This is a genomic window from Bacteroides caecigallinarum (genome assembly GCF_016901995.1).
In the GTDB taxonomy this organism is placed as follows: Bacteria; Bacteroidota; Bacteroidia; order Bacteroidales; family Bacteroidaceae; genus Phocaeicola; species Phocaeicola cellulolyticus.
On sequence record NZ_JACJLE010000021.1, the window covers coordinates 1 to 57,671 of the forward strand.

Sequence of the window (57,671 nt, forward strand, 5' to 3'; positions counted from 1 at the left end):
GCCGGAAGTTGAGGGGTATTATCATGATTACAGGATAGTGCACATGGAGCATAGCGAGAAGGTGATAGAGGGATTGCGCTTTGTGTTTGTTGAGCTTCCGAAGTTCAAGTCTCAGACTTTCAGTGAGAAGAAGATGCATGTTCTCTGGCTCCGCTATCTGACCGAAATAGGTGAAACGACTTATAATGTTCCTCAGGACCTGATGTCCGTTCCGGAGATAAAGAAGGCTGTCGGACAGTTGGAACAGGGGGCTTTCAATGAGGCGCAGCTACAGGGTTATGATGACTTCTGGGATGCTGTGAGAGTGGAAAGGACCCTTATGACTGATGCCTTGCGTGAAGGACATGCCAGAGGGCATGAAATGGGACTTGCAGAAGGTCGTGCAGAAGGTCGTGCAGAAGGTCTTGAGGAAGGTTTGGAGAAAGGTCGTGCGGAGGAGCGTCTTGAGATAGCCCGGAACTTGAAATCATCGGGTATTCCTGTGGATGTGATAATAAAGAGTACTGGTCTGAGTGAGGATGAAATAGCTGCACTATGACTGATGATATTCTGAGTGTAGCCATTATACCAGTTTATAAACCCCACCCGCCAAAGCACGCACCACACCTTTCATCTCCATTTCGAACAGTATGCCGGTCATTCTGTTTATAGGGATATTGGTATTGACGACAATAGTGTTTATCTGCAGTCCGTCAGGATTCTTTTCCAATTGTGAAGTTACTAGTTCTTCCTCCGAAGTGAGGTCGGGGAACAGCTGGCGCTGTATGCCTTCGCGCGGACTGGATGTAGGGGTATAATCCCAGTTCATTGCTTTTACCAGTTCTTCTGCGCTTTGCAGTAGTGTAGCCCTGTTGTTGCGGATAAGGGCATTGCAACCTATTGAAAATTCGTCGCCTATGCGACCGGGGAAAGCGAAACAGTCGCGGTTATAGCTTTCGGCTATGTCGGCAGTGATCAGTGCGCCTCCTTTGGCTGCCGATTCCACTACTATGGTGGCATCGCTCATTCCTGCAACTATCCTGTTGCGCTTTATGAAATTCTGTCTGTCGGGATTTGTTCCGCTTGGGTATTCGGTCAGCAGTCCGCCATGATTGAGCATTTCGGCTGCCGTACGTCGGTGGACTGCCGGATAGATTCTGTCGAGGCCGTGTGCAAGTACGCCCACTGTGTCCATACCGTATTGGAGTGCTGCTCTATGGGCGTTTATGTCGATGCCGTATGCCAGGCCGCTTACAATAAGCACGTCGGGCATTATTTCATGCAGTTCGCTGATGAAGCGTTGGCAGATGTCTCTGCCGTATTCGGTGGCATGGCGTGTGCCTACCAGGTTGATTATATGCAGGCTGTTCAGGTTGGCTGTACCTTTATAGAATAACAGCAAAGGGGCGTCGTCACATTCACGTAGGCGCGACGGATAGTCCTCGTCGTTAAGTGTAAGACATCTGATACTGTTCTTCTCGGCAAAACGTATTTCTGCTTCACACAGGCGCAGCACATCGCAGTTGACTATCGCGTCAATCACTTTCTGTGATACGTCGGGCACAATGTCTTTAAGATTCTTGGCATTGCTGAATATTGTTGTGGCTGAGCCTGCCGCCTCCATCAGACGGTGTGCGCCTATCATGCCGAGTCCGGGCAGACGGGTGAGTGCCATTGTGTAAAGCAGTTCTTCGTTCATGGTGGTGTTATTCGCTGAAATATGGTGAGAAGATAGTGTCGAATACCTCGCTGTCGCCCAAGCGGCCGTTTATCACGCATACGGTTTCCACTGTAGCTTTTATTACAGGCTTCATGTCGGGCAGACGGAAGATGTCCTGATAGAACACGTATTTTATTCCTTCCTTTTTGATGTAGAGTTTGGAGATGAATTCGTCGCCACTCTTCAGCGGTGTCTTGAAAGCCATGTTCAGTCTTGCCACTACAGGGTCTATGCCTTCGTCGTGAAGGCGTGCGAAACTTACTCCCAAGGATGAGAGGAACTCGTGGCGGGTGTGTTCGATGTAGTGCTGATAATTGGCATTGTTCACTATGCCCTGAAGGTCGCATTCGTAGTCGCGCACTTTCATTTGCAGTTCGAAGATGTATTTCATTTGAGTTTTAAAATTAGTTACTAGTTGACTAGTTGACAAGTTGACGAGGTTACCATCCGGATGGAGAACCTTGTCAACTTGTAACTGAAGCCTTGTCGCCTTTTATTATCACAAACATACGGAAAAATCCTCTTATATCTATCGTTGCAAGGAATATTCTTCATATTTTTGCATCTATGGATAAGGAACTTAAGATTTTTGCGGCTCCGTTGCAGGGTTTTACGGAGGCTGCATGGCGTGTGGCGCATAATGAAGTGTTTGGCGGGGTGGATGCTTATTTCACTCCCTTCATCAGATATGAGAAAGGCGGACTGCGCAATAAGGACAGGCGCGAGGTATTGCCTGAGAATAATCGTGGCATAAGGCTGATTCCTCAGATTATGGCTTCCGAGCCGGAAGAAATGGAGGCTTTGGCAGATTTCATTGTTTCTTTAGGATATAAAGAGATTGACCTCAATATGGGTTGCCCTTTTCCGCTGATAGCGAACAGGGGGAAGGGTAGCGGCATATTGCAATATCCTGAAAAGGTGGCTGCGCTTATGGAGTGCATTAATGCTTATGCGGCAGACGGTATAAGCTTCAGTGTGAAGATGAGGCTGGGGCAGGTTTCTGCAGATGAATGGAAAGAGATACTTCCTGCAATAAATGCATCCGAGGTGAAGATGGTTACTCTTCATCCTCGTATAGGAAAGCAGCAGTATAAGGGTGAGGTGGATATGGAGACTTTTGCGGAGTTCTATAATGAATGCCGCAAGCGGTTGGTGTATAATGGCGATTTGTGCAGAGTGGCATATATAAACAGGATTGTCGAGCAGTTTCCTGACTTGTATGGAGTGATGATAGGTCGCGGACTGCTTGCCGACGGTGCTTTGGCTGCCGGATATAAATCAGGTTCGGAACTTAAACAGGACGAGCTGTATGCCAAGGTGCGCCGTATGCACTCTCTGATGTATCAAAGATATTCGGAAACTATCGAGGGCGGCGATGCACAGCTTCTTCTTAAAATGAAGTCGATGTGGGAGTACTGGCTTCCCGAACTTGATAAAAAGAAAAGGAAAGCCATTCACAAGGCAAATAAGCTGTCAGTCTATCTGAACGAAGTAGAGGGAGTTAGGTAACAAGTAAACAAATTGACTAGGCCCTCCATCCGGTTGGGATCCTTGTCAACTTGTCAACTGAAGCCTTGTCAACTCTTTTTCAAATACTCAAACCCGATGCGGCAGTACAGGCATTTCTTCGGGTCGCAGTAACTCTTTTTCAGCTGTATCAGAGCCTGGCTGTCGCCTGCATGTGCGGCTTCCACTCCGCATTCTTTCCACATTCGTGTGATGAAATTGTTTTCCGGTTTCAGAGTTTCAAGCATCTCTGATGCGCGGGCTGTAAGGCGGTTTATTCCTCTGTGCTTGCCGTAGGCATAGAGAAACGGTATTACAGTGTTTATAATAAGCAGGTTAATTGATGATGTGCTGAGGCTTTTCTTTACGGGAGTGGATACTTCGCCAAAGGTATAGTGCGTAATCCAGTATTCCGAGGTGTCTGTTTCAAGCATAGGCCTCAGTTGTTCTATCGTTTCTGCTTCGAGAATTCTAGACAGCAGTCCCTGAGATGTGTGATACAGTTTTGCCAGCTGTGCAATCCTTACGTGAGGAAAATTTCCGGGGCGCATGCGCAGCAGTTTCCAGCGGCAGTTGTCCGAGGTTGTGAAACCGAACTTGTGTTTCAGGTATGTATATTCTTTCAGTAATTTGTCGGTATATTCATCGTATGTGGCATCAAGCAGTCCTGCCTGTCCGAAGAAGATGGCCTCTATCTGGAACAGACTGTCGCGGTGTTTATCTACTGCCCTTAGCGGAATGGTCTGTGCCCACAGTTCGAATGCTTCGCTGTTGGTTCCGAAGCCGAAATTGCGCGCCAGGGTGATGAAGAACACGTCTTCCCAGTTATTGTTATATTTTCCCATCAGTCTCATTATGCGTTCCGTCTTTTCTTCGAAACGCTCTATCTGGAGTGTGTTCAGCCAACTGTGCATCAGTAGTTTGGACAGCGACGGGATGAGCCTGTAGCAGGCAGGATAGTGTGCCGTGCGTATCAGCTCGTTGTAGCTATCTACAAGGTAAGTGGGGTAGTGCAGCTCCATCTGTGGAATCTTCTCGCCGTTCGGTCGGCATGGTTCATAGTCGATGTCGGACGCTATGTGGAGAATTACATTGTCGTAATCGGAATTGGTGTCATGATGATGTAGTTTCCAGTCGGAAGCTTTGAGGTGTATCTCTATGTTTCCCACCCATAACACACCGCCTATCTTTATTTTGGCATTGAAGAAGTCGGGACCGGCGTTTGTGTTCCATAATCCCGGGTCGATGACTTCCACTTCCATGCCGTCTGTAGTACGTAACGGCTTAAGCGGGAAAAGTTTGTGTTTCCATACGTAATGTAAAAGTTGTTCCATGCTAACGAGTGTAAATATTGCCTAAATGTAATGATTTATAATGAAAAGCATTATCTTTGTGGCTAAAATAAATCGAAAAATATGAAGATAGCATTAATTGGATATGGAAAAATGGGCAAAGAGATAGAAAAGATTGCCCTTTCACGCGGACATGAGATTGTTAGCATCATAGATATAAACAATACACAGGATTTCGAGTCGGAAGCGTTTCGTTCGGCTGATGTGGCAATAGAGTTTACAGCTCCTTCTGTGGCTTACAACAACTGCTTGTCAGCTTTCAAGAATGGTGTAAAGGTAGTTTCAGGCAGTACAGGATGGATGGGCGAACATGGTGATGAGATGCGCCGCATGTGTGCCGAAGAAGGTGCCACTCTGTTCTGGTCGTCAAACTTCAGTCTTGGCGTGGCTATATTCTCAGCCGTAAACAAATATCTAGCTCGCATAATGAATAATTTCCCGGGATATGATGTGTCAATGGTGGAAACTCATCACATTCACAAGCTTGACGCTCCAAGCGGTACTGCCATTACTTTGGCTGAAGGTATTCTGGAGAACCTTGACCGCAAGGACAAATGGGTGATGGGAACACTTACCGCACCGGACGGAACTGTGACAGGTACCACTGAGTGTGCTCCAAACGAAATGCCGGTGAGCGCTATACGTCGCGACGAGGTGCCTGGTATTCATACAATAACATACGAATCTGAAGCTGATTCTATCATAATCACTCACGATGCAAAGAACCGTAAGGGATTTGCCCTTGGTGCTGTGCTTGCAGCTGAATATACTGCTGAACATACAGGATTCTTGGGTATGAATGATTTGTTTAACTTTTAAGTTGACAAGGCTTTAGTTACAAGTCAACAAGGTTCTGGAAACCATATACTAGAGACCTTGTCAACTCGTCAACTTGTCAACTAGTAACTAACTCATAAACTCAAAAACTCAAAATGATACAGGCATCACGCAAACAATGGATAAAGTTCGCCATAGCAATGGTTCTTTATCTGGCATTCATCATCTGGCTGAAGAGCTGGCTTGGTATAGTTGCCATACCGTTTATCTTCGATGTTTATATAACCAAGAAAATACCTTGGACATGGTGGAAGAAATCTACCAATCCGCTTGTCGTAACCGTGATGAGCTGGGTGGATGCCATCGTATTCGCTTTGGTTGCAGTATATTTCGTCAATCTGTATTTCTTCCAGAACTACGTCATTCCTTCGTCTTCGCTGGAGAAGTCGTTGCTTGTGGGTGACTATCTGTTTGTAAGCAAGATGAGCTATGGAGCTAGAATTCCGCAGACTCCGCTTCACATGCCGCTTACTCAGCACACTCTTCCGGTGTTCAACTGCAAGTCGTATCTGGAATGGCCTAAATGGGACTATAAGCGTGTGGAAGCTCTCGGTCATGTGCAGCTTAACGATATCGTGGTGTTCAACTTCCCTGCAGGTGATACTGTGGCTACAGCCATGCCGGCAGAGGATATCTACCGCATAAGCTATCAGGCTGGTAAGGAACTTTCCAAACCTATCGATATGTCAACGCTCACTCCGCTGCAGCAGCGTGATGTATATGACTATTATTATGCTGTGGGCCGCAGATATATTGATGAAAACAAGTCTATGTTCGGTGAAGTGGTGAGCCGTCCTGTTGACAGACGCGAGAACTATGTGAAACGCTGCGTAGGACTTCCTGGACAGACTCTTGAAATAAAAAACAAGATAGTTTATCTTGACGGTAAGGCAAACAAGGAGCCGGACAATGTACAGTACAGATATTTCGTACAGACCACACGTCAGCTTCCTGATGAACTGTGCAAAGAACTTGGCCTAAGTCAGGAAGACCTTATGGCTTACTATCCGCAAGAATCGGTTTATAACATTCCGCTTACAGAGAAAGCCAAGGCTGCTTTGCTTGCACGCAAGGATCTTGTGAAATCAATAACAGATGTTCCGGGTGATGATGCGGGAGGCTTGTATCCTGTAAATAAGCTCACTGGATGGACAACCGATAATTACGGACCTGTATGGATTCCTAAGAAGGGTGAGACAATAGAACTGACAATAGACAATCTTCCTATATACGAGCGCCCTATACATGTGTACGAAGGCAATAAGCTGGAAGTGAAGGACGGCAAAATCTATATCAACGGCGAGGAAACAAACAAATATACCTTCCGTATGGACTATTACTGGATGATGGGTGACAACCGTCATAATTCAGCCGACTCACGTTTCTGGGGATTTGTTCCTGAGGATCATATCGTGGGTAAGCCTATCTTCATCTGGCTGTCGCTCGACAAGGACAGAGGATGGTTTGACGGAAAAGTACGCTGGAACAGATTGTTTAAATTTGTGGATAATATAAAATAATAGGAACAAGGTTTCAGTTACAAGTTGACAAGGCTTTACCCCCGAATGACGACCATAGGTCAGCGAAGCTAAACCTTGTCAACTTGTTAACTTGTCATCTTGTTAACTAATTAATAATGAAACCCTGGCTGACATATATCAGAGTCATAGTCATAGCCGTACTGGCGGTGATTATAGTCAGAACCCTGTTTGTCACATCATGTTTTATACCTTCTTCAGGCATGGAGAACACACTTTACCGAGGAGAGGGAGTCCTGGTGGGCAAATGGAGTTACGGCTGGCGTGTGCCTCTGCAGTCGGTGTTCGGCTATAAAAGGCTGCTTCCTTCGGAAGTCAGACAGGGTGATATAGTGGTATTCAATAATCCTATGCCTGCGGATACGTCATTGTCAATAGACAGGAGAGAACTCTATATCAGCAGATGCATAGGAACTCCGGGGGATACGCTGATGCTGAACAATCAGCTTATTGCTGAGGGAACAGATGTGTTCAGTCCTGATACAAAGGCGCTTTATTCCTATCCTGCAGACAGTGAAGAGGTTATGGACAGTGTGCTTCATTCTCTTGGAATAACGGACAACCAGCTTGCAGGATATACTCCGGAAGGTAATTATATCAGGAGTTTCAGTTATTACGAACATTATCTCATCACACAAAGACTTGACAGAAAGGTTAAGCTTGTGCCACTTTATCCGGAGAACAGCCGTAAGGCATATCCTTTCGTCGTTCCGCAGAAGGGTATTCCCGTAAAGATATATCCGTGGAATGCAGCTTTGATAGGTAATATGATAACTCTGCATGAGAAACGTAATGCATCCATGAAAGGCGACACGGTGTTTGTGAACGGAAAGCCGGTGAAAGAATATACATTCTCGCAGGATTATTATTGGATGGTGTCCAACGATCCTGTAAATATTAACGATTCGCGCCTGTTTGGCTTTGTGCCGGAAAGTCACATCATAGGCAAGGCATTAAGAATATGGTATCCTTCGAAGAAGGGACGGTTCATGAAAAAAATTCAATAGACACAGAAGATGGAAAGTAAAGATATTATCCTCGGGTCGGCATATCTGGCTCCGGTTTCATATTTCGCAGCATTGTATTCATGCAGGAAAGCTTATATTGAGAGATACGACCACTACATGAAGCAGACATACCGCAACAGATGTGTTATAGCTTCGGCCGATGGCCCTTTGTCGCTGACCATACCTGTGGAGAAATCGTCCGAAGGCAAGTGTGCCATGAAGGATATAAGGGTGTCGGAACATGGCAACTGGCGTCATGTGCACCGCAATGCGTTTGTGGCGGCATACAAGCAAAGCCCTTTCTTCGATTATTACGCCGATGAGTTCAATGCCTTTTTTGACAGGAAATATGAGTTTCTTTACGATTTCAATATGGAACTCACACAGTGGCTTTGCGAACAGATAGACATTCAGCCGGAACTTGTTCCAACCAGTGAGTATATGGATGCCGGAGAGGGTATCCTTGACTTGCGTGAGGCTATACATCCAAAGAAATCTGCAGGCGATGCGGTTTCATTCTGTCGTCCGGTACCGTACTATCAGGTATTTGACTCCCGTCACGGTTTCCAGCCGGATTTAAGCGTTGTGGATTTGCTCTTCAATATGGGGCCGGAGAGTCTGCTGGTGTTGAGGGATGGAGTAGAATGAGATTTCATGCGGTAAAGTTTCTACCCAAATATGTAAAAAACTATAACACTTTTCATTATAAAGGAATATAATGTTACTTTTGCAATTAGTTTTCAGACAGATGATAAATTTCTGTGTATTTGTAAATTAATTGTTTAGAGTATGAATAACAACATTCCACCGATAACGAAAAATCTTCTTATTATTAACGTATTGTGCTTTTTCGGTGCAATAGTAGCAGAAAGATATGGTATAGATGCTGACAAGGTTTTAAGTCTGCACTTCTTTATGGCATCAGATTTTAATATGGGGCAGCTGGTGACATATATGTTCATGCATGGTGGTTTCACCCATATTTTCTTCAATATGTTTGCTCTTTGGATGTTCGGACGTGTGCTGGAGCAGGTTTGGGGGCCAAAGAGATTTCTAATCTATTATATGGTTTGCGGAATAGGCGCAGGACTTATTCAGGAACTTGTACAATTTATTGAATATGAGACTGTTCTTTCTAATTATGATAATGTTCAGACTGCCTTTGGCATAATTCCTATGGAAGAATATCTTAATATGATGCGCACGGTGGGTGCTTCCGGAGCCATATATGGTATTTTGCTTGCATTCGGAATGTTGTTCCCAAACAGCCAGATGTTTGTTTTCCCACTGCCTTTCCCTATAAAAGCCAAGTTCTTTGTGATATTCTATGCTGCTATAGAGTTGTTTATGGGAATGTCTGCAAATGATAATGTGGCACACTTCGCGCATCTTGGAGGTATGTTGTTCGGTTTGATTCTTATTTTATACTGGAGGAAGAAAAATGGCAATGGACAGATTTACTACTGATTTGAAATATAATTTCTTCGGACGCGATATCGTTGGACGACTGATACTGATAAACTGTGTCGTCTTCGTATTTGTGGAACTGGTAAGGATTTTCCTTATGCTTTTCAATGTTCCTTATAATCCTATTGCGTCGTATCTTAGCTTGCCGGCTTCGTTTGTGGCTTTAATGTATCAGCCTTGGTCACTGTTCACGTATATGTTCATGCATGCAGGTATATTGCATTTGCTGTTCAATATGCTGTGGCTTTATTGGTTCGGGCGTCTGTTCCTGAATTTTTATTCGTCAAAGCATCTTCGCGGACTTTATGTTCTTGGCGGACTGTGCGGCGGGTTGCTTTATATGATCTCGTATAATGTCTTTCCCTATTTTGAAGGAAGCGTTGAAATAGCAACTCTTGTCGGTGCCTCGGCTTCTGTTCTTGCCATAGTGGTGGCTACTGCAGTGAGAGAACCGGAATTTCCTGTGCAGTTCTTGTTTATCGGGACTGTAAGACTGAAATATGTGGCATTGTTTATGGTGCTTTTCGATTTGTTGTTTATGACATCAAGCAATGCTGGCGGACATATAGCACATCTTGGTGGTGCTGCAGCAGGTTTCTGGTTTGCAATGGGACTGGCGAAGGGTACTGATCCTACAAAGTGGATAAACGCCGTTCTGGATTTCTTCTCAAGAGGCTTCAAGATGCCGAAACGAAAACCGAAGATGAAGGTACATTATGGTAACCGTCAGCAACAGTATGATTATAACGCACGCAAGAAAGCTGATGAAGACGAGATAAACCGTATTCTGGAAAAGTTGAGAAAGTCTGGTTACGGAAGCCTTTCGGAAGATGAAAAAAAGAAACTTTTTGATGCAAGCAGAAGATGAAATTCATTAGGAATACATTTAAGTTTGTTTTCTTGGTTGCTAATCTTGTAGTAGGTATTGGCTTTCTGATATGTGCCTATAGTCCTATGCTTTCGCCTGTACAGCATCCGGTGTTGGCTTGTGCAGGGCTTTTCATCCCCATTTTTATTGTTCTCAACATCTGTTTTATTGTGTTCTGGGCTTTCGTGAAATGGCGAGTAATGATAGTTCCGGTATCTTTTTTCCTTTTGGGATGGAACTCACTGATGTCATACAGCCCGATTAATTCTTCGGCAGAAAGTACAGGCGGAGAGACTCTGGAAGTGCTGACATATAATATTATGCAGATGCTGAATATTAAAGCCGAGGACAGGAAGTCGGATAAATCAATTGTGGATTATATAAAGGAGAGTGGGGCAGATATAGTTTGCCTGCAGGAGTATCCTTACAATAATTCCGAACTAAAGAATTCGTTGACAAAGGTATATCCTTATATGAGGGCATGCAGATTTAACAGCAGTAATGCCGTGGCGTGTTTCTCAAAATATCCTGTCAGATTTATAGAGGAGCTGAAGATTAAGAGTAACTTTAACGGAAGCGCTGTGTTTTCGGTAAAGTATAAGGATAATAATATACCGGTGATTGTCAATCATCTTGAGTCGAACAAGCTTGATGCGCACGACAAGGAGGTTTACACTGATATGCTCAAATCGCCTGACGAGAAAAAGGTGAAGAGTGGAAGTAAATATCTTCTGAAGAAACTGGCTGATGCCATGGCTATACGCGGACCGCAGGCTGATGTCATTTCAGGATATATAGAAAAGGAGTATTCTCCGTATATGATTGTTTGTGGCGATTTCAACGATACTCCAGTATCGTATGTGCACGATAAAATATCCGAAAAACTTCAGGATGCTTATATAGAAGCCGGTAACGGACCGGGAATAACATACAACAGCAGTTTCCTTTATTTCAGAATAGACCATATAATGGTGGGTGATGCGTATAAGGTTCTGGAATGCCGGGTGGATGATTCGATAGATGCGTCGGATCATTATCCGCTGAGATGTCGTTTGGAATTGAAAAAATAACTTAAAACTAAATAAACATGAAACAAGTAATGATGGCTTTGGCTTTGGGCGGCATGGTGTGTGCATGCGACCAGAAACAGGCGGATAATGTAAATCCGTTTATGACAGAGTTCCAGACTCCGTACGGAACTCCGGACTTCAATAACATTAAGTTGGAACATTATGAACCGGCTTTCCTGAAAGGAATTGAACAGCAGAATGAGGAAATAAAGGCTATTGTGGAAAATCCTGCTAAACCTACATTCGAAAATACTATAGTGGCACTGGATAACAGTGGCGAAATCCTGTCGAGAGTGGCTGGAGTGTTTTATGCTCTTACTGAGGCTGATACAAACGACGGGCTAATGGCTCTTGAAGAGAAAATGGCTCCTGTATTGTCAACTCATAATGACAATATCTATCTTAACATGGATCTTTATCAGCGTGTGGCTGCTGTTCATGATCAGGAAGCCAACGGTGAAATTCAGCTTACTACCGAACAGCACTATCTGCTTGACAAATACTATAAGAGATTTGTATCGTCAGGTGCATCTCTTGATGCGGAAAGTCAGGAGAAACTGCGTGAGATAAACAGCAAGTTGTCAACTCTGTCAATAGAGTTCGGCAATCACGTATTGGCAGAAAACAATGCTTTCAAGTTGGTTATAGATAATGAAGCTGACCTTGCAGGTCTTCCTGAATCGGTAATAGCAGGTGCTGCTACAGAGGCTAAGGCTAACGGAATGGAAGGGAAGTGGCTTTTCACTCTTCAGGCTTCAAGCAGAACTCCGTTCCTGCAGTATGCACAGAACCGTGAACTGAGAAAGAAAATGTATCTGGCATATACAAACATGGGTAACAACGGTGATGCCAACGATAATAAGGAGGTATTGAAGCAAATCCTTACACTCCGTCTGGAAAAGGCTAAACTGATGGGATTCGACAACTATGCACAGTATGTACTCCAGGACAATATGGCAAAGACTCCTGAAAACGTGATGAGCTTCCTGAATGAACTTTGGAAATATTCTATCAAGAATGCCAAGGTTGAGGCTGCCGAACTGCAAAAGATTATGGATAAGGAAGGAAAAGGAGAGAAGCTTGAAGCATGGGACTGGTGGTATTATGCAGAAAAGCTTCGTCAGGAGAAATATAATCTGAATGAGGACGAAATCAAGCCATATTTCAGTCTTGAAGACGTAAGAAGCGGATTGTTCTATGTAGTGAACAAACTGTACGGAATTACTCTTACAAAGGTTGATTCTATCTCTGTATATAACAAGGATGTAGAAACTTTCATCGTGAACGATGCCGACGGTTCATACCTGGGAGTATTCTATTCAGACTTCATGCCACGTGCAAGCAAGAGAAGCGGTGCATGGATGAGCAATTTCCGCGAACAGAAAGAAGGTGTACGTCCTATAATCTATAATGTGGGAAGCTTTACAAAACCTGTAGGTGATGTTCCTTCGCTGCTGTCGATAGATGAGGCACGTACAATGTTCCATGAATTCGGACATGCTCTTCACGGAATGCTTTCACAGTGTAAGTACTATGGAGTTTCAGGAACATCTGTAGCACGCGATTTCGTGGAACTTCCATCTCAGATTATGGAACACTGGACTGTTGCACCTGAGGTAATGAAGGTTTATGCAAAGCACTATCAGACAAGGGAGGCTATCTCTGACGAGCTTATCGCCAAGATTGAAAATCAGGCATTGTTCAACAGCGGATTTATGACTACCGAACTTCTTGCAGCAGCTATACTTGATATGGAACTTCATCTTCTTACTTCAACAGAAGAACTTGATGTGATGGCATACGAAAAGCAGGTAATGGACAAGCTTGGACTGATACCTCAGATTGCTCCACGTTATCGTGCAACTTACTTCAATCATATCATCGGCGGTTATGCTGCTGGATATTATGCTTATCTGTGGGCAGAAAGACTTGATGCTGATGCTTTCAGTGCATTCGAGGAAAAAGGTCTGTTCGACCAGGCTACTGCTACTGCATTCCGCAAGAATATCCTTGAAAAGGGCGGATCGGACGATCCTATGAAACTTTATGTTACATTCCGCGGACAGGAACCAAGCATTGAACCTATGCTGAAAAACAGAGGGTTAAAGTAATATTGTTTCAATAATAAATGATGAAAAAGGTCGCAAAATAATAATTTTGTGACCTTTTTTGTTCATATTTATCAAAATATCACCGTTCTTTCAGCTATAAACAGAAAAAAAAGCTATATTTGCAACCTTGAAAAAACGTATCTAATCAAAAAGTAAAATAAAATAAATTAAACTAACATGCAAAACAAAGGATTTGTAAAAGTCTTTGCGGTATTATTGACCCTTGCATGTGCCTTTTATCTTTCGTTCTCGTTCGTGACTCGTCATCACATGAAACTTGCGGAACAGGACCCGAAGGGTGTGGCACATTACCTTGATTCTATGCAGAATGAAAAGGTATGGATGGGAGTTTATTCGCTGAAAGACTGCCGTGAGATGGAGATTGGTTTGGGTCTTGACCTGAAGGGTGGTATGAACGTCATTCTTGAAGTGTCTGTTCCTGACGTAGTAAAAACACTTGCTGATAACAAGCCGGACGAAGCTTTCAATGCTGCTGTGGCAGAAGCTGCAAAACAGCAGATTACAAGCCAGGAGGACTTTATCACATTGTTCGTAAGAGAGTACAAAAAACAGGCTCCTGAAGGTAAGCTTGCTGAAATCTTCGCAACTCAGCAATTGAAAGATAAAGTAAACACTCGCAGTACTGACGCCGAAGTAGAAGCTGTTCTTCGCGAAGAGGTTAAGGCTGCAGTAGAAAATTCATATAACGTGTTGCGTACACGTATCGACCGTTTCGGTGTAGTTCAGCCAAACATCCAGACTCTTGAAGGAAAGATGGGACGTATCATGGTCGAACTTCCTGGTATCAAGGAACCTGAACGTGTGAGAAAACTTCTTCAGGGTTCTGCAAATCTTGAGTTCTGGGAAACATACGAAGCTAAGGACATCGTTCCTGTATTGGCTTCTGCCGATAGCCGTGCACGCGATATCCTTTCTGTTTCAGAATCTGCAGACTCAGTAGAGGTTAAGGAAGAAGCAACAGCTGCCGTATCTGCAAAAGACAGTCTTACAGCTGCATTGAAAGGTGAGACTGCTGATGCAAAAGTTGATATGGAACAGTTGAAGAAGGAACATCCTTTGTTGTCTGTTCTTCAGTTGAACCAGAGCGGTGTAGGTTGTATCGTAGGTTATGCAGACTATAACGACACAATACAGATTAATAAGGTCTTGAATATGAAGGAAGTTAAGAATATCCTTCCTCGCGACCTGAAACTTATGTGGGGTGTAAAAGCTTCGGATATGGACAAGACAGGCCGTATTTTCGAACTTTATGCAATCAAATCTACACAGCGTAACGGACGTGCTCCACTTGAAGGTGACGTTATCGTAAATGCACGCGATGAGTTCGACCAGTTCAACAAGCCATGTGTAAGCATGTCTATGAACACTGAAGGTTCTCGCCGTTGGGCGGTTCTTACTAAGCAGAACGTAGGTCGTGAAATCGCTATCGTACTTGACGGATATGTTTACAGTGCTCCACGCGTAAACGGTGAAATCACTGGCGGTAACTCACAGATTACAGGTAACTTCACTCCTGAAGTAACAAAAGACTTGGCTAACGTATTGAAGTCAGGTAAGATGCCTGCTCCTGCACGTATCGTACAGGAAGATATCGTAGGTCCGTCTCTTGGACAGGAATCTATCAACCAGGGTATCATGTCATTCATCGTTGCCTTGATTGTTCTTATGGTTTACATGTGTGCAATGTACGGTTTCATCCCAGGTATGATTGCCAACCTTGCATTGTTCGTAAACTTCTTCTTCACACTTGGTATCCTTACTTCATTCCACGCTGCACTTACTATGTCTGGTATCGCCGGTATGGTATTGTCACTTGGTATGGCTGTGGATGCTAACGTGCTTATCTATGAACGTACTAAAGAAGAGCTTCGCGCTGGTAAGGGTACTCGTCAGGCATTGTCTGAAGGTTACTCAAATGCGTTCTCGGCTATCTTCGACTCTAACTTGACTTCAATCATCACTGGTATCATCCTGTTCAATTTCGGTACAGGTCCTATCCGTGGTTTTGCCACTACATTGATTATCGGTATCCTCTGCTCATTCTTCACTGCAGTGTTCCTGACTCGTATTGTTTACGAACACTATATGAATAAGGATAAGTGGTTGAACCTTACATTTACTACGGGTATATCTAAGAACCTGATGCAGAATGTACACTATAACTTTATGGGTATCACCAAGAGATCATTTACTATCTGGGGTATTGTAATAGCTGTTTGTGTAGTTTCATTCTTTGTTCGCGGTCTTGCACAGAGTATTGACTTTACTGGTGGACGTAACTTCGTAGTTCAGTTTGAACAGGTGGTTCAGCCTGAAACAGTACGCAGCTTGCTCCAGTCTAAGGTTGGTGATGCAAACGTACAGGCTATCGCTCTTGGTACAGACGGTAAGACTATCCGTGTAACTACCAACTACCGTATTGAAGAAGATTCTCCAACTATCGATGCTGAAATCGAAGCATTCCTTTACGAATCTTTGAAAGAAGGCAATTTGCTTGGCGAAGGTACAACTCTTGAAATATTCATCGACCGCGATAATCGTACAGGTGGTTCTATCATCAGTTCTCAGAAGGTAGGTCCTAGTGTGGCTGACGATATCAAGACTTCAGCTATCTGGTCAGTAGTATTGGCTCTTATAGCAATCGGTCTTTACATCCTTATCCGATTCAACAATATCGCATTCAGTATCGGTGCTACTGTGGCATTGACAATAGATACATTGCTCATTATCGGTGCTTACTCATTGTTCCATGGAATCCTGCCATTCTCACTTGAAATTGACCAGACATTCATCGGAGCAATCCTGACAGCTATCGGTTACTCTATCAACGATAAGGTGGTTATCTTCGACCGTGTGCGTGAGTTCTTCGGATTGTATCCACAGCGCAACCGTATGCAGTTGTTCAATGATTCTCTGAATACAACACTTACCCGTACAATCAATACTTCACTCAGTACACTTATCGTATTGTTGAGTATCCTGATTCTTGGTGGTGACAGCATCCGCAGCTTCGCGTTTGCAATGATCCTCGGTGTTGTAATCGGTACACTTTCTTCATTGTTTGTGGCTTCTCCTGTTGCTTATCTTACTATGGGTAACAAGATGCCTGAAGGTGAAAAGAAAGACTAATCATAGATTGATATAAAAGTAAAAATCCCGACCGCTTAATAACGGCCGGGATTTTTTATTTCTGGTATAATTTATCTACTAACAACTAAAAACTAACACAACTACTTCCCAAACTTCTCTTTCAACTTGGCAAGCATATCGCGTGTCATCGCATCAAGGTTATATTCAGGTTTCCATCCCCATTCCTCGCGTGCACAAGTATCATCTAGAGAATTAGGCCATGAATCAGCAATGGCTTGTCTTAACGGGTCAACTTTGTAAACCATCTTGAAATCAGGCTCGTATTCTTTTATTTTGTTGTATATGATTTCAGGATCGAAACTCATAGATGCTATATTGAATGAATTGCGGTGTATGAATTTGCTTGGGTCTGCTTCCATAATTTCTATTGCAGCACGTAGGGCATCCGGCATATACATCATATCCATAAATGTTCCTTTGGCTATAGGGCATTCGAATGTCTCACCTTTTGCAGCCGAATAATAGATGTCAACAGCGTAGTCTGTTGTACCACCTCCCGGAGGAGTGACATATGAAATAAGTCCCGGAAATCTGACAGAACGGGTGTCAACACCGAATCTTATGTAATAATAATCACTTAGGAGTTCGCCGGAAACTTTTGTTACACCGTACATTGTTCTCGGATTTCGTATAGTGTCTTGCGGAGTGTTGTCTTTAGGAGTATTATTGCCGAATACACCGATTGAACTTGGAGTAAATACTGCACAATTCATTGTTCGTGCCACTTCCAGAACATTGAAAAGTCCGCCCATTCCTATTTTCCATGCAAGCTGTGGCTTGGCTTCTGCTACTGCAGACAGTAAGGCTGCCAGATTGTAAATGGTATCAATCTTATATTTTGATACAGTTTCTGCTATTTGTTGTTCGTTCGTTATGTCAACAATTGCACACGGGCCTGATTCTCTGAGTGTTTCGTTTGGTTCTGCACCTGGAATGTAGCCTGCAACGATATTACCGTTATACATCCCTCTAAGTTTCATGGTAAGTTCTGAGCCGATTTGACCCGTAGAACCGATAATGAGAATATTTTTCATAAATATATATTTGGTTAATCATTTATTCCCTACAAAGATAGGGATTTGTCTAAGTATTTAATGAAAAAATATTCGAAATAAATACGATAATTGAAAAAAAAATCGCAACTTTGGACTCATACTCTAATGGTGGTTTTATCGGAGTATGCTGAATAAAGTTATTATTAACCTTATAAATAGATATTATGTACGGAAAATTTAAAGATTTCTTGGCAGAAGAACTTTCGAATATAGAGGCTGCCGGTCTATACAAAAAAGAAAGAATTATCACAACACCCCAACGTGCTGACATAAAGGTAAATGCAGGAGAGGATGTACTTAATTTCTGCGCAAACAATTATTTGGGATTGTCCGACAACAAACGTTTGATTGAGGCTGCCAAGTCTGCTATGGATACACATGGATACGGAATGTCTTCCGTACGTTTCATTTGTGGAACTCAGGATTTGCATAAGCAGTTGGAAGCTGCCATCTCAGATTATTTCAAGACTGAAGACACTATTCTATATGCGGCATGTTTCGATGCCAATGGCGGATTGTTCGAACCTCTTCTGACTGAAGAAGATGCCATTATATCAGATGCCTTGAATCATGCGTCAATTATTGACGGAGTACGTTTGTGTAAGGCTAAACGATATAGATATGCCAATGCGGATATGGCAGACCTGGAACGCTGTCTGCAGGAAGCACAGGCACAAAGATTCCGTATTATAGCTACTGATGGTGTGTTCTCAATGGACGGAAATGTGGCACCTATGGATAAGATCTGTGATTTGGCAGAGAAATACGATGCATTGGTAATGGTGGATGAGTCTCATTCGGCTGGTGTTGTAGGCCCTACAGGACATGGTGTGGCTGAACAGTTCGGCGTTTACGGTCGTGTAGATATATTTACAGGCACACTTGGCAAGGCATTCGGAGGTGCGATGGGTGGCTTCACTACTGGTCGCAAAGAAATTATTGATATGCTTCGTCAGCGCTCACGTCCTTATCTGTTCTCTAATTCAGTGGCTCCTGCTATTATCGGAGCAAGCCTTGAAATGTTCAAGATGCTGAAGGAAAGCGATGCCTTGCATGATAAATTGATGGAAAATGTAAATTACTTCCGTGATAATATGCTTGCTGCGGGATTTGATATCAAGCCTACACAGAGTGCCATTTGCGCTGTTATGCTTTACGATGCCAAATTGTCTCAGGATTTTGCTGCACGCATGCAGGAAGAAGGTATATATGTTACAGGATTCTACTATCCGGTAGTTCCTAAAGGACAGGCACGCATACGTGTACAATTGTCGGCAGGTCATGAGCGTGCTCATCTTGACAAGGCTATCTCTGCATTTATAAAAGTAGGAAAGGAATTGGGAGTCATCAAATAGGTGACATAAAAAAAGAAGCACAACATAATGCATTTCTCAATGTATTAGATGTGCTTCTTTTTTTATGCATATAATGCATTCATTTATTGGACTTTCTTTGTACCCTCGAGGGGAATCGAACCCCTATCTAAAGTTTAGGAAACTTCTATTCTATCCGTTGAACTACAAGGGCAGTTTGAACTCATGCATTTTTTAATGCTTTGCAAAAATACATCTTTTTACTGATTTTGCAATAATTTATATCAAAAAAAACTCCTTTATATCCTTTTTGTAAAAAATAGCCCTGTTTTATTGTTTTTTTGAAAGAAGTTTTTCATTTTTGCAGACATTAATATTTTTGAAAATTTAAAATAACAACATTATGGCAGAAGAAATAACAGTCAAGGAGATTGATGAAGTGGTAGTACGCTTCTCAGGTGACTCTGGCGATGGTATGCAATTGGCCGGAAATATGTTTTCCAATATATCAGCAACAGAGGGAAATGACATCAGTACATTCCCTGATTATCCTGCAGATATACGTGCCCCGCAAGGTTCGCTTACCGGTGTGTCAGGATTTCAGGTACATATCGGCTCAGGAAAGGTCTATACTCCGGGCGACAAGTGTGATGTGCTTGTTGCGATGAATCCTGCAGCTTTGAAAACACAATATAAATTCTGTAAGCCACAGTCTGTAATAATTATTGATACAGACTCGTTTACCAAACGTGATCTTGAGAAGGCACAGTTCCAGTTGGAAAATCCTTTCTCTGAACTTGGTATAAAGAATGAAGTGGTAGAGGCATCTATTACCACAATGTGTAAAGAGTGTCTGAAAGACAGTGGCCTGGACAATAAATCTATTCTGCGTACTAAGAATATGTTCGCTCTCGGACTTGTTTGTTGGCTGTTCCAGCGCGATGTGAAAGTTGGCGAAAAGATCTTGCGTGAGAAATTTGCCAAGAAGCCGGAAATAGCTGAAGCAAACGTACAGGTGTTGTATGCCGGTTATCAGTTCGGTGCGAATACCCATGCTTCTGTTTCCATGAGCTACAGAGTTCCTTCGAAGAATCAGAAAGCTCACGGACGCTATATGGATATCAACGGTAACAAGGCTACTTCATATGGTCTTATTGCTGCTGCCGAGAAGGCCGGACTACAGCTCTATCTGGGTTCATATCCTATCACTCCTGCCACTGATATTCTTCACGAACTGGCAAAACACAAATCATTGGGTGTTAAGACTGTGCAGTGTGAAGATGAAATTGCCGGATGTGCTTCTGCCGTAGGTGCTGCATTTGCCGGAGCTTTGGCTGTTACAACTACTTCAGGACCTGGTATCTGTCTTAAAAGCGAAGCTATGAATCTGGCTGTGATAACAGAGTTACCTCTGGTTATTGTCGATGTACAGCGTGGTGGCCCTTCTACAGGTTTGCCGACAAAATCTGAACAGACAGACCTGCTTCAGGCACTTTATGGACGTAATGGTGAGAGTCCTATGCCTGTTATCGCCGCATCTTCACCGACCGACTGTTTTGATGCCGCATTTACAGCATGTAAGATTGCTTTGGAACATATGACTCCGGTAGTGCTTCTTACTGACGCTTATATAGCAAATGGTTCTGCTGCATGGAAACTTCCTGATCTGAATGAATATCCGTCAATCAATCCTCCGTACGTTACTCCGGAAATGGCTTCATACTGGACTCCGTTCCTCCGTAACTATGAGACAGGCGTCCGTTATTGGGCAAAACCGGGTACTGAAGGATTTATGCACCGTATAGGTGGTCTTGAAAAGAGCAGCGAGACAGGAGCAATTTCTACTGAACCAGAAAACCATCACCTGATGACTAAGTTGCGTGCAGAAAAAGTAGCTAAAATTGCCGACTCACTTCCATTGTTGGAAGTTGAAGGGGATGAAAATGCCGATTTGTTGATAGTAGGTTTTGGTGGAACATACGGACATTTGCATTCAGCAATGGATGTTCTTAATGCTAATGGCAAGAAAGCAGCTTTGGCACATTTCCGTTTTATCAATCCGCTTCCTAAGAATACTGAAGAAGTTCTTCGCAAATATAAGAAGATTGTCGTTGCAGAACAGAACATGGGACAGTTTGCAGGCTATCTGCGTATGAAGATAGAAGGATTGCATTTACATCAGTTTAATCAGGTTAAAGGTCAGCCGTTTGTAGTACAGGAATTGGTTGATGCTTTCACAAAAATAATGGAGGAATAATCTATGAGCGAATCAAAATATACAGCAGCCGATTATAAAGCAGGACAGCCTCGCTGGTGTCCGGGATGTGGTGACCATGCTTTTTTGAATTCATTCCACAAAGCATTGGCAGAAATAGGTACAGCACCTAAGGATATAGCCGTTATATCTGGTATCGGCTGTTCTTCACGTCTGCCTTACTATATGAATACATACGGAATGCACACTATTCACGGACGTGCAGCGGCAATTGCTACAGGAGTGAAAGTTGCCAACCCGCATCTTACTGTATGGCAGATTTCAGGTGACGGTGACGGTCTTGCAATCGGTGGTAATCATTTCATACACGCTATCCGCCGTAATGTGGATATAAATATTATCCTTCTGAACAACCGTATCTATGGACTTACAAAGGGACAGTATTCTCCTACTTCAGAGAGAGGTTTTGTTAGCAAGTCATCTCCTTACGGAACAGTGGAAGATCCGTTCCATCCGGCAGAACTTTGTTTCGGAGCACGCGGACGTTTCTTCGCACGTTGTGCGGCCGTTGACGGAAATCCTTCTGTAGAAGTGCTTAAAGCTGCAGAAAAGCATAAAGGAACTTCTGTAGTTGAAGTCCTTCAGAACTGTGTAATCTTTAATGATGGAACTCATAATTCAATTGCCAAGAAAGAGGATCGCGAACGTAATGCCATCTATCTGGAGCATGGAAAACCTATGTTGTTCGGCCCAAACAAGGAATTCGGATTGATGCAGGAAGGTTTCGGACTCAAAGTGGTGAAGCTGGGAGAGAACGGAATAACAGAAAAGGACATCCTTGTGCATGACGCACACTGTATGGACAATACATTGCAGTTGAAACTGGCCCTGATGGAAGGTCCTGACTTCCCTATAGCTTTAGGTGTAATTCGCGATGTTGAGGCTCCTACATATGAACAAGCTGTAGAGGACCAGATAAAAGAAGTTTCAGAAAAGAAGAAATACCACAATTTTGCGGAACTCCTTGATACAAACGATACTTGGGAAATTTAATTTTTAATCAGCGGAAAAACGCTCTGTCGTTTTAATTAAGACTCTTTGTCATTTAAAGTAAAGATGGCAAAGAGTTTTTTTATTGCCTTATTCGAGGTTTGAAGTGTACTGTATATATGGGCTTCTTTGTTAATTAGTATTAATGGTTTAAGTGTAAGACATACAATAAAAGAGAATGCTTATTTTTGTATTATAAACTACAATTTAATACTTAATACTTATGAACAAACATCTTTTATTTTGTGCGTTTGCACTGTCCATTTCTTCGGCTTTTGCCCAACAGGCTACTGTTAAAGGTCCGGACTCAAATCTTAAAGTTGATATCTCTGTAAAAGGAGGAAAACCGCTTTATACCGTTACTTATAAAGATAAGATTATTCTGGAAGATTCTCCTTTAGGCTTTGTTACCAGTATTGGCGATTTCAGCCAGAATGTATCTTATGTGGAACAGAAATCATCGTCTGTAAAGAAAACTTATGTACAGGACAGGATTAAGCAATCTTCTGTAAATTATAATGCCAACGAACTGAGAGTTACATTCTCTAATGCCGATAAGAATCCTTTTGATGTCGTATTCAGGGTGAGCAATAACGATATAGCTTTCCGTTATGAATTACCTCAGTATGGTGAGACGGCTTCTATAGTGATGAAGTCGGAAGCTACAGGCTTTGATTTCCCTGAAAATACCACTACATTTATTTGTCCTCAGAGTGATCCTATGATAGGGTGGAAGAGGACCAAACCAAGTTATGAGGAGGAATATGTAGCAGATGCGGCCATATCAACTACATCGAAGTATGGTGAGGGATATACTTTCCCTTGTCTTTTCCGTGTGGGTGAAAATTGGGCATTGGTGTCCGAAACAGGCGTAAGAAGTAAGTATTGTGCTTCTCATCTGAGTAATGCTACCGAGGGAGGTCTTTATACCATCGCTTTTCCTAATGAGGGTGAGTTGAACGGACTGGGTGCATCAACTCCGGGACTTGCACTTCCTGGAGAAACACCGTGGCGTACTATAACAGTGGGGGATAATCTGAAACCAATAGTAGAGACTACTGTACCTTTTGACGTTGTAGAACCGTTGTATGAGCCTTCGCAGGAATATAAATTCGGTCGTTCCACATGGAGTTGGATAGTATGGCAGGATCCAAGTATCAATTATGAGGATCAGATAAAATACATTGACCTGGCTGCAGAAATGGGATATGAATTTACATTGATAGATGGCGGATGGGAGACAAACATAGGCCGTGAACGAATGGAAGAGCTTTTCAGATATGCCAAGAGTAAGGGAGTGGGAGTGTTCGTATGGTATAACTCCAACGGATATTGGAATGATGCTCCTCAGTGTGCAAAACAGTGCATGAGTAATTCGATTGACCGTAAGCGTGAGATGAAATGGCTTCAGGAATGTGGAGTGAAAGGTTTGAAGGTGGATTTCTTCGGTAGTGATAAGCAACAGATGATGGGACTTTACGAGGATATTCTGAGTGATGCCAACGATCATGGTCTTATGATAATATTCCATGGATGTACAATTCCTCGCGGATGGGAACGTATGTATCCTAATTATGTGGGAAGTGAGGCCGTACTTGCTTCAGAGAACCTGATTTTCAGTCAGCATGCCGATGATATGGAGGCATTTAATGCAACTCTTCATCCGTTCATCCGTAACACCGTGGGAAGCATGGAGTTTGGAGGTACAATTCTGAATAAGAGACTTAACAGGACAAATGATGGAGGAATGATACGACGTACTACTGATGTGTTCCAGATTGCCACAGCAGTACTCTTCCAGAATCCGATACAGAATTTTGCCATAACTCCGAATAATCTTTACGATGCTCCGTCGTCAATGATAGAGTTTATGAAAGAAGTTCCTACTACATGGGACGAGACAAGGTTTATTGACGGCTATCCCGGAAAGTATTGCGTCTTGGCGCGCCGACATAACGGACACTGGTATATTGCCGGAGTAAGTGCGCTGAAAGAACCTTTAAAACTTGAGCTGAACCTTCCTATGCTGTCTGATGGTGACGAATGTACATATTATTATGACAACAAAAAACGTGAACCTCAGAAAGAAACACTAAAGATAAAGAAATCATCGTCGGTTTCAGTAGTGTTGCAGCCTGAAGGCGGAGTGGTTATTGTGAAGTAATACAGTGTATTATATTGATGTATTGAAAGAAAATTACCGGTAGTTTATGTCTGTCATGGAATTTATTTATAACTTTGCAGCCTAACATATTTTTATGCATTATGGAAAATAAACTCTTAATCTACAATACACTGAGCCGTACGAAAGAGCTTTTCAAACCGGCTCACGCACCTCATGTGGGTATGTATGTGTGCGGACCTACCGTGTATGGCGATGCTCATCTGGGACATGCACGTCCGGCAATCACTTTCGATATTCTTTTCCGTTATCTCACTCATCTGGGATATAAGGTACGCTATGTACGCAATATCACTGATGTTGGTCATCTTGAACATGATGCCGATGACGGTGAGGACAAGATTGCAAAGAAAGCACGTCTTGAACAGCTTGAACCGATGGAGGTAGTGCAGTATTATCTGAACCGTTACCACAAGGCAATGGAAGCACTTAACGTTCTTCCACCAAGCATAGAGCCTCATGCTTCGGGACATATCATCGAGCAGATACAGCTGGTAGAAGAAATCCTAAAGAACGGATATGCATACGAGAGCCAGGGATCAGTATATTTCGATGTAGCCAAATATAACAAAGACCATCATTATGGAAAATTGTCAGGAAGAAATCTTGATGATGTAATCAACACTACACGTGAACTTGACGGTCAGCAGGAAAAGCATAATCCTGCCGATTTTGCTCTCTGGAAGTGTGCACAGCCTGAACATATCATGCGTTGGCCTTCACCATGGAGTGACGGTTTCCCTGGATGGCACTGCGAATGTACCGCCATGGGTAAGAAATATCTTGGTGAGACATTCGATATTCACGGTGGAGGTATGGATCTTGTGTTCCCTCACCATGAATGTGAGATAGCACAGAGTGTGGCTTCGCAGGGACATGACATGGTACGTTATTGGATGCACAATAATATGATTACCATCAACGGCCAGAAGATGGGTAAGTCTTTGGGTAATTTCATTACTCTTGAAGAGTTCTTCACAGGCAGTAATAAGTTGCTGGCACAGGCATATTCGCCAATGACAATACGTTTCTTCATCCTTCAGGCACATTACCGTAGTACTGTTGACTTCAGTAACGAAGCTCTTCAGGCTGCAGAAAAGGGGCTTGAACGTCTGATGGAAGGTGTGAAGAACCTCGAACGTATCACTCCTTCTAAGACTACCAGCGGTATTGAACCGGCAGGACTCCGTGAGAAATGTTACGATGCTATGAACGATGACCTTAATACACCTATCGTTATATCACACCTTTTCGATGCTACACGTATGATAAATACTGTAATCGACAAGAAGGCTACTATCAGCGAGGCTGATCTTGAAGAGTTGAAGCAGGTATTCAATCTGTTTGTATTCGACATTCTTGGTCTTAAAGCAGACGCTGAAAATAATGCTGCACGTGAGGAAGCATACGGTAAGGTCGTTGATATGCTTTTGGAACAGCGTATGGTGGCTAAGGCCAACAAGGATTGGGCTACAAGCGATAAGATTCGTGACAATCTTGCAGCCTTGGGATTTGAAGTAAAAGATACCAAGGATGGATTTACGTGGAAGCTGAATAAGTAATTTAAAATAGTATATTTATTCGAACGTCTGCTGAATATAGTTTAAATACTATTTAAATGGTGTTTAAACATTATTGGGCAGACGTTTGTTTTATATTTGATAATTCGGGATTGAAGTGTATTTGTTTTATTTGCAAATATAAAATCTTAAGAAAAAGCTTGTTTTTTAATATTAAACTATTATTTTTGCCATTGTAAATTTTAAAAATAGAACAATTATGAAGAAGATTTTTTCAACTTTAGTCATTATGGTGTGTCTGTTGCTGGCTGTTCCTGCACAGGCTCAAGTAAAATTCGGTCTGAAGGGTGGTTTGGATGTTTCTAAGTTAGATAATAAAGTAGGAGATAATACAACCGGTTTCTTTGTAGGTCCTATGGTTGATGTTACTCTGCCTATTATCGGTTTAGGAATAGATGTGGCAGCTCTTTATTCACAATCAGGTTTGGATGTTAATAATAAGAATTCCGAGAAGCTGAAATCTGTAGAAATTCCGGTAAACCTTAAATGGACATTAGGACTTGGAAGCACACTTGGAGTATATGTTGCAGCCGGTCCACAATTCGGTTTCAGCATAAATGACGGATGGAAGCAGTTAATGGAAGAATCAAACAAAAGTTTTGTCAGTGTCAATGTAGGAGCCGGTTTAAAATTGCTTCGTCATCTTCAGGTTGGAGTTAACTATAATATCGGAGCAAGTAAACTTGGAGACATGATTGTTGAATCTGCTGACGGTAATTTGCGTTCAAGCATTAGAAAAAATTCATGGCAGGTTTCTCTGGCATATATGTTCTGATATAGATAATAAGATATAGACTTTGTCCCACAGGCTTCAATATCAAGAAGTTTGTGGGATTTTTTTTGTTTTAATGTGTAACTAAAATAACGATTATAGTTAAGGTCTTGAACTTTTTTGTATCGTTTTGTTATTGACTTAAATCAATAAAAGCATATGTTTGAACAATATGATGAACAAATGTATGTTTAATATTGTCTTGTAATCTGTGAAACATTAGATAAATAATAATTTGATAGGTATAGTTTATGAAACAAGAATTGAAAAAAGTTGAGGTAAAAGAATTGTATGTTGCACCTGTTTGCGAATGTATTGAGATGTTGTCAGAAGGAATTCTTTGTGCAAGTACGGATGGTAACATTTCATCTACAGGAGTTTTCGGAGCAGAGGGAGATAGATTTGTTGGTGAATGGTAATCTTTGATGATATTATGAATAAAGTAAGCAGATTTTTCCTTTTAACAGCATTGCTGTTTAGCTTTTTTTCTTGCGGAAAGACTGATGTTTCGGATAATGGAGTAGTGGATAATCCGACGGGAGGCGATATTGGAGCAGGAAATACAGAAGATGAAGATATTGCGAATTTTAAAATATCAATGAATGTTACGGAGTCGTCTAAATATAGCAGGGCTTCTATTGATGAAAATTTACCGGCAAACGGTGCCCAGCTTCAGGTAAGATGGGATAGTGGGGATAAGGTTCGCATGATGGTAGGAAGTGCTGCAGATGATGTAACAGCATGTGATTTCACCCTTGTTGGTGGCCCTTCGATAGGTTCCGGTAATTTTGAGTATGTTGGCAGCAGGGTGGAGACAAATTATTATTACGGTATATATCCACCTATGGAAATAGGCACAAATGGTGAAGTACAATTGAATGTGCCGATAGACGGAACTATAAGTCAGGCTGCGGCAGATGATTCACGACATTTGGGACAGTTCAGACCAATGTATTCACCACCAGTACGCAATGAGGAAGGTGGCAATGTGCTGACAGGTGTGGTATTCAGACATCTCACATCACTTGTCATCTTTAAGGTGACAAACAGTACAGATGAGGCATTCAATCTTAACTCAATAGAAATGTCAACAGCGGATGGAAATGCAGTGTTTTATTCGTCTGCAACCTTCAATCCGCAGAATCAGACAGAAGCGGTGGTGAAAGGAAGTCCTAATGTATCGGTAGCTTTGGCTTTTGATAATAATGGTATGCAGGTCGCTTCTCAGGAAATGAAGAAAGCATATCTGCCGGTACTTCCTTCAGGGGATTTCACCAAATCACAGTTAAGGGTAAGAGCTATTACGGATAAAGGTGAATTCATCACAGAGCTTCCTATTGCAGCAAGTGAGACATTGAAAAAGTTCCAGGCAGGTAGCTATTGTATCTTTAACCTGAAGAAAACGACAACAGGCTTTACTGTGGAGATGGAGATACAGGGATGGGAAGATGGTGAGATAGTGGATGTTCCAGTAATTTAGATTATCAGAACTTTCGGATAATGAAGTTGAACATTTATGCGACATTATAGATTATTGTGCCGCATGTTCTCCTAATACCCCCTATAGAAAAATATCGTTATTCACTTTTCGAAATATGGAAGCAGACACAAAGATAGCCGCCCTAAAAACTGGACGGCTATCTTTCTTATATCTTATACACTATCCTATTTTCTTAAATAGTATTTTCTTTCATTGTATCAGTTTATAGACCTTTACCCAGTCCGTTATCATCCGTACGGGCAGTTCTTCAGGATTTGCCTTGCCTACCCATGCTCCTTCTATCTGCATGTCTATTAGTATATAGTAAGGAGTACCAAACGGGAATTGTCCTTCCTTGTCAGTTTCAATTTTGGGATAGGTATGTGTCGTTTTTCCGTTTACGGAGAAAACTATTTTGTCTGGTAGTATCTCTACGCCATATACATTGTACCCATCGCTGTCAATAGCGGCTTTAGCAGTATGTGGAGGGTTTTGTTTTTCATTCAATGTATAAGTATAGTGCGTATGTATTGTCTGATGGACAAAATCATCGTGATTAAGCCTTTCCATTATGTCTATTTCTCCACCTTTAGGCCATTCTCCTTTCTCGGGCAACATCCATATAGCCGGCCATGCTCCCTGTGCGGCTTCAAGTTTTGCCTTAACCTCAACTTTTCCGTAACATATAGAGAATTTTCCTTTTGTGGATATTCCACCCGTTAGAAATCGAGCAGTGTCGTTTGGTGCGATTCCTTTGTTTTCAACTCCGTGAAGTATGAGTTTACCTTTTTTTACTTCATACAAAGTTTCATTGTCCGACATGTATTTTCTCCAGTCTGATTTACCTCTTGTGATCTTACTCCATTTTCCGGTATTGATAGATTTTCCTTTGAAATCTTCTTCCCAGATCAGTTCATAATCATTCTTTCCTCCCCGGGCATAAGTCACGGGGAGAGAAAGAAGATAAAGAAATATAATCAATAACCCTTTTATTATATTCATGTTAGTTCTTGCTTTCTTTTAGATGTATCTTTCTGTTCGGCTGTATTATTTATTTTCAGTATGTCTGTACGAAATATTCTTGATATCACCTTTGAAACCCATGTATTCGTCACCAATGGTTTTGAGTGGGAATATCAGTGTCTCTACATACCAGAATTTGTCTTTTCTGTTATGCTTGAAGTTATATACCTCGCGTGTACGTCCTTCCAGTCTTTCAATCTTTTTCCCATTAACAAAGAGTGTAGTACCTTTCACATCGCCTTCAATGCGTATTTTCGTCCATTCACTGGCAGGCAGACGATAATCGTGGAATACGAACTCATAACCATCGCGTCTGAAAGCAAATTTGCCTGTGTTCTGCCAGTTTGTTACAAATTCAGAGTGAGGCCCCTTGAAAAGTATTCCATCTATGGCAGGCACACTGTCAGTGCGTATATCAAATTCTACAGCATATGGATAACCTATTTCATTTATTTTTGTGGCAACTTTAGTCTTTCCGTCTATTGACAGAATTTTATTATTTTCTATAAGGTTACCGCCTTTCTCTACTTTTGCCATCAAATTTACTCCCGGGGCTTCCGGAGTAGTTTGGCACAATTTCTCAAATTCCTTGTAAGAAACATTTTTGCTATTCTCGCCTTTCCATAACTTATCAGAAACAAGCTGTATTGCAGGGAAGCATCTGAAATGTACATCCTGTTGGCTTACACCGTTGCCAACCCTGTCGTTCCATACTGCCAGCATCGCTCCGAGGAAGTTAGGGTTACCTTCTTCTATAGTTTCGTCTTTTCTCATCATTTCAGGACGCCAGTTATTGTATAGCCATTCATATTCCAAAAAGTCATGGTAATAGTTTACTGCAGGAACTAAATACAAGAACCAGTCGCAAAGGTTGACTACTTTTGCTCCTGTAGCAAGTGAAGTCTTTACATCCATCCAGTTGGCGTTCCATGCACTGATTACACAGTCTTCAAGGTTTACTTTTGTTTCACCTTTCATTATTTTCAAACTGCCCCAAACTCTCGGAGTCTTACCGTATTTTTTTATCAGCTTTACATAATGATTTGTAAAATGCCTGAACTGTTCTGCTTCTTTTAAATTGTATTCGTCGGTACCGATATGTACTTCAGGACCAATGAATACAGGATTTTCTCCACTAAGATATTCGTCGAAAAGTGAATCGACAAAGTCATAAACTTCTTTTTTATAAAGATCAAGATGGTCGGCTCCATATTCCTTATTGTCGGCTGCAAGTCGTGGATCGTAGTGAGTGAAAGCCAAAGAATGCGCAGGGACATCGATTTCAGGGATAATGGTTATACCATATTTTGCTGCCATTTTCTGAAGTTCGCGGAACTCTTCCTTTGTGTATGATCCGTCTTTTGCCGTAAGTCCTGGATATCTGTCACTTTCCAGACGGAAAGCCGAATATGTCTTGTTCCAGTCGTTGCCTGAAAATTCAACGAATCCGTTGTCGTTCAGGTGAATCTGTAATTCGTTCATTTTGTAGAAAGAAAGAATCTTCACGTAGTTTTTAAGAAAATCCATAGAGAAGAACTTTCTTGCTACGTCTATCATAAATCCGCGATTGCTGTATTTCGGGAAGTCTATTGCTTTTCCCTTTTGAAGACCGTCGGGCTGGTTATATATCATCTGCAGTAGCGTTCTGGTTCCCCAAAATACGCCCTTTGCCGTATTGGCTTCGATTTCTATCTTATCACCTATTGAACATTCATAACCTTCGCAGCCCAAACGGTCTTTCTCTTTTCCTATTGATAAAGAAATGTCACCTTTACCGGCTTTAAGTCCAGTAGTAACGCTATATTCGTATCCCATCATCTCTTTCAAGTCATCTTTTAGTATAAGAGCCGTCTGCATCAGCATTCCAGAGTCTTTTTTACTTACGACTATTGTTCCGGTTTGTTTTGGAATAAATTTCCCGTTTTGTTTTTTCCAACTTTGCAGAGCTGGAATTACTTTTGGAATGTCGTTTCCAGCAAAGCAAGAGATGCCGAAAAGACACGTTATAACTATTATCAATGTTTTCTTTATCATGGTATTAGTGAAATTTATTGTTTACTTTATAATTATCTCATCAAAACAGAATTTTGAAATCTGACCTGGTCGCATGAAATGATCTTCAGGTATCAGTCCGGCATGTTTGGCAGTAATCTTGACGTATGTAGCACTGGTTTTTTCTCCTTCGAAAACTATATCTTCTACGAAGTTCCCTTCATGGAATATTTCTTGTTCAGAAAATTCTCTTTCTCCGTACAGTTTGAATGATTTGTTATCATCAGAGATCTCTACTTTGATACTTTTAGGCTTATGCACTCCCATGCCGTAGTTTGTGAGGCATCCTATTCCGATACTTTCTATTTCTTCTGTACCTTTAAGGTATATGGTAAACACTGCGTCAGAGTTTGCCCATGTGCACCATTCAAAGTCCGATTGTCTTTTACTTCCTCTGACACCGTTAGTTAGCAAAAATATATCTTTATTTCCATTTTCTACAGTTTTTCCGGTTGCCTTGTTGAAATCAATCTTTAAAGAAAGAGTCTCACCCATCTGTTTGCCGTTCTTGAAAGAAGCTACATTGATAACAGTACTTTCTTTTACAGGAAAATCTGATGACACTAAATTTGATTTTGCATTAGGTTCACTGCCGTCTGTGGTATATCTTTTTTCTACGTCAGTACGTTCGCATTGCAGATTGACGTTGACACAACCATCGGCAGGTGTGCATTTATGCTGGATATTATACATAGACTTTGCATATCGTACACCTTTTACATCAAGATGAGTCAGGAAGTTATCCAATCCTTTTTGAAAGTTTTCCCAGTCGGATGTACCTTTCTTTCTCCATGCCATGTCAGCCAGGGCTGCAAGACGAGGGAAAATCATGTAAGTTACATCTTCTGCACTGTTACAGAACTCTGTCCACATTGAAGCTTGTACTCCCATCAACAGATCTTCATAGCCTTTTTCCCAGTTATCCTGTACAGGTTCGTATGCATAGATATCTTTCATAAGGTTGTTCCCGAAATAAGTTACCGGCTCGAACCATTGAGGTCCCTGATATCTGATGAGATAAAGTAATCTGGCTGGAGTGAGTATGAATTTGTGTCCCTCAGCGGCAGCTTTCAGTGCGGCATTTCCGTATCCCTGCCATCCGAATATCACGGTTCCGTCTGGTACTCTGCTGTTTGTCAGCTCGTCCCATCCCATCATTTTCTTTCCGTTAGCTTTTACGTAATCGCTCATTCTCTGCATGAAATATCCCTGCAGGTCTTCTACGTGGGTAATTCCTTCCTGTTTCATTCTTTTTTTACATAGTGGGCATGTTTGCCAATAGAACTTGTTGGCTTCATCTCCACCCATGTGGATATATTCCGAAGGGAACAGTTCGGCTACCTCTTTAATCACATCGCTCAAAAAATCGAAAGTTTTTTCATTGCCGGCACAGTAAATTATTTCAGTGTCGCGTCCACCAAGGCCAGGAAGAACATTTATTTCCTTTTTTACATTAGGACATGCCAATTTCGGATATGATGCCAATGCTGCACATGAGTGAGCCGGGACGTCAATCTCAGGAATGATTTCTATCTGTCTTTCTGATGCATATCTGATAATTTCCTTCAAATCTTCCTGAGTGTAGAAGCCACCTACAGTACAACTCTCGCCCTCTTGTCTGTTTCTTCTTCCGTAGAAAGGAGTATCACCTCTGTCAGGACGCCATGCTCCAACTTCTGTCAGACGTGGATATTTCTTTATTTCAAGTCTCCAGCCTGTATCGTCTGTAAGGTGCAGATGAAGCTTGTTTAGCTTCAGCATAGCCATACAGTCTATCGTTTTTATCAAATCATCTTTTGGTAAAAAATAGCGGGCAACGTCTATCATCAGCCCTCTGTAACCGAATCTGGGTCCGTCGTTTATATCCATTGCCTGTACATACCATTCCTGGCTTGAGCTTGCTTCAGAGGCTTCAATTTGTGGTGGAAGTACCATTCTAAGAGTTTGTACAGCATAAAAGAAACCGCTTCGGTCTGAAGCCGAAATAATTATGCCCTTGTCGTCCACTTTCATCCTGTACGACTCTTTCTCTACAGTGCTGTCTGCTATGAAGCGGATTGCTGCGTTTTTATCTTCTGTTACTTTTATTTTGAAGCCTGCAGCGGATTCGAAAAGCGAAGAAAGATATTCAGCTACAGTTTTCTGATCATTTCCGGTTGCATATATTGAAGTTCGGGAAGTAATGCAGTAACCTTTGCCTTCCGTCACAGCCGATTCTACCGGTGAGGGGATGATTACCCGTTCTTCGGCTTGCCTGCATCCTGTTGCGGCTAAACATATTGCCATGGCTATTAGTGCACCGGAAAATAAATTCTTTTTCATTATCATAAATAAATTTTCTTTGTATTAAATGAAAATGAGCCGGTGAACCTGCAGCCAAGTCCGCCGACTCATTTTCTATATATGACAATCAATTACACATTTTGTGTACTTAGGCATTAATAACCGAAGTTATTTTCGGTAATACCAGGATTGTTGTCTCTTTCTGTATCAGGAATAGGAAGTAACAGATTCTTTTTCAAGAATTCTTCTGTAAGGTTACCTTCGTTGTAAATACGGTCAGTCCATTTTTGTGATGACGATTTATAGTAAGCATCTGAAACTTTTGTTATTTCATGATTGTTGTGGTATTCTAGTGCCTTCTTAAGGAATTCTGTACCGCGTATTCTCATCATTTCGTACATATCAGGTTCGCCAAACAGCTCGATTATACGTTCGAAATAAAGTTTTTCACGTACTTGATCTTTGGTCAGATCTTTTGACCAGTCAGCAGGTTCAGTAGCAGGAGCTGCTGTCTGTGCTGAGCGTCGTGCACGGGCTAATACTTTATTTGCCAGTTCAATAGCTTTGTCTTTCTGATCGAGTTCGTTATATACATCAGCCATTAATAACAGCATTTCTGCATATCTGTACACCATCAGATTCTTATGTGAAGCTGTACCCTGCTGGTTTTGGTCGTATAGTTTTGCATGTGCCGGCCATGCGTTCTGATTTCCGTTTTCTGCAAAAGTTTTTCTAATACCTTTCAAAGCTTGAATTTCAGCCTTTTCTCTAGGAGATGCATTTTCTGGAATTTGTAGTCCTTCCATATATTCCAAGCTTGGGTTTGCAGGATTTTCAAACTTGTCATATGGTAGTACTCCTACATAGATTTTATCTTCCACGTCTTTTCCATCTTTCTGAATCTTTTCATAAATAGGCTTCTTATCATTATCTTCTCCAATCTGAATCTTATATGTGAAATAAGGATAGTAGTAAACGCTGTCGTTTGCAGATGGTTTGTCGCCTACCTGAGGTTTTGGATTAGCCTGGTTGTTTCCGGTTCTTTTTCTGTGTACAGTAAGGAATGTTGCGTCGATACGTGGATCACCCGGATACATGCTTTGGTGCATATCGTATGCTGATTTTGTAGCACGGTAAGTACTCCAGTTTACACCTGTAGTAGAAGATGTAGGTGAGAAACGGTTACTTGCACGGTTGAAACAGTTTGTTGAAGTAACACTGAAGTTTATCTGGAAAATAGATTCTTTGGAACTTGAAACCCAATCGCCGAACAAATCTGCAAAATTATTTTCAAGGTCATAGATATTGTTGTCATATACTTCATCAAACTTAGTTTTAGCGTTAGTCCAGTTTTCCTGAGGATTGATGCCTGTAGCAGCCATACGGTAATATACTTTACCCATGAATGCTTTTACTGCCCATGAATTTGCACGACCTACGCTTGATTTTGGATCAATGCTTTCTGCATCTTTAAGATCGTCTATTACATGTCCAAGAACTTCAGCAGCAGGTGTACGTCCTATTGTGATACCTTCTGAAGTTGATGCAGAAGTCTTGAAAGGAACGTCACCAAATAAAGATACCAGATTATAGTATGCCATAGCACGTAAGAATTTAGCTTCTCCGCTGTACTGTTTCTTTATGTCATCAGAAAGACCGCTATTATTCAGATTTTCCAAATAAGCGTTAACCTCTGAAATAACCTTGTACATGGCATTCCATGTAGTTGATATAAGACCGTCACTTGATAGGGACTGCAGGCTTACTATTCCATCGCTACCACTTCTTTGTGACCATCCAAAGCCGGAACCGCTTATTGGAATTTCCTGCCAGTGTTGGCCGTATGCCGCAGTTGTACTCATGTAAGAATAGCATCCTAGCAATGCTAATTCAGCGTTACTGCCATTAGAGAACACTATTTTATTGTTCTGCGTATATAGCGGATTTTCGTCCAGACATGACGACATGCAGCATGCCGCAGAAAGTGATAATATCAGATATTTAATATTTTTCATGACTTATGTTCTTTGTAGGTTATTGTTATATTATTGATTTAGAATGTCACGTTCAGTCCGAATATGAACTGGCGTGGAGTAGGATAAGAGTTCATATCGACTCCAGGACGTAAGCCGTCGAATGCGAAGCTGTTTACTTCAGGATCGTATCCGCTATAGTCTGTAATGATGAATGCGTTCTTTACAGATGCGAATATTGAAGTATTCTGGAATCCAATCTTGTTCATCCAAGATTTAGGAAGAACATAGTTCAGAGTGATGTCTGAGCAGCGCAAATAGCTTCCGTCTTCCACATAGCGATCCATAACCATGTTTTGTACTATGAAGTTAGATGAAGGATATAGGTTAGACTTGTTTTCTGGAGTCCACATGCCTTCGAATGCTTTCTTTGATACTGTACCAGCTTTTGATCCAGGAGTGTTGATATAACGGTTGTTTACATTTATGATGTCACGACCGTGTACACCGTTGAATGCAGCAGACAGGCTTAAACCTTTCCATGAAAGTGAAGTCTGGAATCCGTATGTGAAGTCAGGATTAGGATTACCAATGATATTACGGTCTGAAGTATCAATGCTTCCGTTGCCGTCGAAATCTACAAATTTCACGTCACCAGCCACAGGTTTCTGTCCTAAAACGTCATTATAATATCCTGTAGTACCGTCAGGTTTTGTATATCTTACTCCTTGGTCTGTTATGTCTTCAGCCTGTACTATACCTTGAGTTGCATAACCTAAGAACAATCCTGGTTCTTCTCCCTGAAGGAATATATGTCCAACTCCGAAGTGGTCGCCAAGTGAATTACCATAATATCCTATTCTTTCGCCCAAGCATCCGAATTCTGTAGGAATAAGTCCCAGATTTACGATTTTGCTCTTATTCTTTCCGAAGTTACCTGTTAAACTCCATTTCCAGTCTTTAGTGTCAATAATTTGAGCTGTCAATGTAAGTTCCACACCTTTGTTATCCAATGATCCTTGATTATAGTATGTAGAAGAGAAACCTGCTGATCCTGGAAGATTTCTAGATATAAGCAAGTCGTTTGTTCTCTTTACATAGAAATCCAAAGTACCGCTAAGTCTTGAACGGAACAATCCGAAGTCAAATCCGGCATTCCATGAAGAAGTCTTTTCCCACGTCAAACCATTGTTAGGAAGGTTAGTAATAGTCAGTGTAGCCAACTGGTTTCCAGAACCGTCTGCATAGTGATTTGTACCACCACCGTACATAGAGAATGTAGAGTAAGGATTGATACTCTGGTTACCTGTTACACCGTAGCTTACTCTTAACTTTAACTGATTCATCCATTCCACATCTTTCAGGAATTCTTCCTGTTCCATACGCCAAGCTAATGAAGCTGACGGGAAATAACCCCAACGGTTACCCTTTGCAAACTTACTTGATCCATCGGCACGTATTGATGCTGTGATAAGATATTTGTCAAGGAATGACAGATTGATACGTCCAAGGTATGACAGCAACTGATAGTCGCGCTGTATAGGTTCCTGGTGTTGTACGTTGCCTGCCATGTGAATACCGTTTTCACGCAGATCGAACATAGTGAATTGTGAACCGATAGTATTCTGGTTTAGGAATTTGTATGCATCGTATGTAACACCGGCAGTAGCATCCAATGTTGCTATGTCACCGAATTTAGTATTATAGTTTAATACATTTTCTACAGAATAGTTGCTCTTATTAAGATTAGATATAGCCAGATATCCGTTATTGTTCATACCCTGATATAATTGCAGACCATACCAGCGGCTACGATCGTTGATATTCATGTTACCACCTACACGGAGGTTATATTGTAATCCTTTCACGATCTTCCATGAAAGATCCATACTCATATTGAATGTCTTATCGTTTGCTACATCTTCGTAGTCGTTAAGCCAACTGAAAATTGTTGTTTTGTTCTCAGCTTGGAATGAAGGGTCACCTTCCGGCATTTCAAATGGAGCATAGTCTAGAGCTGTACGAGAGATTGCTGTAGTTGATCCACCCAAGGTGCTACCTCCTGCCATCATGTTATTCTGTCTGAGCGAACCGCTCATAGTCATGTTAAGATGAACTGTTTTTGAAAGGTCCATGCCAAGATTGGCACGTAAGTCACCTTGTTTGAGACCTGTCTGTTTTACTGTACCATTGATATCCTTGAAATTGGCAGAAATATAATAAGTCATCTTATCACTACCACCATTTACTGATACTGAATAAGTTTGAGAAAATGCTGAACGGTAGATTTCTTTCTGCCAGTTGCGATACTGAATAAGGTTATATGTTTCAGGATTGTTAGGATCATAATTAGCTAGAGCGTCATTGAATACATATCTGACTTCGTCGCCTACTACATAGAAAGGATATTGTCCGTTAGAAACGCGTGAGTTAATATAAGCTGCGTGTTCCTGCAGATTTGTCATCTCCATAAGGCGTGTAGGGTCTGCTATAGTAAAGTTTGCACTTACGTTGACTTTTGCTTTTCCTTGTTTACCTTTCTTTGTAGTAATAAGGATTACACCGTTTGCACCACGAGAACCGTAAATAGCAGTTGAAGAAGCATCTTTCAAGATAGTGATATCTTCAATGTCGGCAGGGTTAAGTGCTGCCAGAGGGTCCTGATTGATCTGGAAGTCTCCACTGATACCTGATGATGCAAATTCACCAGCTGAAGCCTGAGGTACGTTGTCGATGACATAGAGAGGCTGGTTGTCACCACGCAATGAGCTTGCACCACGGATTGTGATTGATGAAGCAGCACCTACTGCTGATGATGCCGAGCTAACCACAAGTCCTGCAACCTTACCAGACAACAGGTTATCCAGTGATGTCGCTTTGGAAGCATCGTTTGCATCAGGACGCATAGTAGTAAGAGCACCAGTAAGGTCTCCTTTACGTGCTGTACCATAACCTACAACAACAACTTCTTCAAGAGCCTGTGCATCTTCTTTCATTTCTACATTTATCACAGTCTTGTTTCCAACAGTAACTTCTTGAGTAGAGAAACCGATAAAAGTAAATACCAATACAGACTTCGGGCTATTTACCTTGATTGAGTAGTTTCCGTCGAAATCAGTAATAGTTCCCACCGTACTACCCTTGACTTGAACGTTAACTCCGGGCATTCCTTCTTTTAATTGAGTGTCCAATACTTTACCCGTAACGATTTGTTCTTGGGCCAATGCTTCAAAAGAGAATATAAGCATTGAAACCATAAACAGGCAGAAATACTTTAATTGTCCTTTCATTAATACTAAATTTTAGTTAAACATTAAATTGAAAATAGTGTTTTTTGCAATTGATATTATTAGGCTCAATCATTAAATCACGCTGCAAATCTAGATTTTATGTCTTTTCTTTATGTTCACAAATAACTATTTTATTTCCAAATTTGATTATATAGCTATTTTTAGAATATCCTTATCTATTATTGTAAATCTTTATATCAACAGGGCTTAATTAAAAATTTTATTATTGAAAATCTTCCAATATTTTTTTACCTTTGTCTTATAAAGGAATAATATATGAAAAATACATTACAAAATATTCTTTTGCTTATTATAGTAAGTATCTCTATTTGTAATAAATTAAGTGGAAGAAATAGTTACAGCTTTACTCAGATAGGCTTAAGGCAAGGAATGCCATCTTATGTTAATTATGTTTTTGAGGAAAGTAACGGTGTTGTTTGGCTTGATACCTCAAATGGAATTATTAGATACGATGGTCTTGAGCTAAAGCATTATTTTGTCCCTTCTTTAGAGACAGGAGTATCAAATCAAAGAATTTTCCAAATTGTAGAAGATAATGAAAGGCAGCTTTGGTTTCTTACTACTAATGGAGTATTGCTTTATTCAAAGCAAAAAGATGATTTTTTGCCATATTATTTCGAGAATAAACAATCGATGGTGGCTGGAGCAGTCTGTAAAACAGAGGATGGACTATTATTTGGCGTAAATAACAAGTTGTATAAATATAGTTATAAAACCAAATCTTTAGAACTTTTCTCCGAAATAAGCAATAAGGCTGATTTTTCAATAAAAAGAATGATATTTTGGGATAATAATACATTGGTTTGTTCAAATCGTAATAACAAAGTTATATTATATGATATAAAAAAGAACGAAATAATAAAAAATCCATCTTTGGAAAAGAATAATTATTCTGATTTATGTGTTGATAATGAAGGATTTCTGTGGGTTACAGATTATAATAACGGCGTAAAGAAAATTGCTAAAGATGGAACTCTGGTTTCAGAATATACGCCTCAAAACTCCACTTTAAGTAGCGAGTTGGTATTGTGTATGACTTTAATTAATGATAGAATTTGGGTCGGAACTGATGGTGGTGGAGTGAATATTATAAATCCTAAAAACGGAAATATTCAAGTCTTAAAGCATGAATCAGGTAATATACATACACTGCCAGTTAATACAATTCTTAATATACACGGTAGCGGAAATGGTAATAATATATGGCTTGCTACTACTCGAGGTGGATTGGTTAATGCACGATTGAGTTATATGATAACATATTCAAGCGTTGCATTAGGCAATAACAATGGTTTAAGTGAGAATACTGTACTTACATTGTTTCAAGAAGCTGATTCTGACTATATATGGATAGGTACAGATGGTGGTGGTATAAACAGGTTAGACGAAAAAAATAATACCATTAAGCATTATCCTACTACTTGGGGAGATAAGATTGTATCTATTTGTAAGTATTCATCTACTGAATTATTAGTATCGATTTTCTCTAAAGGCCTGTTTTTCTTTAACAAAGAGACAGGAGTAAAGCGCTCGTTTAAGTTAACTCAGGATAAATTGAGTGATTATATAAAGTACAGCAGGCTTTCGACTAATCTTTATAATGAAACAGAAAGCTCTATCCTTTTATTGACAAACCCAGTGGTAAGATATAATATTCCAACAGGGAAATCTGAGGAATTAATAAACGCTAATCCTAAAATACCGCTTAGGATGATGTGTTATATGGGTAGAGATAGTCTATATTCTTATTTTTATAATACTCAGACTATTTTTAGAATACAGAAAGATGGCAAACATATTCATTCTGTATTTCACTCTGATACTACTTATTTTATTAATTCTGCATCAATAGATTGTAATGGAGTTCTGTGGATTGTAGGAAGAAAAGGACTTTATACATTTAAAAATGGAGAATTATCACAAATTAAAAGCTCACTTTTTAAAGAGGCTAAGTCTGTTTTATGTGATGAAAGAGGGCGTGTCTGGATTGGTGCCGGACAGGAACTTTTCGCTTATTATCCTTCAGATCAGAAGTTTATATTGTATGGTGAGTCTGATGGCTTGCTTAAAAACGAATACTTGCAAAAACCTAAACTTTTATCTAATTCGGAACGGATTTATTTGGGAGGAGTCAATGGCTTATTAAGTGTTGAATCTGAGGCTTTTAATCTGAGACCTGATGAGATGAAAGAAGCTAATGTTACTGTTTTGGAATTCTCTGTTGGTGGGATAAATATGATGAATAGTATAAAAGATGGAGAAGTTACGTTGCCATGGAATTCCCGTAACATTAAGATACGTTTTTTAGTTGAAGGAGATGATATACTTCGTCCACGTCAGTTCCATTATATATTGGATAGTCATTCAGAAAACGCCTTTACAAGTTATAATAGTGAGTTGAGCATTCCTTCGCTTGCATCCGGAAAATATCCTATAATGGTTAGTTACACAAAAAAAGATGGAGGATGGGCACAAAATAGAAATGTATTGACCCTTGTAATACTTCCACCTTGGTATAAATCTTGGTGGTTTATTATGATTTTGTCTATTTTGTTTTTGTGTCTTGTTGTCTTGGTAATAGTTGCAGCATTGCGTAAAAAGGACCGTCGTATTAAATGGATGTTGAAAGAACATGAACAAAAGATTTATGAAGAGAAAGTAAGATTTCTAATAAATATAAGTCATGAACTTAGAACACCGTTGACATTGATTTATGCACCATTAAAGAAAATAATTGATTCGATACAGCCTACAGACCGTTATTTTAAACAGTTAAATATAGCATTCCATCAGGCACAAAGAATGAAAGATCTTATTAGTATGGTTTTGGATGCCAGGAAAATGGAGATGACTATGACTCATCTTAATATTCAAAACTATGATTTGAATAATTGGATTGAGGACGTTAGTTCTAATTTTGTAGATGGTGATGGTAGAACTGGCAGAATAGAGCTTCAACTTGATCAAAATATAGGTAAAGTAGCTTTTGATAAAGAAAAATGTATGGTTATTTTGTCTAATCTTCTGATGAATGCTATTAAACATAGCCCTGAAGATGCTAAAATAATTATAAGAACAGAGTTTACGGAAGATGGAAAGAATATAAGAATTTCTGTATCAGATCAGGGTATTGGACTCAAAAATGTAGATACAGAGAAGCTGTTTGTTCGTTTTTATCAGGGAAATACAGAACATGAGGGAACAGGAATCGGATTGTCTTATTCTAAGATTCTTGTAGAGTTGCATAAAGGAAAAATAGGCGCATATAATAATCCTGATAAAGGAGCTACATTTTATTTTGAATTGCCTAAAGTCCAAAGTATTTCTGGGGAGATACCGCAAAATAATAATTATTTAAATGAGTTGCTATCATCGCAATCGTCTATTGAAATAGCAATGCCTGATAAAGATAAGATTAACAGTGTAAATCTGAAGGACTATGTGATATTGATAGTTGATGATAACTCTACTTTGGTTGACTATCTGGCTGAAGATTTGAAGGAACAGTTTAAACGCGTATTGGTGGCCTATGATGGAGAACAGGCTTATAAAATAGCATGTAAGGAGTTTCCTGACATAATTGTGAGTGATGTTATGATGCCTGTAATGAATGGGTACGAATTATGTAAGGCTGTAAAAGAGAATGTATCGGTAAGTCATATTCCTTTTATTCTTCTTACTGCCAGAAACGATGATGATAGTCGTAAATATGGTTATATGATGGGGGCGGACAGCTATTTAGAGAAACCTTTTGAAATGGAAGAATTGCTGGCAAAGATTGTAAATAAACTTTATAATAGGATTCAGACTAAATTGCATTACCAGCAGATAGGAAATAATTTATCTGTTACGGTGGATAGTGATTTGACAAGAAAGGATACACTCTTTATGGAGAAACTAAATCAAACAATAATAGAAAATCTTGACAATACTGAACTTGACATACCTTATATATGTAAACAAATAGGGATGAGCCGTGCTTCATTGTATAATAAATTAAAGGCTATAACTGATATGGGAGCCAATGATTATATTAACAAGATAAGAATTGAGCAAGCTATGAAATTAATAAAAGAGAGCGATTTGAATTTTAATGAAATTTCTGATAAGGTAGGTTTTGCTTCGGCACGATATTTTAGTACATCGTTTAAACAATATACTGGACTTACTCCTACACAATATAAAAAGCATCAAGTTGATGGTAATTAAAGGTAATATTTCTTTCAAACTTGTGTAATTTTGTAGAATTTTGTTTTCTAATGTTTTTTTATTCAGTTTGTTTTATATTAATGCCATTATTATTGGATTAGTTTTATATATTTGCAGAGTAGAATTAAATAACGGCAAATAATAACCTTAAATTTTTAATTTGATTATATATCTTTTTATCTGATATTTGCTGATGCCTCCTTTGGAAATCCCAAAACTATATATAATATGAACTGTAAAAAAATTATTAGGACAATGGCATTGTGTCCTATCTTGTCTCTTTGTTCTTGTACAACAAGTGAAGAATATTACACAAAACATCTGGAATTTCCGGAAGGTATAACCATCGAGCAGAAAGTTGATATGGCATCTCGTTTGGTTCCTACACCACAGCAGTTGGAGTGGCAAAAAATGGAACTGACAGCTTTTCTTCATTTTGGAATAAATACTTTCACCGGACGTGAATGGGGTGATGGAAACGAGGACCCCGCTTTATTTAACCCAACAGAACTCGATGCAGAGCAATGGGTACGTACTCTTAAAGATGCCGGATTCAAAATGGTTATAATTACAGCAAAACATCATGATGGTTTTTGCTTATGGCCAACGAAGACTACTAAGCACTCTGTAGAATCCTCGCCTTGGAAAGATGGTAAGGGAGATGTAGTGAAGGAACTTCGTAATGCCTGTGATAAATATGGTATGAAGTTCGGTGTATATCTTTCTCCATGGGATAGGAATGCTGCTTGTTATGGTGATTCTCCTGCTTATAATAAATTCTTTATAGAACAACTCACCGAATTGTTGACTAATTATGGTGAAGTGCATGAAGTATGGTTTGATGGAGCAAACGGTGAAGGTCCTAACGGTAAAAAACAGGTATATGACTGGGACGCTTTTTATTCAACAATACGTACTCTACAACCAAAGGCGGTTACTGCTATAATGGGTGATGATGTACGTTGGGTTGGTAATGAAAAAGGTATAGGACGTGAAACTGAATGGAGTGCAACAGTACTTACTCCGGGAGTATATGCCCGTGCCGAAAAAAATAATAAGGCGCTTGGTGTATATGGCAAGGCAAAAGATCTTGGAGGAAGAGATGTTCTTGCTAAAGCAAAAGAATTGTTCTGGTATCCTTCTGAGGTGGATGTATCAATTCGTCCGGGATGGTTCTATCATGAGGATCAGGATAGTAAGGTGAAATCTCTAAAACATCTTACTGACATTTATTTTCAGTCTGTAGGTTATAATTCAGTTTTACTTCTGAATATACCTCCTGATACCAGAGGGCTCATTAATGAAGCAGACGTAAACAGACTTAAAGAATTCAGAGCTTATCTTGATGAGGCTTTTGCTGATAATAAAGTTGTTGATGGTAATAGGTTGTGGAAAGCAGCTCAGGGAGAACAGAAAGAGTATGCCATAGAAGATAACTCTGAGATAAATGTGATAATGCTTCAGGAAGATATATCTAAAGGACAAAGAGTTGAAGGACTCGATGTAGAAACCCTTACTGACGGACAGTGGAAACTTGTTGCACAAGGAACTACAGTTGGATATAAGAGAATATTCAGATTCCCGGCAGTGAAGGCTGAAAAAATACGTGTCACTCTTACTGCTTCAAGAAACAAGGCTAATATATGTAATGTGTCTGCGTATTATGCAGAACCGCTTACTGATGACGTTGCTAGTCAGGAATGGAATAATCTGTCACGTGACGGATGGAAAGTAATTTCAAAATCTCCATTGATACTTGATCTCGGTCAGAAAGTCTCTCTTTCTGCATTTACATATGCTCCTGCCAAGGCTGAAGCAAAACCTGATATGGCATTTAAATATTCGTTTGCAGTAAGTACTGATGGAAAGAATTGGAAAACAATTAAGAAGGACAGTGAATTCAGTAATATTATGAATAACCCTATTCCTCAGACTGTATTTATTGATGGAGCTGAAAATATTAGGTTTATCAGTTTGGATGCAGTTTCTGTAAATGGAAATCCTGCTAGGGTTGATATCAACGAATTTGGTATAAATGTTCAAAAGTAGAATCTAATATAATACAAAATGCAAAAGATTATTATTACTGCAATATCATGTGGAGTGTTTGTGCCTTTTGATTTAATGGCAAGTCAGAAGCAGCCTAATATTATAATGTTCCTTGTTGATGATATGGGATGGCAGGATACATCTGTTCCATTTCATAATAATGAGCAGACCTCATTGAATAAGCGTTTCAATACCCCGAACATGGAGAAGTTGGCCAAGATGGGAGTGAAATTCACTCAGGCTTATGCTTGTGCTATTTCCTCACCAACCAGATGTAGCCTTATGTCGGGTATGAATGCTTCACGACATCGTGTAACTAACTGGACATTGGAATTGAATCAGAAAACAGACCAGAAAAGTAGTGTGATTGAGCTGCCGGAATGGAACTTCAACGGAATTCAGCCTGCAGCAGAAAAGGGTAAAATAAATAATGCTACAGCTATAACATCTTTACCGCAGATTCTTAAAGACAATGGCTATAGAACAATACATTGTGGAAAAGCACACTTCGGAGCACGAACAACTCCTGGTGCTGATCCTTCTAATATGGGATTTGAAGTAAATATTGCAGGAGGAGCTAATGGGGCACCAGGAAGTTATCTTGGTACTAAGAATTTTGGCGAAGGAACTCGTTTTGCTGTTCATGGACTTGAAAAATATCATGGACAGGATATATTTTTGACTGAAGCTCTAACTATTGAGGCTATCAGAGAAATGAAAGAGTCTGTAAAGATGAATAAACCTTTCTATCTTTATATGTCACATTATGCAGTTCATAGTCCGTATGACGAAGATAAACGTTTTACCGGGAAGTACAGAGGTAAATATGATGAACAGCTGAAATCAGCGATGAATGAAAATGAGTCCAGATATGCTGCACTGGTCGAAGGTATGGATAAGAGTCTTGGTGATATTATGGATTATCTTGAACAAAATCCAGAAGTAGCTGCAAATACAATTCTGCTATTTATGTCTGACAATGGTGGGCAGGGACTTAATAATGTACGTCAAGGAATTGCCAATCGGGACCAAAATTATCCAGCACGTGGAGGCAAGGGCTCTGCTTTTATGGGAGGAGTCAGGGAACCAATGATGGTATATTGGCCTGGAGTGACGAAACCGGATACGGAATGTGATCAGAAAGTCATCATAGAGGACTTCTTTCCAACTATTCTTGAAATGGCTGGAGTAAGGAAGTATGAAACAATACAGAGAATAGACGGAAAGAGTTTTGTGAAGTCTTTGAAGAAAGGAAAAGTTACAGATAAAGATAAGGCTGTGGTATGGCATTTCCCGAACCTGTGGGGTGAAACTCAAAATAAAGAAGAGGGATATGGAGCATATTCGGCTATTTTAAAAGGTGATTATCACCTTATATATACATGGGAAACAGGAGTATTGCGTCTGTTTAACATTAAAGATGATATAGGTGAACAGAATGATTTGGCTGTAAAGATGCCAAATAAAGTAAAAGAACTTGCTGCAGAATTATCTGATTATCTTAGAGAGAGAGACGCACAGAGACCGTCAATGAAAACTACGGGAAAGATTATTCCATTCCCTGATGAGATTTTGTAATTCACAGCTAATTTATAATTCTTAATTTTTAATTATTAATAATATCATGAAAATCATGTATAATAGATTGCCGGTTTATATTGCAGGCACAGCAGCTGTAGTAGCGGCAACTTCATGTTCCGAAGAAAAAAAAGAAAAGGAACAACAGTATAACATTGTATATATAATGACTGACGATCATACATCGCAGATGATGAGCTGTTATGACAATCGTTTTGTGGAAACTCCCAATCTTGACCGTATTGCGGCAGACGGCGTGAAGTTTACAAATAGTTTTGTTGCCAATTCACTCAGTGGACCGAGCCGTGCATGTATGTTTACAGGAAAGCATAGTCATGCAAACGGATTTTATGATAATACAACATGTGTTTTCGACGGTTCACAGCAGACGATGCCAAAATTGCTTCAAAAAGCGGGCTATCAAACTGCAATCATAGGTAAATGGCACCTTGAAAGTTTGCCAACAGGCTTTGACTATTGGGAAATACTTCCCGGACAAGGCGACTACTATAATCCTCGCTTTATAGAGATGAATAACGATACTATTGTCGAGAAAGGTTATCTGACCAATATTATTACAGAAAAGAGTATTAATTGGTTGGAAAATCAAAGAGATAAGAATAAACCTTTCTGTCTGTTTGTTCATCATAAGGCTTGTCATCGCAACTGGTTGCCTGAATTGAAATATCTGTCTTTATATGAAGACAAGACTTTTGAGATGCCTGATAATTTCTATGACGATTATGAAGGTCGTGAAGCTGCAAAAACTCAGGAAATGAGCATCCTTAAGGATATGGATATCATGTATGACACAAAGATGTATAGAGCCGATAAAGATAGCCGTCTGAAGTCAACATACGAGGCTATGATTAACAGGCTTGATCCTGACGACCGCAAGGTTTATGAAGATTTCTATCAGCCTATCATTGATGAGTTCTATAAAAAGAATCCAAAGGGAAAAGAACTTGCAGAATGGAAATATCAGAGATATATGCGCGATTATGCAAAGGTGCTGAAATCTTTCGATGACAATGTTGGACAGTTGCTTGATTATTTGGAACAAAAAGGATTGATGAAGAACACTCTTATAGTTTATACTTCAGACCAGGGATTCTATATGGGAGAGCATGGTTGGTTCGATAAACGTTTTATGTACGAAGAATCTATGCGTACCCCACTTGTAATGCGTATCCCGGATGATTTCAAGACTAAAGCAAAAGGAGAAATACCTCAGATGGTACAGAATATAGACCATGCCGCAACATTCCTTGATTTGGCGGGTGCTGAGATACCGGAAGATATACAAGGTGTATCGCTACTTCCTTTATTAAAAGGTGATAAACCAGCCGACTGGCGAAAGTCTCTTTACTATCATTTTTATGAGTACCCTGCTGAACATATGGTAAAACGTCATTATGGTGTTCGTACGGAGAGATACAAGCTTATTCATTTTTATAATGATATTGATTCTTGGGAACTTTATGATTTACAGGAAGATCCAAAGGAAATGAATAATCTTTACGGTAAGGAAGGTTATGAACAGATTACTGAAGACATGATGAAGGAACTCAGAAAACTTCAGGCTCAGTATAAAGACCCTATTGAAGAGAAATTAAAGGAAAATAAATAGATTTAATTATTAAAATAAGAAGTGACAAAGTTCGGTGGGAACTTTGCCATTTCTTTAATATATTAACAAGCCATGAAACATCGTTTATTATTTATTCTCACTATTCTGGTTTTTGCATTTACGTCTGTAGGACTTAATGCACAGAAACGTTTCGACAGTAAAAAATTGTATTCAGTAAGCTCCGTAAAGTATAAGGGTAAGGTTTGGACTTACGCCGGAGTGGCTCCTAAAATCAAGCTTTCTGCTGCCAATGAAGCAGACAAGGCACAACTTTGGTCTATTGCAGACTTGTCCGGCAGTTACAGATTGGTCAATCCGTTTGACAATCTGGCGATACAGGCAGGAGATAACGGCTTTGTCCAGGCTGTAGAGACAAACGGCTCAGACGAGATGCAGCTTTGGCTTATTCTGCCGGAAGGAAAATATGTACATTTGATACCATCGAACAAGGCTAATTGGATGGCTGTATGTAAGGACGATGGCAGTGTAGTTATGATGGATGCCGATAAAGCAAAAAATGATGAGGCAGCACTTTTCATAATTACCGAAACAAAGGTTGCAGCACCAGCATCTGCCCAGACTGCTGCACGTGAAAAAGTATATTGGGAAGACGAAACCATGTTTGCTGAAAACAAGGAAAAAGGTCATGCCACTTATACTCCTTATGAAAGCGAGGCAGAGATGGTGGATGACAGGGAGTTTTATGCTACACCATGGGTCTATGCCAAGAGTAAATCTGTGGAATTGCTTAACGGTGACTGGTATTTTAATTTTGTATCGCAGCCTTCGGAACGTCCTGTTGATTTCTATAAAGAGGATTATGATGTAAGAAGCTGGGCTACTATCCCTGTTCCGTCAAACTGGGAAATGCACGGATATGACAGACCTATATATTGTAATGTGGAGTATCCTCATTCTAACACTCCTCCTTATATTGATGCCCGTAAAGGTTTCAATGACGGTGGAAAGAATTACGGTATAAATCCGGTCGGATCGTATGTGAGATATTTTGATTTGCCTGATAACTGGAACGGGAAACGTACTTTTATTCAGTTTGGAGGTATATACAGTGCTGCATTGGTTTATTTAAACGGTAAATACGTTGGATACACACAAGGATCTAATAATGTTGCAGAATTTGATATCACGAAGTTTGTTAGAGAGAAAGACAATAAGCTTGCAGTACAGGTGTTCCGCTGGAGCGACGGTTCTTATCTGGAATGTCAGGATATGTTCCGTATGAGCGGTATTTTCAGAGATGTATTCATTTATTCCACTCCTTTGGTAAGTGTGAGAGATCATTATATAACTTCCGAACTGACTCCTGAATCAGGTTATAAGGATGGAAAGATGAATGTAGAGCTTACTCTTGACAACCGTGACGGAAAGACCGGTGAGAAGGATATAGTGGTAAGACTCTCTGATCCTTCAGGAAAAACTGTTGCAGAAGAGACTATTTCTGTAAGTTTCACAGGGAAGAAACGTACTGATAAGTTGAATGTAAGTTTTAATCTGAAGAATTTGTTGCTTTGGACTGCAGAGACTCCTGATCTCTATACAGTGTCTGTCATACAACGTAACGGAGGTAAAGATGAAATGGCATTCTCTACCAAATATGGATTCCGTGATATAGAAATACGTGGTTCTTTGGTTTATATCAACGGAAAACGTGTATTCTTCAAGGGAGTGAACAGACACGACACTCATCCGTTGTACGGACGTGCAGTTACTACTGAGTCAATGCTTGAGGATGTGTTGCTGATGAAGAGAAACAATATCAACACAATCCGTACATCGCATTATCCTAATGCTGCCAAGATGTATGCCATGTTCGATTATTACGGACTTTATACTATGGATGAGGCTGACCTTGAAGACCATGCAAATCAGTCGATAAGCGATATGCCTTCGTGGATTCCTGCTTTCGTTGACCGTATTGACCGTATGGTATTGCGCGACCGTAATCATCCTAGTGTGATATTCTGGAGTCTTGGCAATGAGTGTGGAGGCGGTAATAACTTCCAGGCTTGTTATGATGCCGCAAAACGTCTTGACCCACGCCCTGTACATCACGAAAGTACACGTGACGGTAAGGAATACGGTGGAAACAGATTCAGCGACCTTTATTCCAAGATGTATCCTAGTATGGAGTGGATGGGTCAGTATGTCAATTCGTTCGACAAACCAATGTTTATCTGCGAGTATGCCCATGCCATGGGTAATGCCATCGGTAACTTGAAAGAGTACTGGGAAAGTATTGAAAGCAGTAGTTCCACTATCGGTGGAGCTATATGGGACTGGGTGGATCAGGCTATATATGAACCTAAAGACATATTGAACGGCACTTATGAAGGACGTCTCCATACGGGATATGATTTCCCTGGCCCTCATCAGGGTAACTTCTGTTCTAACGGTATAGTTCCTGCCACTCGTCATGAGTCGCCTAAGCTGAAGGAAGTTAAGGCTATTTATCAGTATGTTAAGTTTGCTCTTGCAGAAAAGAATGTAAAGAAGAACACAGTATCGGTTAATATAAACAATACATACGATTTCATTACATTGAACGGTTATGAACTGATTTGGGAAACTGTAGAGAATGGAAATATAGTAGGAAAAGACAGTATGCTTCTGCCTGCTATTTCTCCAGATATGTCGCAGGATTTCGCATTGAAACTTTCGGGAACAAACTTGCGTAATGCAGAAAAGAATGGAAGTGAAGTCATGCTGAATCTTTATGTTCGCAATACCAGACCGACAGAATGGTCGGATGCCGGACATTTGGTGGCACAGAAACAGTTCGAACTCTCTTCAAGAAGCATGCTTCCTGCTCTTAGATCGAACAGCAAAGTAGGAAAACTGAATGTCGAAAAGAATGAGAAGGAAATAACAGTGGGCAATGCTTTCGTCTTTGCCGCTTTTGACACTTCTACAGGTCGTATGACAGAGTTACGTATAAACGGTCTTGATGTGATATACGGAAAACAAGGATTCCTGTATGATAATCATCGTTACATAGAAAACGATCGTGGTCCTTCTGTTACAGACAACGGTCTTGAACCGACAGGAACATGTAACGTGGTAGAGGAGTCTGACGGAAGGGTAGTGGTCACTACAATGCGTGGCGGATCGCTTTGTGATTCTGAAATCATATATACATTCCTTCCTAATGGTATAGTTGATATGGATGTCAAACTGACTCCTAAGACTAAGGAACTTTATCGTGCCGGATTGGTATGCGCCGTAAATGCAGGCCTTGATAATGTAGATTACTATGCCTACGGACCTTGGGAAAATTATATTGACCGTAAGGATGGATGTATGATAGGACGTTATTCTACCACTGTTGACGAAATGGTGGAACGATATGTGAAACCGCAGAGTATGGGTAACCGTGAGTCTTTGCGTGAATTGAAGCTGACAGGAAAAGACGGTTGCGGAATATGCATAGAAACTGAAGGTTCAGTTTCATTCTCAGCCTTAAGATATACTGATGCCGATCTTTTGAATGCCAAACATATGTGGGAATTGCAGAAGCGTCCGTATATAGTACTTCATCTTGATGCACAGGTGAGAGGTCTCGGAAACGGAAGTTGCGGACCGACTACTTTGGATACTTATAAGATTGCCCCTATGCCTTTCAGTTATAAGTTGAGAATATCATACACAGACTGATAAAATCAGAAAATGCCACAAACTGACAATCGGTTTGTGGCATTTTTATATTAATCACAAGGGTATTTCACTCCCCATTCTTTTCGCAGTGCATCCATCTGATGCATTATTCTTATAGTTTCCTTGTGTGGCATATAAGGCGATTCTTTCCATCCTTTTTCGATAGCCTCGATGGAAGCTCTTACCTGATATTCAAAACCTGTAATCTGTTCAGGTGCCTTGTATTCAGCTTTCAACTTATAGTCCTTGCCGAAAATTTTTATACATTCAGGATTGTTGATATTTTCTATTACCATGAAGCCATTGTCCCCCGAGATAACCCCCATTCTGTCTGTCTGGGCATAAACGGATGATTGCAGAGATGCCATCTTGCCATCGTTATAGAACAGAGTGATATTTTCCTGTCCGTCAACTCCGGTGTCGGTCAACTGGCATGCTGAATGTACTTCCTTTATATTGCTCCCGAAAGCCATTGCGGCAAAATTCAGAGTATAAACACCTATATCAAGCAGTGCACCCCCTGCAAGTTCAGGTCTGGCAATCCTTTCTTTACCTGCAATTACATATCCAAGATTGGCTGATAGGGTATAAGGCTTTCCGATAACTCCCTCGTCCAGCAGTTCCTTCATTTTCACGGACAATGGCATGTAGCGTGTCCAGATGGCTTCAGTTATGAATACGTTCTTTTCTTCTGCCAGACGTATAAGTTCTTCTGCCTGACGTGCATTGGCTGTAAATGATTTTTCACACAATACAGGCTTGCCGTTCAGAATACACAGACGTGCATGTTCGTAATGGTGTGAGTGCGGTGTAGCTATATAAACCAAATCGATTTCACTGTCGGCAACCAATTCCTCATAACTACCGTAAGCCTTGCCGAAATTCCATTTTGAGGCAAAAGCTTGTGCCTTTTCAATACTTCTTGATGCTACGGCGTAGCTTTCGGTTTCCTGCATTTCATTGATGGTGGCAGCCATCTTCTCGGCTATATGTCCGCAACCGATTATACCTATCTTATATTTTTTCATTATTTATAGATTTAGTTTTTGCAAAGCTATAAAAGTTTGGGAATATTTAGAGACAACGGCATGTCCTTTTTTGTACCTTTGCGGTATGAAAAAGTTCGTCGATGTCATAGTGCCGCTTCCCATTGCAAATACGTTTACATACTCTTTACCTGAGTCGCTTGAGGAACAGGTAGAGACAGGATGTCGTGTAGTAGTTCCTTTCGGAGTCAAGAAGTATTATACTGCCATCGTAGTGAAAATACATTATTCTGCACCTGAGGATTACGAGACAAAAGATATTTCCGAGGTACTTGACAAGACACCTGTAATGCTGGAGCGCCAGTTGGCCTTCTGGAAATGGGTGGCAGAATATTATCTGTGTACGCTTGGCGATGTCTATAAGGCCGCTCTTCCTTCAGGCTTGAAGCTTGAGAGTGAAACAGTGGTGGAATATAATCCTGATTTCGTGGCGGATGAACCTCTTTCACCTAAGGAACAGCGCATACTTGATATTCTGAGTGTTGACACAGAGCAGTGTATAACACAGATAGAGCGTGCCGGAAATTTCAGGAATATACTGCCGGCAATAAAATCGCTGATGGAGAAAGATGCTATCCGTGTGAAGGAAGAACTGAAACGTAACTATAAACCGAAGACAGAAGTCCGTGTACGCTTGCAGGACAGCATGCGCGATGAGGCTGTTCTTCAGAAGCAGTTTGATCTTCTGGCCCGTGCTCCTAAGCAACTTGCTCTGCTGATGAAGTATATAGAGTTATCTGGCTGGATGCAGGAAGGAAAACTTCTGACCGAAGTCTCAAAGAAGACACTCCTGGAAGCTTCCGGTGCATCGGCATCTATTCTGAACGGTCTTATCGACAAACATATTTTTGAAACCTATAACTACGAGATAGGACGTCTTACTGCCGGAAAGACAGAGACAGTTCCTTTGAATCCGCTTAATGAAATCCAGCAAAATGCTTTCCGCTCAATAATGTCTTCATTCCATCAGAAAAATATCTGTCTTCTTCATGGAGTTACAGCCAGCGGGAAGACAGAGGTATATATACATCTGATAGAAGAAGTAATCAAGGCAGGAAAGCAGGTGCTTTATCTCCTTCCTGAGATTGCTCTCACCACGCAGATAACCGAACGGTTGAAGAGAATCTTCGGTTCACGTCTTGGAGTATATCATTCAAAATTTCCCGATGCAGAACGTGTGGAGATATGGCAGAAACAGCTTACTGAAAATGACTATGATGTGATACTCGGTGTACGCTCGTCAGTCTTTCTTCCTTTCCGCAGACTCGGACTGGTGATAGTAGATGAGGAACACGAAACATCGTATAAACAGCAGGATCCGGCTCCACGCTATCATGCCCGGAGTGCGGCAATAATGCTTGCATCACTATATGGTGCTAAAACTCTTCTCGGTACTGCTACACCTAGTATGGAGTCATATTATAATGCTACTCATGGAAAGTATTCTCTGGTAGAAATGAAGGAAAGATACCAGCAGATACAGTTGCCGGAAATAGAGGTCGTTGATATAAAGGAACTGGCGCGTAAAAGGCGTATGTCGGGGCATTTTTCTCCTTTTCTTTTGCAGAAGATGAGAGAAGCACTGGAGAATAAGGAACAGATTATCCTTTTCCAGAACCGTCGCGGTTTTGCGCCTATGATAGAGTGCCGTACTTGCGGATGGGTGCCGAAATGCAAGAACTGTGACGTGAGTCTTACTTATCATAAAGGACTCAATCAGCTGACGTGTCATTATTGCGGATATACATACAGTGTACCCAAGTCATGTCCGGCTTGTGGAGGAGTGGAACTTGTGAACCGCGGCTTCGGAACAGAAAAGGTAGAGGACGATATAAAACAGATATTCCCCGATGCTGCTGTGGCACGTATGGATATGGATACCACCCGCACACGTACTGCTTACGAGAGGATTATCAACGATTTTCAGGATGGAAAGACAGATATACTTATCGGTACGCAGATGGTTTCCAAGGGACTGGATTTCGACAGGGTGAGTGTAGTAGGTATTCTGAATGCCGATTCCATGCTCAACTATCCCGACTTCCGTTCGTACGAGAGAGCATTCCAGCTTATGGCTCAGGTGTCTGGTAGGGCAGGCCGTAAGAACAAACGCGGTCTGGTGGTACTTCAGACCAAATCGCCTGACATACCGCTCATACATCAGGTAGTTACCAATGATTACAATGCGCTATATGATGAACAGTGTGCCGAACGAAGTATGTTCCGTTATCCTCCGTTCTACAGATTGATATACGTATATCTCAAGCATCGTAAGGAAGATGTCCTGGAACAGGCTGCCGACTGTATGGCGTCCTATCTGAGAAATGGACTAGGTGACAGAATCCTTGGTCCTGACCGTCCTCCGGTGGGAAGAATACAGACACTGTTTATCAAGAAGATAGTTATAAAAGTTGAACAGCAGGCATCAATGTCGAAGATACGTACATACCTCCAGCAGGTGCAAAGGGCTATAATGGAAGATGAGCGTTTCAAGTCGTTGATGGTGTATTATGATGTAGATCCGTATTAAGTGTTAGTTTTTAAGTTCTTAAGTTTTTAAGTTGGTTGGTGTTTACAAAAAACTTAAGGACTCACAAACTTACAAAACCTATCAATCAACTCGTCACTAACTAACAAACTCACAAACTTAAAAACTCACAAACTTACAATGAACATTGAATTAGACGTACATACCCATACCATAGCCAGCGGACATGCCTTCAGTACATTGCAGGAAATGGCACAGGCGGCTGCAGCAAAGGGATTGAAACTATTGGGAATAACAGAACATTCATCCGGTATTCCCGGAACATGTGATCCTATTTATTTCCGAAACCTGCATGTAGTGCCAAGACAGATGTACGGCATAGAACTTCTTTTGGGCGCGGAGATAAATATAACCGATTTCGACGGTAATATAGACATGGATGAGTTTTATCTCCGTATGTTGGATATTCGTATTGCGGGAATACACTCGCTATGTTATACCCACGGAACTAAGGAGCAGAACACTCATGGCATGGTTAATGTGATTTCAAATCCATACATCAATATCATAAGTCATCCGGGAGACGGAACTGCAAGTCTTGATTTTGAACCTCTCGTTTTGGCATCGAAAGAACATCACACACTTCTGGAGATAAACAACAGTTCATTGAAACCGTGCCGTAACAAGCCGGAAGCGAGAGGCAATAATCTTGAGATTCTGCGATTGTGCAAGAAATACGAAGTTCCTGTCATCCTTGGAAGCGATGCACATATTTCTTTCGATATAGCTGAGTATGGCTATGCCATGCAACTGTTGGCAGAGACAGAATTCCCTGAAGGACTGATAATGAACACTGATGTAGAACGATTTAAACAGTATATAGGAAAATGAAAATACTATTTGTATGCCTCGGTAATATATGCCGTTCTGCTACAGCAGACGAAGTTATGCGTACTCTTTTGAGAAAAGAAGGACTTGATAAGGAAGTAGAAGTTGATTCTGCCGGAACAAGTTCTTATCATCGTGGAGAGTTGCCCGATGAGCGTATGCGCATGCATGCAGCACGAAGGGGTTACCGTCTTACACATCTGTCGCGTCCGGTATGTACAGACGATTTTTATAATTTCGATCTCATTCTTGGTATGGACGACCGTAATATAGCAAATCTTCGTGATATGGCTCCGGACATTGAATCGGAAAAGAAGATTGGCCGTATGACAGACTATTGCCGTACTAAGGTGGTTGATTATGTTCCTGACCCTTACTATGGCGGGGCACAAGGCTTCGAGAATGTATTGGATATACTGGAAGATGCGTGTCAGGGGTTGTTGGAGGAAATAAAGGATACTGTCTCAAGAAGTATGTCTGATAATTTGTAAGATAACCGTTCCGACTTTATATCAAACAGTTTAAGAATAGTATTTAAGCATTTATTAAACTAAACATCCAACTGATGTTTGTGTAAAATGTCAGTTGGGTACATTTATTCCTTTCGAAGGCAATGTTTTATATAAACCTCTATTTCTTGTGCTGTTACAGAGTATATAGGAGTAAGTTGCTCAAAATGTGCATCTCTCGTAAATCGTTTACTGTTTGTTAGTATTGCGAGTAAATTCTTCGATTTCATTCTATGACCTGAATAATTAAGTGTTAATGCTATCAGTTCAGAAATAGGTATGCCGGTTTTTAGGATAGAATATATATCATAATAATCCCGGAAATTACTTCTACGTAGCATTACTTCCATTTTCATGGCACCAATAGATTTTATATCTGCAAGATTGATATTATTCAAACAGTGTACAGGTTTATCTACAGGAGAGTATTTAGGACATGCGTAAAAAGAAAACTTCACATCATTAAGTATAAATTCCACATGATCGATATCTAATATGTCTCTATGTTGTATGTCGCCTATATTAGAAAGCTCTTTTTCTATCTGATACCATGCAACTTCCATTTTCTCGTCTTTAGAGTTCCTCCATTTCATAAAATCCAAATCCTCGCTTTGCCTTGTACCTATTTGTAATGATAAGGCTGTGCCGCCTACTAAAAGAAATGGCTTTATGCATTCGAGTTTGGAA

The 57,671-nt window shown here is 40.7% G+C and carries 38 protein-coding genes and 1 tRNA gene (1 of these 39 running past the window's edge); 27 read left to right on the plus strand and 12 right to left on the minus strand.

What is annotated here, in order from left to right:
- The coding region (locus H6A61_RS07125) for a PD-(D/E)XK nuclease family transposase (RefSeq protein WP_204392407.1) at positions 1-538 on the plus strand (538 nt) is incomplete at its 5' end.
- A 24-nt stretch (positions 539-562) separates the two neighbouring features.
- Here the strand turns inward: H6A61_RS07125 and dprA are convergent.
- Complete coding sequence (dprA, locus tag H6A61_RS07130; protein WP_204392409.1) at positions 563-1,678, minus strand: DNA-processing protein DprA; 1,116 nt, start codon at positions 1,676-1,678, stop codon at positions 563-565.
- A 7-nt stretch (positions 1,679-1,685) separates the two neighbouring features.
- On the minus strand, positions 1,686-2,090 hold the full coding sequence (locus H6A61_RS07135) for an acyl-CoA thioesterase (RefSeq protein ID WP_204392411.1): 405 nt from the start codon (positions 2,088-2,090) through the stop codon (positions 1,686-1,688).
- 176 nt (positions 2,091-2,266) lie between these two features.
- Here H6A61_RS07135 and H6A61_RS07140 point away from each other — a divergent pair, with 176 nt between their 5' ends.
- Positions 2,267-3,208: a tRNA-dihydrouridine synthase family protein gene (locus tag H6A61_RS07140; RefSeq protein ID WP_204392413.1), complete on the plus strand. Its 942-nt coding sequence runs from the start codon at positions 2,267-2,269 to the stop codon at positions 3,206-3,208.
- Positions 3,209-3,276: 68 nt separating this feature from the next.
- On the opposite strand, the gene H6A61_RS07145 is transcribed toward H6A61_RS07140, so the two are convergent.
- A complete protein-coding gene (locus H6A61_RS07145; protein WP_204392415.1) occupies positions 3,277-4,539 on the minus strand; it encodes a DUF2851 family protein in 1,263 nt (420 codons plus the stop codon).
- 81 nt (positions 4,540-4,620) lie between these two features.
- Between H6A61_RS07145 and dapB the strand changes: the two genes are divergently transcribed.
- From dapB to secDF, 9 genes are all read left to right on the plus strand, one after another.
- Positions 4,621-5,376: a 4-hydroxy-tetrahydrodipicolinate reductase gene (gene dapB, locus H6A61_RS07150; RefSeq protein WP_154043557.1), complete on the plus strand. Its 756-nt coding sequence runs from the start codon at positions 4,621-4,623 to the stop codon at positions 5,374-5,376.
- Between the two features lie 113 nt (positions 5,377-5,489).
- A complete protein-coding gene (gene lepB / locus H6A61_RS07155) occupies positions 5,490-6,914 on the plus strand; it encodes a signal peptidase I (RefSeq protein ID WP_204392417.1) in 1,425 nt (474 codons plus the stop codon).
- A 116-nt stretch (positions 6,915-7,030) separates the two neighbouring features.
- A complete protein-coding gene (lepB, locus tag H6A61_RS07160) occupies positions 7,031-7,939 on the plus strand; it encodes a signal peptidase I (RefSeq protein WP_204392419.1) in 909 nt (302 codons plus the stop codon).
- A gap of 9 nt (positions 7,940-7,948) precedes the next feature.
- On the plus strand, positions 7,949-8,587 hold the full coding sequence (locus H6A61_RS07165) for a WbqC family protein (protein WP_204392421.1): 639 nt from the start codon (positions 7,949-7,951) through the stop codon (positions 8,585-8,587).
- A gap of 141 nt (positions 8,588-8,728) precedes the next feature.
- Positions 8,729-9,406, plus strand: coding sequence for a rhomboid family intramembrane serine protease (locus H6A61_RS07170; RefSeq protein WP_204392423.1), 678 nt, complete (start codon positions 8,729-8,731; stop codon positions 9,404-9,406).
- Positions 9,387-10,274 carry a rhomboid family intramembrane serine protease gene (locus H6A61_RS07175; RefSeq protein WP_204392425.1) on the plus strand — a complete coding sequence of 296 codons (888 nt, stop codon included), beginning with the start codon at positions 9,387-9,389 and terminating at the stop codon, positions 10,272-10,274. Before H6A61_RS07170 ends, H6A61_RS07175 begins: the two co-directional genes overlap by 20 nt.
- A complete protein-coding gene (locus H6A61_RS07180) occupies positions 10,271-11,344 on the plus strand; it encodes an endonuclease/exonuclease/phosphatase family protein (protein ID WP_204392427.1) in 1,074 nt (357 codons plus the stop codon). The genes H6A61_RS07175 and H6A61_RS07180 overlap by 4 nt, the downstream gene beginning before the upstream one ends.
- 17 nt (positions 11,345-11,361) lie before the next feature.
- Entirely contained in the window at positions 11,362-13,455 is a 2,094-nt protein-coding gene (locus H6A61_RS07185; RefSeq protein ID WP_204392429.1) for a M3 family metallopeptidase, read from the plus strand.
- Between the two features lie 177 nt (positions 13,456-13,632).
- Positions 13,633-16,605: a protein translocase subunit SecDF gene (gene secDF, locus H6A61_RS07190; protein WP_154043550.1), complete on the plus strand. Its 2,973-nt coding sequence runs from the start codon at positions 13,633-13,635 to the stop codon at positions 16,603-16,605.
- A gap of 101 nt (positions 16,606-16,706) precedes the next feature.
- On the opposite strand, the gene H6A61_RS07195 is transcribed toward secDF, so the two are convergent.
- Positions 16,707-17,660: an NAD-dependent epimerase/dehydratase family protein gene (locus tag H6A61_RS07195; protein ID WP_154043549.1), complete on the minus strand. Its 954-nt coding sequence runs from the start codon at positions 17,658-17,660 to the stop codon at positions 16,707-16,709.
- 185 nt (positions 17,661-17,845) lie between these two features.
- On the opposite strand from H6A61_RS07195, the gene kbl reads away from it, so the two are divergent.
- Positions 17,846-19,036 carry a glycine C-acetyltransferase gene (gene kbl / locus H6A61_RS07200; protein WP_204392431.1) on the plus strand — a complete coding sequence of 397 codons (1,191 nt, stop codon included), beginning with the start codon at positions 17,846-17,848 and terminating at the stop codon, positions 19,034-19,036.
- Between the two features lie 100 nt (positions 19,037-19,136).
- Here the strand turns inward: kbl and H6A61_RS07205 are convergent.
- Positions 19,137-19,208: transfer RNA gene (locus H6A61_RS07205), tRNA-Arg, on the minus strand.
- A gap of 189 nt (positions 19,209-19,397) precedes the next feature.
- Here H6A61_RS07205 and H6A61_RS07210 point away from each other — a divergent pair.
- From H6A61_RS07210 to H6A61_RS07240, 7 genes are all read left to right on the plus strand, one after another.
- Entirely contained in the window at positions 19,398-21,251 is a 1,854-nt protein-coding gene (locus tag H6A61_RS07210) for a 2-oxoacid:acceptor oxidoreductase subunit alpha (RefSeq protein ID WP_204392433.1), read from the plus strand.
- Positions 21,252-21,254: 3 nt separating this feature from the next.
- Positions 21,255-22,262, plus strand: a complete 1,008-nt coding sequence (locus H6A61_RS07215) for a 2-oxoacid:ferredoxin oxidoreductase subunit beta (protein WP_204392436.1) — start codon at positions 21,255-21,257, stop codon at positions 22,260-22,262.
- A 220-nt stretch (positions 22,263-22,482) separates the two neighbouring features.
- Positions 22,483-24,423, plus strand: a complete 1,941-nt coding sequence (locus H6A61_RS07220) for a glycoside hydrolase family 97 protein (protein WP_204392438.1) — start codon at positions 22,483-22,485, stop codon at positions 24,421-24,423.
- 101 nt (positions 24,424-24,524) lie between these two features.
- On the plus strand, positions 24,525-26,003 hold the full coding sequence (gene cysS / locus H6A61_RS07225; protein ID WP_204392440.1) for a cysteine--tRNA ligase: 1,479 nt from the start codon (positions 24,525-24,527) through the stop codon (positions 26,001-26,003).
- Positions 26,004-26,220: 217 nt separating this feature from the next.
- On the plus strand, positions 26,221-26,796 hold the full coding sequence (locus tag H6A61_RS07230; protein ID WP_204392441.1) for a porin family protein: 576 nt from the start codon (positions 26,221-26,223) through the stop codon (positions 26,794-26,796).
- Between the two features lie 248 nt (positions 26,797-27,044).
- The gene (locus H6A61_RS07235; protein WP_204392443.1) at positions 27,045-27,212 is read left to right on the plus strand and encodes a hypothetical protein; all 168 of its coding nucleotides are present in this window, start codon (positions 27,045-27,047) and stop codon (positions 27,210-27,212) included.
- A gap of 14 nt (positions 27,213-27,226) precedes the next feature.
- Positions 27,227-28,273 (plus strand): fimbrillin family protein, encoded by a 1,047-nt coding sequence (locus H6A61_RS07240; protein WP_204392445.1) that lies wholly within the window; start codon positions 27,227-27,229, stop codon positions 28,271-28,273.
- A 210-nt stretch (positions 28,274-28,483) separates the two neighbouring features.
- Here H6A61_RS07240 and H6A61_RS07245 read toward each other — a convergent pair whose 3' ends face one another.
- The 5 genes from H6A61_RS07245 to H6A61_RS07265 form a co-directional block, all read right to left on the minus strand.
- Positions 28,484-29,275 (minus strand): glycoside hydrolase family 16 protein, encoded by a 792-nt coding sequence (locus H6A61_RS07245; RefSeq protein WP_204392447.1) that lies wholly within the window; start codon positions 29,273-29,275, stop codon positions 28,484-28,486.
- 45 nt (positions 29,276-29,320) lie between these two features.
- The gene (locus tag H6A61_RS07250) at positions 29,321-31,330 is read right to left on the minus strand and encodes a family 20 glycosylhydrolase (protein WP_204392449.1); all 2,010 of its coding nucleotides are present in this window, start codon (positions 31,328-31,330) and stop codon (positions 29,321-29,323) included.
- A gap of 21 nt (positions 31,331-31,351) precedes the next feature.
- Positions 31,352-33,670 (minus strand): glycoside hydrolase family 20 protein, encoded by a 2,319-nt coding sequence (locus H6A61_RS07255; protein WP_239469138.1) that lies wholly within the window; start codon positions 33,668-33,670, stop codon positions 31,352-31,354.
- Between the two features lie 116 nt (positions 33,671-33,786).
- On the minus strand, positions 33,787-35,646 hold the full coding sequence (locus H6A61_RS07260) for a RagB/SusD family nutrient uptake outer membrane protein (RefSeq protein ID WP_204392453.1): 1,860 nt from the start codon (positions 35,644-35,646) through the stop codon (positions 33,787-33,789).
- A gap of 38 nt (positions 35,647-35,684) precedes the next feature.
- On the minus strand, positions 35,685-38,894 hold the full coding sequence (locus H6A61_RS07265) for a SusC/RagA family TonB-linked outer membrane protein (protein WP_154043528.1): 3,210 nt from the start codon (positions 38,892-38,894) through the stop codon (positions 35,685-35,687).
- 276 nt (positions 38,895-39,170) lie between these two features.
- Between H6A61_RS07265 and H6A61_RS07270 the strand changes: the two genes are divergently transcribed.
- The 5 genes from H6A61_RS07270 (at position 39,171) to H6A61_RS07290 (ending at position 52,053) form a co-directional block, all read left to right on the plus strand.
- A complete protein-coding gene (locus tag H6A61_RS07270) occupies positions 39,171-43,124 on the plus strand; it encodes a response regulator (protein ID WP_204392455.1) in 3,954 nt (1,317 codons plus the stop codon).
- A 255-nt stretch (positions 43,125-43,379) separates the two neighbouring features.
- On the plus strand, positions 43,380-45,173 hold the full coding sequence (locus tag H6A61_RS07275) for an alpha-L-fucosidase (RefSeq protein WP_430746790.1): 1,794 nt from the start codon (positions 43,380-43,382) through the stop codon (positions 45,171-45,173).
- 18 nt (positions 45,174-45,191) lie between these two features.
- Positions 45,192-46,751, plus strand: a complete 1,560-nt coding sequence (locus H6A61_RS07280; protein ID WP_204392459.1) for a sulfatase — start codon at positions 45,192-45,194, stop codon at positions 46,749-46,751.
- A gap of 46 nt (positions 46,752-46,797) precedes the next feature.
- A complete protein-coding gene (locus H6A61_RS07285) occupies positions 46,798-48,381 on the plus strand; it encodes a sulfatase family protein (protein ID WP_204392461.1) in 1,584 nt (527 codons plus the stop codon).
- Between the two features lie 72 nt (positions 48,382-48,453).
- Positions 48,454-52,053 carry a glycoside hydrolase family 2 TIM barrel-domain containing protein gene (locus H6A61_RS07290; protein WP_204392463.1) on the plus strand — a complete coding sequence of 1,200 codons (3,600 nt, stop codon included), beginning with the start codon at positions 48,454-48,456 and terminating at the stop codon, positions 52,051-52,053.
- Between the two features lie 50 nt (positions 52,054-52,103).
- Here H6A61_RS07290 and H6A61_RS07295 read toward each other — a convergent pair whose 3' ends face one another.
- A complete protein-coding gene (locus H6A61_RS07295) occupies positions 52,104-53,081 on the minus strand; it encodes a Gfo/Idh/MocA family protein (RefSeq protein WP_204392465.1) in 978 nt (325 codons plus the stop codon).
- Positions 53,082-53,166: 85 nt separating this feature from the next.
- On the opposite strand from H6A61_RS07295, the gene priA reads away from it, so the two are divergent.
- From priA to H6A61_RS07310, 3 genes are all read left to right on the plus strand, one after another.
- Positions 53,167-55,629, plus strand: coding sequence for a replication restart helicase PriA (gene priA / locus H6A61_RS07300; RefSeq protein WP_204392467.1), 2,463 nt, complete (start codon positions 53,167-53,169; stop codon positions 55,627-55,629).
- Positions 55,630-55,767: 138 nt separating this feature from the next.
- Positions 55,768-56,478: a phosphatase gene (locus H6A61_RS07305; protein WP_204392469.1), complete on the plus strand. Its 711-nt coding sequence runs from the start codon at positions 55,768-55,770 to the stop codon at positions 56,476-56,478.
- A complete protein-coding gene (locus H6A61_RS07310; RefSeq protein WP_204392471.1) occupies positions 56,475-56,966 on the plus strand; it encodes a low molecular weight protein-tyrosine-phosphatase in 492 nt (163 codons plus the stop codon). Before H6A61_RS07305 ends, H6A61_RS07310 begins: the two co-directional genes overlap by 4 nt.
- A 104-nt stretch (positions 56,967-57,070) precedes the next feature.
- Here the strand turns inward: H6A61_RS07310 and H6A61_RS07315 are convergent, their stop codons facing one another.
- Positions 57,071-57,671 carry the 3' portion of a nucleotidyl transferase AbiEii/AbiGii toxin family protein gene (locus H6A61_RS07315; RefSeq protein WP_204392473.1) on the minus strand. Its footprint extends 44 nt past the window's final position, so 601 of the gene's 645 nt are visible here — the last part of the coding sequence; its start codon lies off the right edge, out of view — the gene reads right to left on this strand; the stop codon is at positions 57,071-57,073.

Excerpts from the sequence above, each read along its gene's own strand:
- H6A61_RS07145 (WP_204392415.1), bottom strand. The coding sequence starts at position 4,539 with ATGGAACAACTTTTACATTACGTATGGAAACACAAACTTTTCCCGCTT.
- H6A61_RS07185 (WP_204392429.1), top strand. The coding sequence starts at position 11,362 with ATGAAACAAGTAATGATGGCTTTGGCTTTGGGCGGCATGGTGTGTGCA.
- kbl (WP_204392431.1), top strand. The coding sequence starts at position 17,846 with ATGTACGGAAAATTTAAAGATTTCTTGGCAGAAGAACTTTCGAATATA.
- H6A61_RS07235 (WP_204392443.1), top strand. The coding sequence starts at position 27,045 with ATGAAACAAGAATTGAAAAAAGTTGAGGTAAAAGAATTGTATGTTGCA.
- H6A61_RS07290 (WP_204392463.1), top strand. The coding sequence starts at position 48,454 with ATGAAACATCGTTTATTATTTATTCTCACTATTCTGGTTTTTGCATTT.
- H6A61_RS07245 (WP_204392447.1), bottom strand. The coding sequence starts at position 29,275 with ATGAATATAATAAAAGGGTTATTGATTATATTTCTTTATCTTCTTTCT.
- H6A61_RS07295 (WP_204392465.1), bottom strand. The coding sequence starts at position 53,081 with ATGAAAAAATATAAGATAGGTATAATCGGTTGCGGACATATAGCCGAG.
- H6A61_RS07260 (WP_204392453.1), bottom strand. The coding sequence starts at position 35,646 with ATGAAAAATATTAAATATCTGATATTATCACTTTCTGCGGCATGCTGC.
- H6A61_RS07270 (WP_204392455.1), top strand. The coding sequence starts at position 39,171 with ATGAAAAATACATTACAAAATATTCTTTTGCTTATTATAGTAAGTATC.
- H6A61_RS07165 (WP_204392421.1), top strand. The coding sequence starts at position 7,949 with ATGGAAAGTAAAGATATTATCCTCGGGTCGGCATATCTGGCTCCGGTT.
- H6A61_RS07250 (WP_204392449.1), bottom strand. The coding sequence starts at position 31,330 with ATGATAAAGAAAACATTGATAATAGTTATAACGTGTCTTTTCGGCATC.
- cysS (WP_204392440.1), top strand. The coding sequence starts at position 24,525 with ATGGAAAATAAACTCTTAATCTACAATACACTGAGCCGTACGAAAGAG.
- H6A61_RS07170 (WP_204392423.1), top strand. The coding sequence starts at position 8,729 with ATGAATAACAACATTCCACCGATAACGAAAAATCTTCTTATTATTAAC.
- H6A61_RS07305 (WP_204392469.1), top strand. The coding sequence starts at position 55,768 with ATGAACATTGAATTAGACGTACATACCCATACCATAGCCAGCGGACAT.
- H6A61_RS07310 (WP_204392471.1), top strand. The coding sequence starts at position 56,475 with ATGAAAATACTATTTGTATGCCTCGGTAATATATGCCGTTCTGCTACA.
- lepB (WP_204392417.1), top strand. The coding sequence starts at position 5,490 with ATGATACAGGCATCACGCAAACAATGGATAAAGTTCGCCATAGCAATG.
- secDF (WP_154043550.1), top strand. The coding sequence starts at position 13,633 with ATGCAAAACAAAGGATTTGTAAAAGTCTTTGCGGTATTATTGACCCTT.
- H6A61_RS07230 (WP_204392441.1), top strand. The coding sequence starts at position 26,221 with ATGAAGAAGATTTTTTCAACTTTAGTCATTATGGTGTGTCTGTTGCTG.
- H6A61_RS07285 (WP_204392461.1), top strand. The coding sequence starts at position 46,798 with ATGAAAATCATGTATAATAGATTGCCGGTTTATATTGCAGGCACAGCA.
- H6A61_RS07175 (WP_204392425.1), top strand. The coding sequence starts at position 9,387 with ATGGACAGATTTACTACTGATTTGAAATATAATTTCTTCGGACGCGAT.
- H6A61_RS07280 (WP_204392459.1), top strand. The coding sequence starts at position 45,192 with ATGCAAAAGATTATTATTACTGCAATATCATGTGGAGTGTTTGTGCCT.
- priA (WP_204392467.1), top strand. The coding sequence starts at position 53,167 with ATGAAAAAGTTCGTCGATGTCATAGTGCCGCTTCCCATTGCAAATACG.
- lepB (WP_204392419.1), top strand. The coding sequence starts at position 7,031 with ATGAAACCCTGGCTGACATATATCAGAGTCATAGTCATAGCCGTACTG.
- H6A61_RS07135 (WP_204392411.1), bottom strand. The coding sequence starts at position 2,090 with ATGAAATACATCTTCGAACTGCAAATGAAAGTGCGCGACTACGAATGC.
- dapB (WP_154043557.1), top strand. The coding sequence starts at position 4,621 with ATGAAGATAGCATTAATTGGATATGGAAAAATGGGCAAAGAGATAGAA.
- H6A61_RS07240 (WP_204392445.1), top strand. The coding sequence starts at position 27,227 with ATGAATAAAGTAAGCAGATTTTTCCTTTTAACAGCATTGCTGTTTAGC.
- H6A61_RS07255 (WP_239469138.1), bottom strand. The coding sequence starts at position 33,670 with ATGAAAAAGAATTTATTTTCCGGTGCACTAATAGCCATGGCAATATGT.
- H6A61_RS07275 (WP_430746790.1), top strand. The coding sequence starts at position 43,380 with ATGGCATTGTGTCCTATCTTGTCTCTTTGTTCTTGTACAACAAGTGAA.
- dprA (WP_204392409.1), bottom strand. The coding sequence starts at position 1,678 with ATGAACGAAGAACTGCTTTACACAATGGCACTCACCCGTCTGCCCGGA.
- H6A61_RS07140 (WP_204392413.1), top strand. The coding sequence starts at position 2,267 with ATGGATAAGGAACTTAAGATTTTTGCGGCTCCGTTGCAGGGTTTTACG.
- H6A61_RS07220 (WP_204392438.1), top strand. The coding sequence starts at position 22,483 with ATGAACAAACATCTTTTATTTTGTGCGTTTGCACTGTCCATTTCTTCG.
- H6A61_RS07210 (WP_204392433.1), top strand. The coding sequence starts at position 19,398 with ATGGCAGAAGAAATAACAGTCAAGGAGATTGATGAAGTGGTAGTACGC.
- H6A61_RS07195 (WP_154043549.1), bottom strand. The coding sequence starts at position 17,660 with ATGAAAAATATTCTCATTATCGGTTCTACGGGTCAAATCGGCTCAGAA.
- H6A61_RS07215 (WP_204392436.1), top strand. The coding sequence starts at position 21,255 with ATGAGCGAATCAAAATATACAGCAGCCGATTATAAAGCAGGACAGCCT.
- H6A61_RS07265 (WP_154043528.1), bottom strand. The coding sequence starts at position 38,894 with ATGAAAGGACAATTAAAGTATTTCTGCCTGTTTATGGTTTCAATGCTT.
- H6A61_RS07180 (WP_204392427.1), top strand. The coding sequence starts at position 10,271 with ATGAAATTCATTAGGAATACATTTAAGTTTGTTTTCTTGGTTGCTAAT.